The organism is Ensifer sp. ENS07 (assembly GCF_014852185.1).
Classification (GTDB): Bacteria; Pseudomonadota; Alphaproteobacteria; order Rhizobiales; family Rhizobiaceae; genus Ensifer; species Ensifer adhaerens.
In genome coordinates, this window is sequence record NZ_JACVBE010000014.1 from 113,816 (window position 1) to 169,656 (window position 55,841).

Sequence of the window (55,841 nt, forward strand, 5' to 3'; positions counted from 1 at the left end):
TGAGGAAGCTGACCGTCTCGTCGTCGATCGGGTTTTCGCTGTTGAGCAGGCCGCCAACCACGACGATGTAATTGAATTGGGTGGGCTCGACGAGCCCTGATGTCGGAGCTACCTGCACACCGCAGCTTGAGGCGATGAGATGCCGTGTGTTGCCAAGCACCTGCCAGTCGGCACGGACGCGGCCGGATTTGTCGAGTTCGTCGCTTGCAAGCCGGAGCGTGTCGACGAAGAGAGCGAAGGCCGAGAGCGTGAACGACCGGGCGAGCACGAAGCCGATCTTGAGGCGGTCGGTTCCCGGTGCAGGGGATTTCATGGTCGTCATCGCATACCTACCTCGCTGCCGGTATTCTGGCTGGTTTGACCTTGTGGAGAGACACGCTTTGAAATTTCATCCTGCCATCCCTCAAACGCGTGCCCTCAGCGGCTTTCTCATCCCTCGCGTCCAGCGCGCAATTCCTGCAAACGGATCACTGAATTTATTCCGAGCCAGGCAAATGGCTCGGGCGGGAGCCGGGTTGGGCCCCGGTGGTCCATGTATTCTTCGAGCTCCCGTGATCCCGTCTCTGTCGCAAGATCAGCGGCCATCATGCCGGCAAGGGTGCTCTTGACGGTACCAAGCCCATTTTCGCAGCAGGCGGAAAAGAGCCCATCGTCGATCTCGCCAAACGCCGGCACATGGTTGAGGCTGAGGCAAAGACGGCCTGCCCAACTGTGTTCGAACGGTACCTCCTTGAGGCCAGGAAACCTCGCATCCAGCGAGCGTCGGTGCGCTTGCGCCATTTTCGAGATGCGGTTTTGCGACAGGGCGACCGTGGTATCGTAGGTGTATTTGGTGCGGATAACGATGCGCGACTGACCATCGGTCGTGATTTTGCGCACAGTGGCTCCCATCGCATCTGCCGGGAGCAAAGCCCAACGATCCCGACCGGAAGCCTTGTGCCCGATATCGTCAGCTGGAAATGGCGCGGTCATCGAGGCGTAGGCGAAGATGTGTACCAGTCGCCTGCCGAAATGCCCGAAATCTTCCACATGGCCGTTGACCCCCAGAATGACCTTGGGAGCGCTTACTGATCCGCGTGCCGCCACCGCCGTCCAGATTCCGTTGTCGCGCCTAAGTGATGTCACGGGAGACCGCTCGAACAAATCGACATGGTGCGACAGGCCGGAAGCGAACTGGCGCACGTAATCCGCCGGCTGGATCAGGACCGCGCCGGGGGTATAGAGGCCACCGAGGTAGTAGTTCGACCCGGTTATCTCCCGCATGTCGGAAGCGTCGAGGTACGCGTGCTTTTCGCCCGCCTGCCCGAGCGACTGGCCGAAACTCCTATTGAGCTTCATGCCGCGCGCCGTCGCGGCCGCATTGATCTTGCCGGCGGGATCGAAGGTCTCGTGCGACATTCCGTAGGCTTTCGCCGCTCGCTTGGCAAATTCGATGGCGTAACGGTTCTGGGCCATTTCTCGGCGCGTGATGTCAGCGGCCCCGCTCGAATATTCGCTCGAAGACAGGTTGTGCGGAACGTCGATCATGTAGCCGGAGTTCCGGCCCGAGGTACCCTTGCCAACTTCACTCGCCTCGAGCATGACGATCTTGTCGTCGGGATGCATTTCCAGCAGGCGGCGCGCCGCCGACAGCCCGGCAAAGCCAGCGCCGATGATCAGCCAGTCCGCGTTCACGTTACCGTCGAGACAGCGGACCGGAAACGAACGTTGACTGATTGCTTCCCAGCCGGAGATGCCGTTTTCCACGGGCAAACGTTTGACGGCGTGCGTAATCATCGGATCGTCTCGTTCATCAGGCGCAATTTGCTCGCTTCGAAGCCAACGGTGCGCCATTGAAGGCCCGCCGTGGCAACCCCGCGCTTGGCTGCGACCATCCGCTCATGCATGGCTGGTTCCCGAGCTGATTTGGGCGATGGTATGCTTCAAGGTGGCGATGATCGTTTCGAGCGCTTGTTTTTCTTCAGCGCCCAGCGGGCCGAGTGGCGCTCTGACCGGCCCAGCCGGCAGGCCGGCCAGTTCGCAGCCGTGCTTGATCGACTGCACGAATTTCCCGCATTCAAGAAAATCCATGAGCGGCAACATCGCCGTCATGATCGCTCGCCCCTTGTCGAAGTTCTTCTCGACCACGCAGGCCTCATAGAGGGCGACGTGTTCCTTCGGCAGAAAGTTGGAGCCGGCGCAGACCCAGCTCCTGGCGCCCCAGGCGAAGAACTCGAGCGCCTGATCGTCCCAGCCGCAGGAAAGCGCGATTTGAGGATACTTTCGGGCCAACAGGTGAAGATTGGCCATGTCGCCGGAACTTTCCTTGATGGCCACGACGTTTCTGGATGCGCACACGCGCGAGAAATACTCGTTCCCCATCATCACGCCCATGCGTGCCGGATAGTTATAGAGCATGATCGGGAGGTTGACTGCCTGGTCCACCGTCAAGGCGTGGATCGCGTTCTCCTCCTCCGTCGGCAATGCGTAAGGCGGTGATGATACGAGAATGGCGTCAGCGCCGATCTCTTTGGCTGCTTTGGCGAACGCCACGGAATCTTCCGTTCTCGTGGCCCCCGTCCCAACGATGAGCGGTAGCCTTGAGCCGATTACATGCTTGGCGAGGGCGGCGAGGTCGAAACGTTCCTGGGCGCTGTGGGCATAGTATTCGCCGGTCGACCCGCCGATTATGATGCCGTGAACCCGAGCCTCGATGAGAGTTTCGAGCACAGCTGCAAAACCCTTTCGGTCGATTTGCCCGTCCTGTCCGATCGGCGTGATGGCGGGGGTGTAAATACCTTCGAACTTCATGACGTAACTCCATCTATAGGGCTGGCGTTTGGACGCGCGGCTTCTGCCGCGGGCGAGGCCTGGCCCGGTTTCCTTTGTTTTCGATGAGGTGGGTCTCCCGCCACTCAGTGCGGTGTTACGACCGCCGCGGCCAGTCGTTTCAGGTCGACGACACCGACAGGCATCCCGGCAGCATCGACCACCACCAGATCCTTGGCATCCTTGTGTGCCAGGATCTTGAGGGCGGCTTCAATTGTGCTTCCCGCACTCAGCGTCGCGCCATTGACGGCGTGATCTGCATCGACCGGCGCCATGACGGCTTCGACGTGAACGACCCGGCCACGGTTCACCTCCTTGACGAAGTTGGCGATGTATTCGTCAGCGGGTCTAAGAACGATATCCTGACTGGTGCCCTGCTGGATGACCTCGCCGTCGCGCAGCACGGCGATCTGATCGCCCAATCGTAGTGCTTCGTCGAGGTCATGGGTTATGAAGACGATGGTTTTCTTGATCTCCTTTTGCAGATCGAGAAGAACCGTCTGCATGTCCATGCGGATCAAAGGGTCGAGGGCCGAATAGGCCTCGTCCATCAGCAGGACCGGCGCATCGTTGGCAAGAGCACGCGCGAGACCAACACGTTGCTGCATGCCGCCGGAGAGCTGATTGGGATATTTGCTTTCAAAGCCCTTGAGCCCCACACGCTCGATCCATCGCATGGCGATGTCGACACCTTTCGCACGCTCGAGGCCCTGAACCTCAAGGCCATAGAGCGTATTGTCGAGAACGTTGCGATGGGGGAGCAACGCAAACTTCTGGAACACCATAGCGGTCTGGTGGCGTCGGAATTCGCGCAGTTCGGCTTCGTTCATCTTGACGACGTCGGCGCCGTCAACGAGCACTTCGCCGGCCGTCGGATCGATCAAGCGGTTGATGTGCCGAATGAGTGTCGATTTGCCCGAACCCGACAGGCCCATAATCACCTGGATGCAGCCGGAGGGGATTTCGATGTTGATATCGCGAAGCCCAAGGACATGTCCGTGGCGCTCGTTGAGTTCTGTCTTCGTCAGGCCTCTTTTTACCGCATCGACATGGGTCGCGGCGTTCGGTCCGAAGATCTTGTAGAGGTGGCGGATCTTGATGCCGCCGAACTTGGTGTCAGCCATGGACGATCTCCCGATGCTTCTGCAGTCTCTCGCCATAGGCCTGACTGACCCGATCGAAAATGATAGCAATGCCGACGATCGCAAGGCCGTTGAAGATGCCAAGCGTGAAGTACTGGTTGGCAATCGCCTTCAGCACCGGCTGGCCGAGGCCCTGAACGCCGATCATCGAGGCGATGACCACCATGGCGAGCGCCATCATGATCGTCTGGTTGATGCCGGCCATGATCGTCGGCAAGGCGAGCGGCAGTTGCACGTTCTTGAGCTTTTGCCATCCCGATGACCCGAAGGCGTCGGCAGCCTCCAGCACATCCTTGTCGACGAGGCGGATGCCGAGATTGGTGAGCCGGATCATTGGCGGGATGGCGTAGATGACGACGGCAATCAGCCCCGGCACCTTGCCGATGCCAAGCAGCATGACGACCGGGATCAAATAGACGAAACTCGGCATGGTCTGCATCACGTCGAGGATCGGATTGACGATGTTCTGAAACCGATCCGAACGGGACATGACGATGCCGATCGGAATGCCGATGGCGATCGACAGCACGGTGCAGACGAAGATCATCGAGACCGTCTTCATCGTGTCGTCCCACATGTCGAAGTAGCCGATGGCCAGCAGGGTCACGAGACAACCAAACACGACCTTGAGGTTTCGGCTCGCCCCCCACGCGATTGCCAGGATGATGATGAGAATGATCGGCCAGGGCGTCAGCGTCATAAAGCGCTCCGCGGCGATCAGAAAGCTTTGGAGAGGCGAAAAGAAGCCCTCTATGGCATCGCCATAGGCGCGCGTGAACGCGCGAAAACCTTCGTCGATCGCTTTCTTCAACGCGCGAAGAGCGTCATCGTCCATATGCGGAAATTTGTAGAGCCATTCCATGGCGCTCTCCTCCTCCAACAGCCATTCCCGTCTTTCAGATGACTGCGGGCGGCGCGCCAAAAGGCGCCGCCCGCACACTGACTAGAGGGCCGATTTGATCTTTTCGGCCGCTTCCGGGGAGACCCACTTCGACCAGATGGCTTCGTTTTCTTCGAGGAAGTGCTTGGCGCCTTCCTCACCGCTTGCCTGATTGTCCGTCATCCATGCCATCAGCTTGTTGACGGTTTCGTTGCTCCAGGATCGCTTCTGCAGGTAGTCCATGACCTCAGGGCCAACTTTTTCCGAGAACGGCTTGGCAACCAGTGTGACGATCGTATCGATGGGCCAAGCATTCGGCTCCGGGTCCGGGCATTCCGCCACGGTGTTGCATCGCTTCCATTCGGCGGCATCGTGCGGCACGCCATAATCGAGTTTCACCATCTCGTACTTGCCAAGCAGCGCGGTCGGTGCCCAGTAGTAACCGACCCAGCCTTCCTTGCGCTCGTAGGCCTTCGCGATCGAACCATCGAGCCCGGCCGCCGAGCCGGTGTCGATCAGATCCCAGCCGGCCTTCTGCGCTTCAAACCCCTTGTAGAATTGAGCCGTCACCACGGTGCCGCCCCAGCCCTGCGGACCGTTGAAGATCGCGCCCTTGCTTGCGTCTTCGGGATCGGGAAAGAGATCCGGATGTTTCAAAAGATCGGGAATGGTCTTGATGTCCGGATGGGCGTCGGCGAAGTACTTCGGGATCCACCAGCCTTGGACGCCGCCATCGGGTAAGGGCGATCCGACCTTGATGATCCGACCTTCATCCGTGCCTCTCTTCACGACATCGGGAAGCAGGTCAATCCAGGCTTCGGGAGCGATGTCCGGTTGCCCTTTTTCGGCCATGGAGGTGATCGTTGGCACGGTGTCACCGATGGTGATCTCGGCACTGCAACCATACCCCTCATTGAGGATGAATTTGTCGAGGTTCGACAGTACCTCGGCGCTCTGCCAGTTCATGCTGGCGATGGTTACGCTTCCGCACTCGGCGGCATGCGACGCTGACGCTCCCCCTAGCAGGCCGAACATCAGGCAGGTCGATGCAAGCAGCTTTTTCATCTCTTCCGTTCCCTTTTTTGGCGGCGTGTTTCCTCAAAGCCGGAGGGCCGCGACCACCGACTTCCGTTATCCTAGGGCCGACTGAAGCCCTCAACCGGCGGCGAAGACCGCTTTATTCACCGCCGGCGCGCCACTCTCGAAATGCGAGATTGGCTTTGGCCCCGATCGTTCGGAAAGGCTGACGTGGCAGCGCTTTTGGCGCGTCAAAGCGCGAGAAGATTTCGGCCAGACGTGATTTGACGCCAAGCAGCAATTCCGCTGCAGCGATGCCGTTCGCCGTGGCCTTCGTTGCGCCGACACCGTTGCATCCGCACGCCGCAAACATACCGGGTTCGATCTCGCCGAAAGCGGGTACCGAATTCCATGTCAGCGCCATTGCTCCCCCCCATCGAAACTCCATCGGGATGTCTGTCAAAGAGGGAAATCGTGCCTGGTACTTCTGATCATGCTTGGCGCCCGCGCGCCTCAGAGTTCCTGCGCCCGCTTCAATGTTGTGGTGATAGGTATAGCGCGAGCGAACAAGGATGCGGTCGCCACCCCGGCCTTGAATGCGCCGGACAGTTGTGCCCATCGGAAGTGCCGGCGTCGCGGCCCATTTGCGCTGACCCTGCAACCGGCCTGGGTCGAACTCCCGCGTCATCGAGGCAAAGGTGAACACGTGGAGAAGCTGGCTCTTAAAGAAGCCAAAGCTCGCCGCATGACCATTGTTCGCAAGGATGATCCGGCCTGCGCTGAGCGATCCTTGAGGTGTCTTGACGTGCCACCCGTGGCCGGTGTTTTCCAACAGTATGGCGGGGGTATTTTCATAGATCCTTGCGGGTTCGCGCAGGCTATCAGCTACGCCGCGAATATAGGCCGCCGGCTGCACCATGATGGTTCCCGGGGTAAAGAGCGCTGACGTATAGGTGTTCGTGCCCGTCACTTCGGCGATTTCGCGCGCATTGAGCAGCTGATACTTTTCGTCGAGTTTCACGAGCCCCTTGGCATAGTCGACCAGATGCTGGTCTCCCTCATCGCTGATGGCGACGCTGTAGCGTCCACACCGATCGAAGATTTCTGCCCCCCAGCCTTGTTCCTGTGCAACTGCATCGGCAAGAGCGATGGCGGTCCGGCTGATTTCGATGGCCCCGCGACTTTTGGCAGCCGAATCCCCGCCGTAATCTTCAGAAGAGACCTCATGCGGCAAGTCGATGATGAAGCCTGAATTTCGACCTGCCGCGGCCTCTCCGATCGTGCCGGCCTCAAGGACCGCGACATGAAGTGTCGGGTCGAGCTCCATGATCCTGCGTGCAGCGGAGAGACCCGCGAACCCGCCGCCGATGATGACGACGTCGGTAGTGGTGTGTCCCTCAAGCCGAGGTTTTGCCTGACGGGGAGGAAGCATGGCCACCCACCCGGAAACGCCCGTATTCTTCGGGAGCCTCGATGCGACAAAGACCTTTTTCGAGGGGGTGCTCACGGCTCAGGCTTCCCGTTCGATCAGGCTGCCGAGAGCAGCGCGGATGGTTTCCGTTCGGTGATCAGGCAGCGTACGGAGCGGCTTGCGTGGCGCTCCGGCACCAAAGCCGGTGAGTTCGGCGGCGGCATAAACCGACTGCACGTAGTCGCCTTCCCAGATGAGCGACATCGCCGGTTCAAGCAGGGACCAAATCTGGCGCGCCTTGGCCCATTCGCCGGCGGTTGCGGCTGCGACCAGCGCGAGGGCGGTGCGCGGCGCAAAGTTGGCACCACCCCAGATGAGACCGCTCGCTCCTGACCAGAGCGCGAAGGGGACCAGGTGGTCGGCGCCGTTCATGACCGGAAGGCCGGTACGAATGAGCGATGCCTGCTTGCCGAGATCGCCGCTCGAGTCCTTGACAGCGCAGAAGTTCGGGATCGCGCAAAGCTCCTTGAGAAGTTCCGGCGTCACGGTCGCGCCGACGGCGTGCGGGACGTTGTAGCCGATGACCGGAAGGCCGGCGGCTGCCACCTCTGTGTAGAAGTCAATGATGCCTTCATCGTCCGTCGGCCCTTCGAAGAAGGGCGGCAGGACCATGACGCCGTCGACGCCGCAATCGGCCGCGAACGTCGTCCGCTCGACCACGTCGGCCGTCAGCAGAGCCGAGGTTTGGGCGATCACTTTGGCTCGGCCGTTGATGATCCTTGAGCCGCGCCGCACGAGTTCCTTTGATTCCTCCTTGGTTAGATACACATGCATGCCGGTGCCTGAACTCAACACAAAGCCGGGCACGCCGAGCGCGAGGTAGTGCTCGATATTCCGCTCGAGCTTGGCGTAGTCGATGCGGCCTTCCGCGTCGAAGGGCGTTGCGATTGCGAGGTTCAGTCCTGGAAACGGAAAGCTGGTCATGATTAGAGGTCCGCGGTTTCGTCGTCATTGAGATCGAGCCAGATGGTCTTGAGCTGGGTGTATTGGTCATGGGCGTGGACGGAATTGTCGCGCCCTCCGAAACCGGACTGCCTGTAGCCGCCGAACGGTGTGGTGATATCGCCCTCGCCGAAGGAGTTGACCGTGACGGTGCCGGCACGAAGAGCGCGGGCGGCGCGCATGGCGCGCTTGCCGTTTCCGGTGAAGACGGAGGCCGTCAGGCCGTACTCCGTCTCGTTGGCGATCGCGACCGCCTCTTTCAGGTTGTCGACCGTGATGACCGTCAGTATCGGTCCAAAGATTTCTTCCTTCGCATGCCGGGCGGCGTTACTTTCGACCTCGACGATGGTCGGGTGAACGAAGCGGCCCTTGCTGGTTTCGCCGCCGTGAAGAACCTTCACTCCATCGCCGAGGTAGCTTGCAACTTTCCGGTAGTGCGCCTCGGAGACGAGGGGGCCGACACGGTTGTCGGGATCCAGCGGATCACCGACGTGCCAGTTCTTCACCTCGGAGACGATCTTGTCGAGCAGCTTACCCTTGATGGCAGAGTGGACGATCAGTCGAGAAATGGCCGAACAATTCTCGCCCATGTTCCAGTAGGCGCCGTTGACGATATGAGCGGCCACCGCGTCCAGGTCGTCGGCGTCGTCCATGACGATAGAGGGGTTCTTTCCGCCCATCTCGAGGACGACTTCCTTGAGGTTGGACTCGGAGGAATATTTGAGGAAGCGGCGGCCGGTTTCGGTCGAACCCGTGAACGATACGGCATCGACATCCATGTGCCGGCCGATCGGCTCGCCGACCTGCGAGCCGGAGCCTGTCACCACGTTGAAGACGCCGGCCGGAATGCCGGCCTCGAGCGCCAGTTCAGCCACCCGAAGCGCCGTCAGCGACGTCTCGGCCGCCGGTTTGACCACCAGGCTGCAGCCGGCGGCAAGCGCTGGACCGATCTTCCAGGCGAGCATGAGGAGTGGGAAGTTCCACGGCAGAACCAGCCCGACAACACCCACGGGCTCGCGAACGACAAGCGCGATGTGGTCGTTCGAGGCCGGCGAGACCTGATCGTAGATCTTGTCGATCGCTTCCGCATGCCAGCGCAGGCAGTTGACGGTCTCGGGCACGTCGACAGTCTGGCAATCGAGGATCGTCTTGCCGCTGTCCAGGCTCTCCATGACGGAGAGCTCGACTAGATTGTCCTCGATGAGCTGGGCAAGGCGAAGAAGTACCTGCTTGCGGGCGGCTGGGTGCTGCTTCGCCCAGCCGCCGTCGGCGAACGACTGCCGCGCACTTGCGACGGCTGCGTCGACGTCCTCGGGGCCGCAGGCGGGCAAGTCCGCGAGTTTCTCTCCTGTGGCAGGATTGGTCGTCGCAAACGTGCGTCCAGATCTCGCCTCGACCGAGCGGCCGTCGATGATAGCCTTTGAAGGGAGGGTCAGTTTCGACGCGATTTTCTCGTACTGCGCTCTGGTCAGAAGTTCCGTCATTCGTCTGCTCCCATCAATTCGAAGATCATCCGCAACGCTCGACCTGGCTCGGCTGTCTCGTTCCGTCTGAATAATACAATAGATAGACATTTGATCTACTGTCAATAGACACGTGAAGTGCGATGGTATTGTAGCCGCGGCGGCGCCCCTTGCGGAGCGAGCGGTGATAACCGAACATGCGATAAGGATTGGCGCGCGAGGGCAGCCGGCCGGGCCTTGCGCATCTTCTGAAGAGCGGGCAAAAGGAGCCATGTGGTCACAGGGCAGAGTCGACGAAAATCGAAATACGTTGACCGGTCTACCTTTTGTAGACAAGATACGCTCAAAAGGAGTTTGTCATGGCGCACAATCAAAGCTCACCTGAAGCAGGCGTTGGCCCGGATCGAAAGGCTGCGCTGAACCACACCTTGCGCCACCGTATCCTGACAATGCAGATAGCGCCGGGATCGGTTCTGGACGAAGTGGCGTTGAGCGAGGAATTTGGACTGTCCCGCCCTCCGGTGCGCGAAGCGATGCGGCAGCTCGCGGGGGAAGGGTTCATCGAACTTGAGGCGAACCGGCCGGCTCGCGTGACCTCAATGAGCTACCAATCCCTTCGTGATTTCTTTTTGATCGCCCCGATGATCTATGTCGCGGCCACGCGGCTGGCCGCCGAACATGCGTCGAAGGCAGATATCGCGGGCCTGCGTGAGATACAGGACAGCTTTCGCGACGCGGTTCACAGCAATGACGTCGACGGGCGCGTCTTCTACAACGACAAATTTCACCTTCGGGTCGGCGAGATCGCGAACAATGCGTACGTGCTTCCGAGCCTTCGCCGGCTGCTGATCGATCATGCGCGTATCGGCAAGATTTTCTACAGGCCGAGCAACGCGCTCATGTTGGAGGAGCTGCACGAGGCGTCGCGCCAGCACGACGAAATCATCGATGCAATAGCGAACCACGATCCTGACCGGGCGGAGGCGTTGATCCGCGCACACCTCGATCTATCGCGCAAGAACATGGCGATGTATGCCGCCCCGGAAGGGATGGCGATTTCTCTTGGTGTGTAACATATCCGGGCCTCCGGTGTTCTTACGGTAGCCCGCCGGACGATTAATGGTCATTCGACGCGAAACGATCGATGGCGTCGAAGACAGCGCGGGACATGCGCAATGGTTGCTCCGGCGAGCCAGGTGGCCTGCCGCTGACGCCCGGGACGTGAACGCCGAGCTTCTCCAGCCGCCGGATTTGGTCGTGTGCGCGGGCGATGTGGTCGCTCCCTTCCGGGCCCGGCATCATCGCAAACACCGTCAGCCCGACAGCGGGAGAGGTTTCACCCGTTCTGAAGCTTGGCGTGTCCAGAGACCAGGAACCGCCGGAAAGACCGGCCGACAGCATTTCGACGAGGAGCGCGACGTTCGCACCCTTGCGGCCACCGAAGGGTAGCAGCGCGCCTAAGAGTGCCTTTTCGGCGTCCCGGGTATCGGCGCCTTCGTTGTCGACCGCCCATCCTTCCGGGATTTCTCGCCCCTCGGCGGCGGCGGCGGCAATGTTGACGTAGGCAGTCGCGCTTGACGATTGGTCGACGATGAGTGGCGGCGCGTTGGCGCCGAGCGGAAATCCGAAGGCGATGGGGTTCGTGCTGTAGACAGCCGGTCCTCCTGCCTTCGCTACGACCATGGCATTCGCGTTGGTCGCCGCAAGACCGCCCAGGCCTTCCAGCGCGAGCCTGCGCACGTAGTAACCGAGCTCGCCCGTTGTATAGCTGTTCTTTTGGGTGAAGAGCGCGATCCCGAAGTTGCGGGCAGCATCCACGAAATCCCGGAAGGCAAGGTCGAAACCAAGCTGCGCGATGCCTCGGTCGGCATCGCAGGTGATGTGAGCGGGGAAGGGGCGCGTGGCGGCCGGCGTGGGATCGCAATTGATGCGCCCCTCGCGAAAACTGTTCAGATAATCGACGAGGTGCGGAAACCCGACCGCGCTCGGGCCGAAGCGGGCGGCCGACACTGTTGCGTCCACGAGCGATCGGGCGCTCGCCGGATTGGCGCCGGCACCAAGGCAAGCTCTCATCGCCAGATCTTCTGCTTGCCTCTGGTTGAGTTCGACCTCTTCCATCTCAGATCTCCAGTCCCGCTTTCCTACCCTCATAAAACGCATAGGGTGCCTGCCGCGGTGCGGCGCAATCGCCGATCTGGCGCGTAGCGATACCGCGTTCGGCGAGCCCCGGCATCAGCCAGTCGGCCGGGGCATTCGTGGTGGCCGTCACCAAGGCATCCGCGTCGATGAAGCGACACTCTCCCGTGGTGTGGTCGACGATGGTCGCGCCGTTGCCGTGCCATTCGATGACGCTGGCTTCGACGATCCATGTGACGCCGAGTTTCCTGAGCGCCTGCCGCATCGGAACGTCAGCTGCGGTTCGCTGCAGCTCCTTACCGACGAACGGGTCGGGCGTCAGGAGCGCCACCTCGTGGCCCTCCTCGGCGAGCTTCCAGGCGGTGCCGCAGCCGCGCCAGCCGCCGCCTTCATCCAAAAGCAGAACGCGCTTGCCCGGCCTTGCCTGCCGCGCCATGACGGCTTCGACTGTGAAGACGTTACCCTTCGCCAGGCCCGGCATCGCCTCGACCGCCGGCAGCGCTTTCTGGAACACCGTCTCCGGCGAATAGGAGCCGGTGGCGACGATGACACGCCCGAACTCGGAAGGATCGATGTCCTCGGCCTCGACATAGGAGTTGAGGCGAACCTCTACACCGAGTTTTTCGAGCTGGCGCTCATACCAGGCGATGAGATCGAGGATCTGGGCCCTTCGTGGCTGCATGCCTGCGAGCAGGAAGTTACCGCCGAGCCGGTTCGACGCCTCGGCGAGCGCGACTTCGTGGCCACGCTCGGCGGCCACCCGGGCGGCCTCCAGTCCGGCTGGGCCGCCACCGATGACCAGCACGCGCTGGGGATCGCTGGTCTTCAAAAAGCGGTCGCCGTTCCATTCGGCCTCGCGGCCGACGGACGGGTTGATCAGACAGCTGATCCAGTAGTCGCGCGACCGGCGTCCCCAGCACATCTGATTGCACGAGATGCAGCCGCGAATGTCCTCCGGGCGATCTTCGGCCGCCTTCGTTGCAAGATGCGGATCAGCGATCTGCCCGCGCACGATCGAAACGAGGTCGGCTGCTCCCTCGCCGAGCACCGTTTCGGCGTTTTCGGGGGTGCGGATGTGGCTTTCGGCGATCACAAGCGCGTTCTTGACGACACTCCTCAGGACTGAAGCGAGATCGGCGCCAAGTTTTTCCGGATAGAGGAATGTCGGCATCAGCTTGTAGAAATCGAGGTAGCCGCCAGAGCCGCAGGTGACATAATCGATAAGGCCCAGTTCGTCGTGCAGGCGGATGATTTCGGCAAGCTCGTCGCGTTGAAGCGCAACCTTCACGTCCGGTTCGTCACTGACGGCAAGGCCGACAATGAAATCCGGCCCGCAGACGTGCCTGATCCGCGTCAGGATTTCCCGAGACATCCGCGTGCGGTTTTCAAGCGAACCGCCCCACTGATCGTCGCGCCGATTGCACCATGGCGTCCAGAATTGGTCGACCAAACCGAGATAGGCAGCCCATACTTCGACGCCGTCAAAGCCGGCGTCCCGACAGCGACGTGCCGCCGCAACGAAACCATCGATCGTTTCCAGGATTTCCGCTTCGGTCATCGGATGCGAGCCGTCGCTGTCATGATAGCTCGGCCCGCCCGAAGGCGACCAATGTGGATGGAACGAATTGTCGGAATCCCCATGCGCTCCGACGTGATAGAGCTGCTGGATCGCTATGGCTCCATGCCCTTTGATCGCCTCGACCACCTTCTTGAAATGGGGGATGACACTGTCATCGGAGTGGCGAAAATTGCCGCGAGTTAAAACGGCTGCGGCATGGACGGGCATGGGTTCGACGACGATCATCGCGGCGCCGCCGATCGCTCGTTCCCGGTAATAGGCGGTATGTCGTTCGGTCGGCAGACCCTCGACCGCCATGTTCGCCGTGTGCGCGCCGAACACGATCCTGTTCTTCAGCGTGTGGGACCGCAGTTTGAGAGGGGAAAACAGCCGAGGAAATTTCTTGGACATGGCGCAACTCCTGGCGGGGAGGGGATCGGGACTGGAATGGAATGAGGGAGGAGCCACCGTTGGCGCTTTTCCGGGCGGAGGACCGGCCGCCCGGAGGAATGGCATTCGCCGGCCGATCCGCGCTTACGCTGCGTTGGCCGCGATTGCCATTGCGCGATCGTTCGTCTCGTGCGCATTGACCATGGCGCCCGCGAGCTGGCGGAAGGTGACAGTGCCGAGAGGCATTCCGGACGGATCGACGACGGTGATATCACCTTCGGGTGCAGAGGCGAGCGTACGGACCGCTTCTTCGATTGTGAGATCGGCGGCAATCCGTTGCCCACTGTCGGCTGCAGTTGCGCCAAGCGGTGCCATGATCGCCTCCACATGGACAACGCGGCCCCGGTTCACCTCCTTGACGAAATTGGCGACATAGTCGTCGACAGGCCTCAGCACGATATCCTGGCTCGTGCCCTGCTGGATGACCTCGCCGTCGCGCAAAATGGCAATCTGGTCACCGAGCCTCAGCGCTTCGTCGAGGTCGTGGGTGATGAAGACGATCGTCTTTTTAATCTCCTTCTGCAGGTCCAGAAGCACCGTCTGCATGTCCGTGCGGATGAGAGGATCGAGGGCTGAATAGGCCTCATCCATCAAAAGCACCGGTGCGTCGTTGGCAAGCGCGCGGGCGAGCCCGACGCGCTGCTGCATGCCGCCGGAGAGCTGATTGGGATACTTGTGCTCGAAGCCCTTAAGTCCAACCCGTTCCAGCCAGCGCATGGCAGTATCGATGCTTTGTGCGCGCGCTACGCCCTGGATTTCAAGGCCAAAGATCGTGTTGTTGAGCACGCTTCGATGCGGAAGCAGCGCGAACTTCTGGAACACCATGGCGGTCTGGTGGCGGCGGAAATCGCGCAGTTCCGCCTCTGGCATCTTCACCACATCGACGCCGTCGACGAGAACTTCGCCGGCCGTCGGATCGATCAGCCGGTTGATATGCCGGATGAGCGTCGACTTGCCCGAGCCGGAAAGCCCCATGATCACCTGGATCGAGCCCGACGGCATCTCGATGTTGATGTCGCGAAGGCCGAGCACGTGCCCGTGACGCTCGTTCAGTTCGGTCTTGGTGAGGCCGTTCCTAACCGCCTCGACATGAGCCCCGGCATTCGGTCCGAAGATCTTATAGAGATGGCGGATTGCGATGCCGCCGAAAGCGTGCTCAGCCATGGACCACCTCCCGGTGCTTCTGCAATCGTTCGCCATAGGCCTGGCTGACCCGGTCGAACATGATGGCGATGCCGACGATCGCAAGACCATTGAAGATACCGAGCGTGAAGTACTGGTTGGCGATCGCCTTCAGTACGGGTTGGCCAAGACCCTGAACACCGATCATCGAGGCGATGACGACCATGGCAAGCGCCATCATGATCGTCTGGTTGATCCCTGCCATGATGGTCGGCAGCGCAAGCGGGAGCTGCACCTTGAAGAGCTTCTGCCGGTTGTCGGCGCCGAAGGCATCGGCCGCCTCCAGTACGTCCTTGTCGACCAGGCGAATGCCGAGATTGGTGAGCCGGATCATCGGCGGGATCGCGTAGATGACGACGGCGATCAGGCCCGGCACCTTGCCAATGCCGAGCAGCATGACGACGGGGATCAGGTAGACGAAGCTTGGCATGGTCTGCATGACGTCGAGCACCGGGTTGACGACCCGCTGGACCCTGTCGGAGCGCGACATGAGAATGCCGATCGGCAGGCCGATCGCGATCGACAGGATCGTGCAGACGAAGATCATCGAGATCGTCCGCATCGTATCGTCCCACATGTCGAAGTAGCCGATGAGCAACAGCGTCACGAGACAGCCGGCGGCGATGCGAATGCTTCTGGTCGCTGACCAGGCGATGGCGAGGATGAGGAGCGTGATGATCGGCCAGGGCGTCTTGGTCATGAACCGTTCAGAAGCGATTAGAAAATGCTGGAGCGGCGCGAAGAAGCCCTCGATCAGATCACCGTAGTTTCGGGTAAAGCCGCGAAACGTTTCGTCGATGACTTTCTTGAGGTTTCGAAGCGCGTTGTCGTCCATGCTGGGAAATTGATAAAACCAGTCCATTCGGTTCCCCTTCTCGAAAGAGCCGATGCGTTCTTGTTGTTATGTCGGCGAGAACGGTGCGATATGCTGAAGGCACACCGCACCGGGTTTTCGGCCGTGCTGACTACAGCGCAGCCTCGATCTTGGCGGCGGCCTCCGGGGAGACCCACTTCTTCCAGATATCCGGGTTTTCTTCGAGGAAGTGCTTTGCACCTTCCTCGCCGCTCGCCTGGTTGTCGGTCATCCAGGCCATCAATTTGGCGATTGTCTCGTTGCTCCAGGAGCGCTTGTTGAGGTACTCCATGACCTCGGGGCCAGCTTTTTCGGAAAAGGGCTTGGCGACAAGTGTCACGATCGTATCGACCGGCCAGGCGCTCGGCTTCGGGTCAGTGCATTCGGCAACCGTAATGCAACGCTTCCACTCGGCTGCGTCATAGGGGACGCCTGCCTCAAGCTGCACCATCTCGTATTTGCCAAGCAGGGCGGTCGGTGCCCAGTAATAGCCGACCCAGCCTTCCTTGCGCTCATAGGCCTTGGCAATCGAGCCGTCGAGGCCTGCTGCCGAGCCGGTGTCGACCAGCGTCCAGCCGGCCTTCTCTGCTTCGAAGGCCTTGTAGAGCTGTGCGGTCACGACCGTTCCACCCCAGCCCTGTGGACCATTGAAGATCGCGCCCTTGCTCGGGTCTTCAGGGTCCTTGATGAGGTCGGGATGCTTCAGGAGATCGGGAATACTCTTGATGTCTGGATGGGCATCGGCGAAATACTTCGGGATCCACCAGCCCTGAACGCCGCCATCGGGCAGCGGAGACCCGACCTTTACGATACGGCCTTCTTCGGTTCCCTTCTTGACCACGTCGGGAAGCAGATCGATCCAGGCCTCGGGCGCGATATCCGGCTCGCCTTTTTCCGCCATGGAGGTGATCGTCGGTACGGTATCGCCGATGGTGATTTCGGCGCTGCAGCCGTAACCTTCATTGAGGATGATCTTGTCGAGATTGGAAATGACCTCGGCACTTTGCCAGTTCATGCTGGCGATGGTGACGCTGCCGCAGTCTGCCGCGCTGGCGAGCGACGAACCGGCGACGGTCCCAAGGAACAGGCATGTCGATGCTAGCAAGCTTTTCATTATCGTTCCCTCTTTTGGCGGCTTTTCTTCTGAGGCGGGGCGCCGCGGACCCCGTCTCAACGACGCTAGGAGGCTTCTCCCATGCGAACCGATTTCCTGAACGCAGCCCTCAATCCGCGTGAGACGGCGGTATCGAATCCGGCCGCGCGCATCTCCTCGATCGCGGCCGCGGTGGTGCCGCGATAGTCGAGGAAGGTCTGGACAATGTCGGTCGGACAGTCTTCACGCTGCTCAAGCAGCCGACCGGCACCCGTGATAAGGGTATTGACTGCACGCTTGGCGATCTCGGGAGCCAGTCCTTGCGAGACGGCGTCTGCCATCATCGCTTCGGCGAGCAGCGCCGGAAAGGCAGGCCCGGATCCGGTGAGGCCGGTCAGATAGTCGATTTCCGCTTCTGAATGCACTTCATCCTGAGAACCGCAAGCATCGAAGATCGCCCTTATGATGTCTCGATCGTCGTTCTGCAGCCCGGCGGCTGCGACCCACGGCGTATAGGACTTGCGGACTTCGGCCGCCGCATTTGGCAGGGTACGGACCACGCGGTCCGTCCGATGATGCTCAACAAGGGCGCTGAGGCGGATGCCCGCCATGACGGAGATGACAAGCTTGCCCTCGGCAACAACGTTCAGGCTGAGCCAGTCGGCCGGACGGACGGAGAGAACGATGACGTCCGAGCGGTCGGCAAGTGCCTGATTGTCCGATGTCCAGAAGGAGCGGTTGAAACGGTCGGGGCGCTCGCTGCGATAGGAGAGCGACAGGTTCTGAGGCTCGACGATGCCGGCGTCGAGAATGGCGTCGGCGATTGCTCCGCCCAGCCATCCCGCAGCACCAATTACGCCAACCCTCAAAGGCCCGCCCGTTTCCATGCTTCTCTCACTCTGGTTTGTAGCCATGCCGGGCGAAGAAGCGATCGAGCTCCCTCTGCTGTGGTGTTTGTCCGGTGTAAATCGCGATGTATTCCGGAATGCGCTTCATGCGGAGCGCAAGATCTTCCTTGGACTGCATCGAGATGTATCCAATCTGGACCAGGTAGGTCGTTCGTGCGCGAACGTCCGCCGGTCCCGCGTCATATCCGAACCGCATGAACATGCGGCCCAGCGCCTCCATTCTCGCCTGATCGGCCTCATGGACTTCGGCCTGTATCTCGGGCGATTGCAGCGCCCAGCTGCGAACGGCGAACTCGAACTGGGAGTCGAACAGTTCCTTGTTCACCCAGCAGTCGAAAACGTTCAGCATCGCCTCGGCCAAGGACTCCGCATAGGCTTCGGACTGTTTGACCAGATTGCCGGTATTCTTCTCCCTCCAGCGCGCGACGAGGGCGCTCAGCAGTTCCTCCCGGTCCTTGAAGAACCAATAGAAGCTGGTCCGGGAAAGATTGAGCCGTTTGGCCAACGGCAGGATCTTCACCGAGTCCACGCCCGACTCGAGCAGGGAGTCATAGGCGGCCTCGAGCCATCCCTCCTGAGAACCGCGCCAGCCAGTGTCAGTCATCGCCTGTTCCATGATTGCCTCCTAACAAATCCAAACGGCCGTTTCAAGCAAAATGTACATATGTGTCGAATATCTGAACCACGGTGTTTTTGATTATTGACACCTATGTACATTTCCGCTTACCGTTGCGATAAATTCCCATAAACCGGAGCCCGTCGCATGTCGAACGATCCCCTGCTTCAGCCGTTTCAGTTGAAGCATTTGACCCTGCGCAACCGCATCATTGTTACGTCTCACGAGCCTGCCTATCCCGAAGACGGCATGCCGAAGGACCGCTACCGCGCCTATACCGTTGAGCGGGCCAAGGGCGGGGTGGCGCTGACGATGACCGCCGGCTCGGCGGCAGTGTCCAAGGACAGCCCTCCGGTCTTCAACAACCTGCTCGCATACAAGGACGAGATCGTGCCTTGGATCCGGCAAATGACCGACGCCGTGCATGAAGAGGGGGCTGCGATCATGATCCAGCTCACGCACCTCGGCAGGCGTACCCGCTGGGACAAGGGCGATTGGCTCCCGGTCGTTGCACCCTCACATCATCGCGAGGCAGCGCACCGAGCCTTTCCCAAGAAGCTCGAAGACTGGGACATCGAGCGCATTATCAAGGACTTTGCAGACGCCGCCGAACGGATGAAGGCGGGCGGTATGGATGGTGTCGAGCTGGAAGCCTACGGGCATCTTATTGACCAGTTCACCTCGCCGCTCACCAACGAACTCGACGGTCCTTATGGAGGTTCGCTCGATAACCGCCTGCGCTTTTGTTTCGACGTCTTCAGGGCCATGCGCGAAAGGGTCGGCAACGACTTTATCCTTGGCGTTCGCTATACGGCAGACGAATGTCTTCCCGGCGGGACAGGAAAGGCCGAAGGCCTGGAGATTTCCCGTCGTCTCAAGGAAAGCGGCCTCATCGATTATCTGAATGTCATCCGCGGTCATATCGATACGGATCCGGGCCTCACAGATGTCATCCCGATTCAGGGGATGGCGAGCGCACCACATCTGGATTTTGCCGGCGATGTGCGCGCGGCAACCAAGTTTCCAACCTTCCATGCAGCCAAGATCCAGGACGTGGCGACGGCTCGTCACGCAATCGCTGCCGGCAAGGTCGACATGATCGGTATGACCCGCGCCCACATGACCGACCCGCATATCGTGCGGAAGATCATGGAAAAGCGCGAGGATGATATTCGCCCCTGCGTCGGCGCCAACTACTGTCTCGACCGCATCTATCAAGGTGGCATGGCTTTCTGCATTCACAATGCGGCGACCGGTCGCGAAGAAACGATGCCGCATCGGATCCCGAAGGCTGCCGTTCGCAAGAAGGTCGTCATCGTCGGTGCCGGTCCGGCCGGCCTTGAGGCTGCTCGCGTCTCGGCGGAACGGGGTCATGAGGTCGTTGTTTTGGAGGCCGCGAACAATCCGGGCGGTCAAATCCGCCTGACGGCCCAGAGCGAGCGCCGGCGGGAAATGATCGGCATTATCGACTGGCGCATGAGCCAGTGCGAAAAGCTCGGCGTCACCTTCCGGTTCAATACCTGGGCCGAGGCTGAGACGGTACTCACCGAAAAGCCCGATGTCGTCATTATCGCTACCGGTGGATTGCCGCACACAGAGGTGCTGTCGAAGGGCAACGAACTCGTCGTTTCCTCCTGGGACATCATCTCCGGTGATGTGAAGCCTGGAACCAACGTGCTCATCTTCGACGACGCCGGCGACCATGCGGGCCTCCAGGCTGCCGAGTTCCTCGCCAAGGCCGGTGCCAAGGTGGAAATCATGACACCGGACCGCTCCTTCGCGCCCGAAGTCATGGCGATGAACCTCGTTCCTTACATGCGCTCGCTGCAGAAACTCGACGTCACCTTCACAGTCACGTACCGGCTGGAGTCGGTTGAAAAGAGTGGCAACCAGATCATCGCCCATGTTGGCAGTGACTATGGCGGCGTTGCCAAGCAGCAGACCTTCGACCAGATCGTCGTCAACCACGGAACCATCCCGCTGGACGACCTCTATTTCGAATTGAAGCCTGACTCGCGGAACCTTGGCGAAGTCTCCTACGACGAGCTTATTGCCGGCACGCCGCAGTCCGTCGAACGCAACCCGGAGGGCGCCTATCAACTCTTCCGGATCGGCGATGCCGTTGCGGCCCGCAATACACATGCGGCCATCTACGATGCGCTGCGTCTTGCCAAGGACATCTGAGAATGGCGCGGTTTGACGCCTTGCAAGCGTTTCTGGACGCGGCCTTTGTCGCGTTCAACCAGTTTTCACAGGATCTGAGGGCGCGCCAGTCACTCATGCAGATTTTTGCCCAGCTTGAAGCGCCGCAACCGCAACGTCTGGACATCGGCAAGCGCCTCCCGGTCTGCAACCAACATCTCGACAGTGTGCTGGCTGCAGAAACCGGCCGATCGTCCCTGGATACGCTAATCAGACGCTTCTCGGACCTTGAACCGATGCTCGAATGGAAGTGGCGCTCGGTCTACGACCATACGGCCAGCGAAAATTTCTTGATGAGCCACGCCAATGCGATGATCGCCGGACCGGGCGGCCTGGAGGACCGGAGGGACCTCTGGCTCGGCGCGACGCTGATGGCGCCGTATGTGCGTTATCCCGACCACGACCACGCCCCGGAAGAGACGTACCTCGTCCTGTCGGAAGGCGAGTTTCAGCATGGCGATTCCGAATGGTTCTCACCCGGGATCGGAGGTTCCTTCTACAATCCGCCTGGCGTCAGACACGCCATGCGGTCGGGTGAAAAACCGCTGTTTGCATTCTGGGCATTGTTGCCTGATCGACCGAGGCACTGACGAAAGGGCGTTCGGCCGAGACCGAGCGCGGGAGAAAGGTTTGCCATGAAAATACTTGTGACGGTGAAGCGGGTGGTTGACTACAACGTCAAGATCCGGGTGAAGGCAGACGGTTCGGGCGTCGAACTTGCGAACGTGAAGATGTCGATGAACCCGTTCGACGAAATCTCGGTCGAAGAGGCGCTCAGGCTGAAGGAAGCCGGCAAGGCTGAGGAAGTCGTCGTCGTTTCCGTTGGTCCGGCCAAGGCCGAAGAGACGCTGCGCACGGCGCTTGCCATGGGTGCCGACCGCGCCATCCTGGTTGAGACCGAAGACCAGGTCGAGCCGCTCGCTGTCGCCAAGATCGTCAAGGGCGTGGCCGAGGCTGAACAGCCGGGCCTGATCATCGTCGGCAAGCAGGCAATCGACGACGATTCGAACCAGACCGGCCAGATGCTGTCCGCGCTGCTCGGCTGGGCGCAAGGGACCTTTGCCTCCAAGGTCGAGATCGGCGACGGCAAGGCGCCAGAGTGCACAGCAAGGGTGACCCGCGAAGTCGACGGCGGTCTGCAGACCATCGACATCAAGCTGCCGGCCGTCGTCACCACCGACCTGCGTTTGAACGAGCCGCGCTACGCCTCGCTGCCGAACATCATGAAGGCGAAGAAGAAGCCGCTCGACAAGAAGTCGCCGGCCGACTTCGGCGTCGACACCGCCGCCCGCCTCAAGGTGCTGAAGACCGAGGAGCCGTCGGGCCGCAAGGCCGGCATCAAGGTCAAGTCGGTCGCCGAGCTCGTCGAAAAGCTTAAAGTCGAAGCCGGCGTGCTCTGATTTAAGGAAGGGAGATTTTATCATGGCCATTCTTCTTCTGGCTGACCACGACAGCAACCACCTTTCCGACCAGACCGCCAAGGCGCTGAGCGCCGCCTCGAAAATCGCCAGTGGGACTGGAGCCGATGTGCATGTGCTGGTCGCCGGCGCCGGCGCCAAGGTTGCAGCCGAACAGGCCGCCAAGCTTGCAGGCGTTGCCAAGGTGCTCGTTGCCGACGACGCCTCGCTTGCCAACAACCTTGCCGAGCCGCTGGCGGCCCTGATCGTCTCGCTCGCCGGCAACTACGACACGATCGTTGCCGCCGCCACCTCGGTCGGCAAGAACGTCATGCCGCGCGTCGCAGCCCTGCTCGACGTCTCTCAGGTCTCGGAAATCATCGAGGTCGTCTCTTCCGACACCTTCAAACGTCCGATCTATGCCGGCAACGCCATCCAGACGGTGCAGACGACCGAAGCCAAGCGCGTCATCACCGTGCGCACCGCTTCCTTCGCTTCCGCCCCTGAAGGCGGCTCGGCCGCGATCGAGAGCGTTTCTGCTGCCGCCAACCCCGGCGTTTCCTCCTTCGTCGCCGACGCCCTGTCGTCGTCCGACCGCCCGGAGCTGACGTCTGCCAAGATCATCATCTCCGGCGGTCGTGCACTCGGCTCGTCGGAAAAGTTCAGGCAAGTGATCCTGCCGGTGGCCGACAAGCTCGGCGCTGCCGTCGGCGCTTCGCGCGCTGCGGTCGATGCCGGTTACGCGCCGAACGACTGGCAGGTCGGCCAGACCGGCAAGGTGGTCGCGCCCGATCTCTACATCGCCTGCGGCATCTCCGGTGCCATCCAGCACCTCGCCGGCATGAAGGACTCGAAGGTCATCGTCGCCATCAACAAGGACGAAGAGGCGCCGATCTTCCAGGTCGCCGACTACGGACTGGTTGCCGATCTCTTCGACGCTCTGCCGGAGTTGCAGAAGGCTTCGTAGGTCCGTTTTTAAGCGACCGAACCCAGGTGGGCTGACCGTGGTTCGGTTGGCCCTTCCACGCGATTGAAGCATCAACGAAAAGGATACCACAGTGGATGTACGCGCCGCCGTTGCCGTTCAGGCAGGCAAGCCGCTCGAGGTCATGACGGTTCAGCTCGAAGGCCCGCTGGCCGGCGAAGTGCTGATCGAGGTCAAGGCCACAGGCATCTGCCACACCGACGATTTCACCCTGTCGGGCGCCGATCCGGAAGGCCTGTTCCCGGCGATCCTCGGCCATGAAGGCGCCGGCATCGTCGTCGACGTCGGCCCGGGCGTGACCTCGGTGAAGAAGGGCGACCACGTCATCCCGCTCTACACGCCCGAGTGCCGCTCCTGCCCGTCGTGTCTGTCGCGCAAGACCAATCTGTGCACCGCGATCCGCTCGACACAAGGCCAAGGCCTGATGCCCGACGGCACCTCGCGCTTCTCGATCGGCAAGGACAAGATCCACCACTACATGGGCTGCTCGACCTTCGCCAACTACACGGTGCTGCCGGAGATCGCGGTTGCCAAGGTCAACCCGGACGCCCCCTTCGACAAGATCTGCTACATCGGCTGCGGCGTGACGACCGGCATCGGCGCCGTCATCAACACGGCACAGGTGGAAATGGGTGCGACTGCGATCGTCTTCGGTCTCGGCGGCATCGGCCTCAACGTCATCCAGGGCCTGCGCCTTGCCGGTGCCGACATGATCATCGGTGTCGACCTCAACAACGACAAGAAGGCCTGGGGCGAGCGCTTCGGCATGACCCACTTCGTCAACCCGAAGGAGGTCGGCGACGACATCGTGCCTTACCTCGTCAACATGACCAAGCGCGGAGCCGACCAGATCGGCGGCGCCGACTACACCTTCGACTGCACCGGCAACACCAAGGTCATGCGCCAGGCGCTCGAGGCCTCGCATCGCGGCTGGGGCAAGTCGGTGGTCATCGGCGTTGCCGGCGCCGGCCAGGAGATTTCCACCCGGCCGTTCCAGCTCGTCACCGGCCGCAGCTGGATGGGCACCGCCTTTGGCGGCGCGCGCGGCCGCACCGACGTGCCGAAGATCGTCGACTGGTACATGGAAGGCAAGATCGAGATCGACCCGATGATCACCCACACGATGCCGCTCGAAGACATCAACAAGGGTTTCGAACTGATGCATTCGGGCGAGAGCATTCGCAGCGTGGTGTTATACTGAGCGCGGGTTGAGGACCGTTTCCAGACTGCAAATGCACTTTTTGCGCCGCAGCGTGATCTAGCCGGCGGCGCCAACAAGCAGCCGGGCATTGTGCGCCGGCCAGAAGGAGGAGAAGCCCATGCCAAGCATTGCGATCCATCCATCCCTCGACAGCGGGTTCAAGGCGACGGACGCTGCCTTTTCCGGCGGCACGCTGGTCTGCAACTGCGCGAGCAATCCCGTGAAAGTGCGCGTCAAGGGTGATATCGCCCACAACCATGCTTGCGGCTGCACAAAGTGCTGGAAACCCGAAGGTGCGGTGTTTTCGGTCGTTGCCGTCGCACCGACGGCCAACGTCGAGGTGCTGGAAAACGGCAACAAGCTTGCGGTCGTGGACCCGGCGGCGCTGATCCAGCGCCATGCGTGCAAGGATTGCGGCGTACACATGTACGGCCCGGTCGAGCGTGACCACGCGTTCAAGGGGCTTTCCTTCGTTCATCCTGAGCGCTTCCAGGAGGCAGGCTGGGCAAAACCGGGTTTTGCCGCCTTCGTCTCGTCGATCATCGAGAGCGGCTACGATCCGGCAAAAATGGACAGCATGCGCGCGCGGCTGCGCGAACTGGGCCTCGAACCCTATGACTGTCTCAACCCAGTCCTGATGGACGTTCTCGCCACCTGGGCGGCCAAGAAGAGCGGCGCGCTTCCTGCCTAATAGTCAGACCGCTGACTGTCCGCTATGTCGATCGCTAGGCCAAGCCTAGCGATCGACGACGAGATCACTGAGCGGCTTCGAACAGCAAGGAAGGAAAAGCCCCGCATCGATCTCTCGTTGCCTTATCCCGCCATTGTGGTTCATCTCGACCGAACCCGATACGAGCTTGGACTTGCACGTGCCGCAGACGCCGTTCGAACACGATGAGGCGAGTTTTACGCCCGCTTTCTTTGCGCAGGAAAGCACGGTCTGCTCGCCCCCGATTTCGATCTTGCGGCCCTGTTTGGAGAACTCGACCTGGAACGTTCGGGTCGCCGGCTGATCGACGATAGGAATATCCGGGGTGTCAATCACCGCATCGAAGCTCTCCTCGATGTAGTTGGATTGCGGAACGCCGAGTTCGGCAGCGATCGTGCGCGCGGCCGCCATGAACGGCGCAGGGCCGCAGCACATGACAATGCGTTCGGCGATATCGGGAACAGCAAGCTGCAAGTAAGCACCAGATATGCGTCCCGTCAGGCCATGCCAGTTGGTTTCGCCGGTAACGACTTCCGGCAGAAACTGCAAGCGCAGGCCCTTCATCCGGTTGGCGAGTGACGCGAGTTCGTCGCGGAAGATGAGGTCCTTCGGGGTTCGCGCCGCGTGCATGAAGACGACGTCGACAGGCTCGCATGTATCGGCCAATTCGCGAACCATCGCCATGACCGGTGTGATCCCCGACCCTCCCGACAGAAAAAGGTACTTCCGACCGTTCGGGCGAATGAACTGGCCGAGAGGACCGTTCGCCTTGACCTTGGCGTTGACCGTGAGCCGATCGTGAAGCCAGTTCGAGATCTTGCCGTCGGCGACGCGCTTGACGGTCACCGAGAACGCATTGCTGCGCTTCGACGAGGACGAGATGCTGTAGCAGCGGCTTTCCGGCTCGCCCTCGATATCGAGGTCGAACAGGAAATACTGACCGGCTTCGAAGGCAAAACGTTTGCCTTCGGTGGACGCAAAGGTAAAGGTCTTCACGTCGTGTGTTTCCTGATGGACATCGATGCAGACCAGGTCCTCGTCCGCGTCGCGGCTCCAGATATCGCTCGGCTCGAGACGCCCGGCGGGAGAAAAGTTGCTCTTAGTATCCATGGGCGCGCATCCGGTCGATGTACCACGACGCGAATTTGTCGAGGTTTGTTTCGGAGAAGGGCGAGTAGGGACCCGGCACGTAAGCGGGATCTTCGACGCCGGCATGGGAGCGGGCGACCAGTTCGGCGTCCTGCTCGGTTGTGGCGATCCAGACGTTGGTGAGTTTTTCGAGTTCGTAGTCGACCCCCTCGACGGCATCCTTGTGCACAAGCCATTTCGTCCGCACGAGCGTCTTGTCGGCCGAGAGCGGGATGACGATCGAAACGACGGCGTGGTCGCCCATGAAGTGGTTCCAGCTGTTGTGACCCCAGAGATGCATGTCGCCGAGATCCTTGCGCGACATCGTGCCGAGCAGCTTTGCCGATGCAGCGGTCGCGTCGGGCGTCTGGGATTCGCCCGCCCCCGAAATGATCAGCCGTTGCGTCCGAAAGTTGGTGGTGCAGTCCACCAGTTGCTCGACCGCCGCGGAGGGGTAGCCATCTGCCTCCCACCGCCTGGTGCGCTCCTCATAGAGCGAAAAATGCTTCTCCGCCTGGGCGCGATCTTCCGGGCTCAAAGCGTCCGGATCGAAGCCGAAATCGAGGTCGACGAAGGAGACGCAGAGCTCGGGATGGTTGGCGGAACAGTGGTAGCATTCACGGTTGTTCTCGATCGTGAGCTTCCAGTTGCCTTGTTCGATGACATCGGATTCATACGCGACCTTGGCGTTGGCGATATCGTAGGGAGCAAGTCGTTCTGCCATGACCCCGACGAGACGCTCAATATCTTCGGGCGGATCGTTCGAAAGGCAGACATAAACAAGGCCGCCAACCGACTTGAAGATCACGGGCTTGAGGCTGCGGCATTCCTTGTCGAAGCTCTTGCCCATATGGGGCGCATAGCTCAGATCACCGGAAAGCTCATAGGTCCAGGTGTGGTAGGGACAGACAAGCTTCGAAACGATCGTCTTGCCTGGATCGAGCAGTCGGGCGCCTCGGTGGCGGCAGACATTGTGCATGACGCGGATCCCGCCGTCATCGTCGCGCAGGAGGATGAGGCTGGTCTTGCCAATATCGACGACGGTTGCATCGCCCGGCTCCGGTACATCGCATTCAAGCCCAATGCAGATCCAGTGCCGGCGGAAAAAGACCTCCAGATCCGCCTCGAAGACATCCTCTCGCGTGTAGAGACCGGCGGGAAGCGAATGGCCCTCCGCTCTTGCATCAAGCAGCGATGATATGGGAGAAGCAAATGTCTGCAGCATAATTCCACCTTATGTTCCGATCGGAAGCTCGACGGGCTCCACAAAGAGGATCGCTCAGGCGCGGCAGTCGCTCAACGGCACAAATATGCGCGTTTCACATTACCAAATGTAATGGATCCAAGATGGTCAACCTGAGGAAGAAACTACCGCCGCTCACCGCGCTGACGGCCTTTGAGGCAGCGGCTCGATTGTCGAGCTTCACACGGGCCGCGACGGAACTCGGCGTGACGCAGGCGGCTATAAGCAGACAGATCCATTTGCTCGAAGAGGACTTTGGGTTCCCCTTGTTTCGGCGGCTTCATCGCAAGATCGAACTGACTGATAAAGGCCGGCTGCTTTCCGCAGCGGCCGGCGACGCGTTCAATCTTATTGCCGACACCGTTGCGGATCTTCGGTCGGAGGGAGCAGATGACGAGCTGGCAATTGCAGCGACCATCTCCTTTTCACATTTCTGGCTGCTGCCAAGGATCGCTGCCTTTTCTCGAGCCTATCCCGAAATCAAGCTTCGCATCATCACACAAGATGCCCGAACGAGCATCGAGGCTAGCGATGTGGACCTGGCGATCCGCTATGGGACCGGCACCTGGCCGGACGGCCAGGCGGAGTTCTTGTTCGAGGACGAGGTTTTCCCGATTTGCAGTGCAGATTATCTGGCCACGGCGGATCCGATCCGCACGCCGGGAGACCTCATCAATCATCCGCTGATTACGAGCGATATTGATGACCCGACATGGACGGGCTGGGATGAATGGCTTGCAGCATTTTCCGTAAAGGCGCCGAAACGCGCCCGCGGCCTGCGATGCAGCTTCTATACGGAAGCCATTTATGCGGCGATGAACGGGCAAGGCATTGCGCTCGGTTGGAATCGCCTTGTCTCCGACCTTATTCGGCAAACTCGTTTGGTCCGCCTTACCGAAGCCTCCATTCGCACCAGGGCGGCATATTTTGTCGTGGTGCCGGCGAGAAGACCGAAAAAGGAAAGCGGACGGCTGTTCATCGAGTGGCTGCGCGAGGTCTCTGCAATCGCTGAATGAGAAATCGTCCGTAACTTGCGGTCGCGGGGGACCAATTTAGCGCCTCCCGCCACTCTTCTTTTTTAGACACTGAGCGACGGCCGTCTGCTGATCGCTAAATGCTCCTCGACGGCGGGCCGAGGCCGCTCCGGAATAAAACATGCGCCTTCTTCTTTTGGTGCGAACCGCTGCGCTTGCCGAGCACATAAGACCTTTGCCGGCTGCCATCGGACTGAGGTCCTATGGCAGAACCTCTCGCGTTGACTAAGTTCGTCGAAGGGATTCGATCTGTTGATGATCGGTGGCACCTGCATGGTGCCGAGCCCGTTTGGCCCGTTAGGGGTCGAATACCGATCACTTTGACGCTGTAGGTGGGAAATTATGAAGAAAATAGGTGCAGTACTCTTGGCCGCCGGTACGGCGCTATCGGCGGTGTCGGCGCAGGCGGCGCCGATGTTCTCTGTTTCCGCTGGGCAGACGACTTCCCAGCCGGTCGATTTGATCCATCATAAGCCAGGTCATTACGGCGGACCTCCGCACAAGCGCGGCTACGACGTCTACCGTTACGGCGGCAACCGTTACAATGCGGCTCCACGCTACGGCTACTACAATGGCTATGAGGGTTACCGGTACCGCCGCGACGGGTACCGTCGTCACAGTGATGGATGGTGGTATCCCCTGGCCGCATTCGGGACAGGAGTGATCATCGGTGGCGCGATCGCCTCACCGCCTCGGCGGGTCTATTCCAACGCGCCGTCGTCGCATGTCGAACGGTGCTATGACCGCTATCGTTCATACCGTGCCTACGACAACTCCTTCCAACCCTATTATGGGCCGCGCCAGGAATGTGTGTCGCCGTACTACTGACCAGCGAGGCGCCCGGTTGCGAGAATGCGTCGGGTCGCTTCGATGCTCTCCGACACCGTGGTGGGCGCTGCTTCAGCCGCGTTTCTTGAAGTGGCGGCCCAGAATTTGGGGGATCATGCCGCCTGCTAGTAGGGGCTCTACTTCTTGCCCCGTCTCCACGGCTGCTCGGGCCGTCAATTGCTGGCTTTCACCTTGCCGCTCGATTTCGGCCGCGGTGGCGGCGGCTTTATCCGCATCCGCATCGGCCCGGGTGTTTGGCATCCCGCGTGACCGTTAGAAATGGGCTCGAAGCGCCCTCTTATGCGACGACAATCGGGACTTTGGTCGGCGACGCCTTGACCCGGTTGTAGAGATCGACAACGTCCTGGTTGATCATGCGTACGCAACCGGAAGATGCCTGTGTGCCGATGGTCCACCACTCCGGTGAGCCATGCACGCGATAGCCGGTGTCTTGGCCGTCTTTGAAGATATAGTGTGCCCGGGCTCCGAGGGGGTTGTCGAGGCCACCCGGCTGGCCGCCCGTCCATTTCACCAGCTCCGGCTTGCGCGCAATCATCTCTTTGGGCGGCGTCCAGGTCGGCCACACCTTCGTATACTGGATCTCTGCCCGCCCGCTCCACTCGAAGCCGGCCTTGCCGATGCCGACACCGTAGCGGACCGCTTCTCCACCTTCCTGCACCCAATAGAGATGCCGCTCGCTAAGCCTCACCACGATCGTGCCCGGCGCCTCGCCGGTAGGGTCGCGAACGATCTGACGACGGAATTCCGGTTTGACTTTCTGGAATGGGATTGCCGGGATGACGAAGCCATTGTCGGTCAGCGAGGCATACATCGTGCTGTTGTCGGTGATGTTGCTGTCGACACTGATCGGTGGGATTGCCCCGGTCGACATATAGTCAACGCCCGCAGTCGACATCCGACTGGACGGCTCGAACGATGGGAGTTCGAGGGACTGCGAGCAGCCGGAGGCACCAAGCAGGGTCATGACGCCGAGGTTCGAAAGCAGGGCACGGCGGGTGACGAGGTAGCCGGGTTCCGAATTGGTCGCGCCGGAAGTGAGCTTCTGATCTTGCGGGTTACGCATGCACTTTTACCCTAGACGAACGTCGGCATCATGCCTCCGGATCGGCGCAGTTTCACGATTCGTGGTTAAAAAGAAGTGAAAGCGTCCCCCGCCGCGCAGCTTGCGTTTCCTTCGGAAGCAAGTTAAATACTGAACTACATGGTTCAGTATTATAATGCCCCTCTCGATCTCTCGTTCGCGGCGCTGTCCGATGCGACCCGTCGCGGGATCATCGATCTACTTGGGCAAGGGGACGCGTCGATCACCAGTCTGGCGGACAAGTTCCAGATGACACTGACCGGCATGAAGAAGCACGTCCAGGTTCTCGAACGGGCGGGGCTCGTCGTCACGCAGAAGGTCGGACGGGTAAGAACCTGCAAGCTTGGGAAACGTGGCCTTGAGGCGGAGGCCGAGTGGATCGAGGCGCATCGCAAACTCTTCGAGGCCCGCTTCGAAGCACTGGACGAGATCATCAGCGAACTGAAACGGGAGGTAAGCGATGAATGAGCAAGTCAACAAAGCCGCTGGCGCGCAGAACCGCACGTCAGTCGAGCGCAAAGGGGACCGCGAACTCGTCGTAACGCGGACATTCAATGCGCCGCCGAGCATGGTCTACAGGGCGTGGAGCCAGCCCGAGCTGTTCCAGCGCTGGTGGGTGCCAAAATCGGCACCTGGCGTTTCGCTCGTATCGTGCCAGATGGACGTGCGTACGGGCGGCAGGTATCGGCTGGAATTCGGCGCCGGCGGTTCGGACACCATGGCCTTTTATGGCAAGTATCTTGAGGTGGTGCCGAACGAGCGCATCGTCTGGACCAACGATGAGGGCGAAGAGGGCGCAATCACGACCGTGACCTTTAAGGACGAGGGCGGCAGAACGTTGCTGACTTTCCACGAAGTCTATCCGTCCAAGGAAGCGCTTGAGGAAGCACTGCAGAGCGGGGCGGCCGCATTGCCCGAGCAGTTGGATCAGCTCGACGAATTGCTTTCCAGCACCGGCGAGTAGCACAGATCGGGAAACGCTCCCCGGTAGACGTCTGGTCCTTTGACGCGGACTTCACGGCCGTTGGGGGGCTGGGCAAAGGCGCATAGCTGGCGAGGGCGGCTAGAGTATCTCAGTCAACTCGAACAGCGGCAGCGCCAAGCAGACCGACAGAACGTGCCAGGGTTCGCCCTCGACCGTGGCTCCGTCACTCATTTCGCTCAGTGTTAGGTTCGGGGCGACGTCGGCGCATGCCTGCTCGAGCAGGGCGATTGCTTCTTGTGATGTCAGTCCGTCCGGATAGCGGACAGCGTATTTTCGGCGAGGATCTGCTTCGTTCAAGGTCATCTTTGCAAGGCTGTCCGCTGAGGTGATGGCGAAGGTATGCGAAGGATCAGACCTACATCGTGCGGACGGGGAGTGGTTTCGATAGCCCTTCGTTGGTAGCGGCCGCAGTCAAAAAGGATAGGGCAGTCTCGCCGCCGCATTTGTGCTTCCAAAGCGTGTCGTGAAGGAATGGGGTCCCCCACTGTGGCGCTGCCGGGGACACAGCCTTCGATTTCTACCAGAAGCCCTGCTCAGCGGTGCGTAACCGCGAAGAAACCCGGATCAGGACGGGTCTGCCGAGCGTTGCTACAAGCCAGCGCGATTTCCAATCGAGGGCAATTTCACGTCTGGATCCTCGGGGGCTGACTGGAAACCTACCCGGCCCGCAAGTAGACGGTCGTTTCCGTTGCTGTTGCGCATGTTCCCCTCGTTCGGCACGTCAATGTTGATCTCACACGTTGGCCGGTCGCTCGCCTTGCCAAAGCACGAAGTTGTCGCTCCGCTCGCATCATGGCTTGCGTCCCGATCTATGCGAAATCACAGTGTGGCCGGGTTCTTATCAGGTATATTCTAAAAACATGTCATACAGGTTTGACAGGTTGATTGATATCTGTCTAATCTAGCCCTAGACAAGTTGGTGTGGCCAGGCCGCGCCTTTCACATGCCGGAGGACCAATGATCATCACTGACGTCGAAGTGCGGGTTTTCCGCACGACCACGCGCCGCCATTCGGACAGCGCCGGTCACGCGCATCCAGGCCCGCCGCACCAGGTAGAGCAAGCTATGCTGACTGTTCGCACGGAGGACGGCCATGAGGGGCATTCCTTCACGGCGCCGGAAATCGTGCGGTCGCATGTCATCGACAAATTCGTCAAGAAAGTCCTGATTGGCCAGGACCACCGAGATCGCGAGCGGCTTTGGCAGGACCTTGCCCATTGGCAACGCGGATCGGCCGCGCAGTTGACGGATCGCACGCTCGCGGTGGTCGACTGCGCCCTTTGGGACCTCGCCGGGCGGAGTTTGAAGCAACCTGTATACAAGTTGGTGGGCGGCTATCGCGATAAGGTGTTGGCCTACGGTTCCATCATGTGCGGCGACGAACTGGAAGGGGGGCTCGCAACACCTGAAGACTATGGTCGCTTTGCCGAAGCTCTCGTCAAGCGCGGCTATAAGGGCATCAAGTTGCACACCTGGATGCCGCCTGTCAGCTGGGCGCCGGATGTGAAAATGGACATCAAGGCCTGTGCGGCCGTGCGCGAAGCCGTCGGACCGAATATCCGCCTGATGATCGACGCCTTTCATTGGTACTCGCGCACGGATGCGCTCGAGTTGGGGCGGGGACTGGAAAAGCTCGGCTTCGATTGGATCGAAGAGCCGATGGATGAGCAGTCGCTGTCTTCCTACAAGTGGCTGGCCGACAATCTCGATATCCCCGTCGTTGGTCCGGAAAGCGCTGGCGGCAAGCATTGGCACCGTGCCGAATGGATCAAGGCGGGCGCCTGCGACATCTTGCGGACCGGGGTGAATGACGTGGGCGGCATCACGCCGGCATTAAAAACGATGCATCTTGCCGAGGCCTTCGGGATGGAGTGCGAGGTACACGGCAATACGGCGATGAACTTGCATGTCGTCGCGGCGACGAAGAATTGCCGCTGGTACGAACGCGGGCTGCTTCACCCGTTCCTCGAATACGACGACGGGCACGACTACCTAAAGTCATTGTCCGATCCAATGGATCGCGAGGGCTATGTCCATGTCCCAGCTCGGCCGGGGCTCGGCGAGGATATCAACTTCGAGTTCATCGAGAACAACCGCGTGCGGTGAGAAGCGGGGTATCTTTCATGAAAACCATTCTCGCTTTTGGAGACAGCCTGACGTGGGGAGCGGATCCGCAGACCGGGCTACGCCATCCGCCTGAAGGCCGCTGGCCCGAGGTGCTCTCGCGTGAACTCAACGGTGCGGCAAAGGTCATTCCCGAAGGACTTGGTGGCCGCACAACCTGCTATGACGACCATGGTGGACCGGCGTGCCGCAATGGGGCCAAGGCGCTGCAAGTGGCGCTCGCAAGCCACATGCCGCTCGACCTCATCATCGTGATGCTCGGTACAAATGACATCAAGCCCGTGCATGGCGGGCGGGCGGAGGGAGCGGTCTCCGGCGTGCGCCGGTTGGCGCAAATCATCGACACTTTTCCCTACAAGCCAAGTGGTGCGAGGCCAAAAATGCTGATCGTCGCCCCTCCACCCTGTTGCGCCGGTCCGGGCGGGGTGCCAGCGGCGGGACGCAGCATTGCTGAATCAGAGCGGCTTTCTCCGCTCTACCGCAAGCTCGCAGATGAACTTGGACACGCCTTCTTTGATGCCGGCTCTGTCGCACACGCCTCGCGGGTCGATGGGGTCCATCTGGAAGCCGCTGCCACGGCGGCGATTGGCCGGGCGCTCGCAGCACCCGTTGCCGAAATTCTTGGCTGATCTGTCCTGGTGCCTGTGGAGGAACAGGTGGGGCAGAACTTGTAACCGGAAGGCCGAACTCCCGCATGGGCGGCCGCAATAGGAGGAAACATGAAACGCTTTCTAGCAACGGTCGCGTTCGGCGCGCTTCTCATCGCTTCAACGCCACACGGCGTGTTCGCCGAAACTCCGGAAGATCAACTCGTCGTCGCAACGACAATGAGCAACATCCTGACGCTCGATCCCGCTGCCATCACTGGCCGCGAGACCGTACAGGTCCTCAACAACATCTACGATACGCTGGTCATCCTTTCGCCGAAGGACCGCAGTGTCCAGCCACGCCTTGCCGAGCGCTGGGAGGTCTCCGCCGATCGCAATTCAATTCGTTTTCACCTGCGTAGCGATGCGAAATTTGCGTCGGGCAATCCCGTCACGGCTCAGGATGTTGCCTGGAGCCTGAAGCGCCTGCTTGCGCGTAATCTCGCGCAGTCTTCTTTCCTGAAAACAAGGGGCTTCACGCTCGAAGAAGCCGACAAAGCCTTCGTCGCCGAAGACGACCACACCTTCGTTATCAATCTTCCGAAACCCGACGACCCGAACCTGCTGCTGATGATCCTTGCGCAGAACGGACCTGGCTCCATCTTCGACAGCAAGACGGTTCTCGAAAACGAGAAGGACGGCGATCTTGGCGCCGCCTGGCTGACCCTGAACTCCGCCGGTTCCGGCCCATTCACGCTCACGCAGTGGAAATCGAACGAGTACATCATCCTCACGCGCAACGACGACTACTGGGGTGAAAAGGCCGCAATGAAGCGGGTGCTGATGCGCCATCTGCCGGAATCGCAGTCGCAGCGGCTGCTTCTGGAAAAAGGCGACATTGACGTTGCCTATTCCTTGCAGGCGCCGGACCTGAAGTCGCTCGAGGCCGATGAGGCGATCGCCATCGCATCGACACCAGGCTCGGGTTTTTACTACCTCAGCGTCTCGATGAAGGATGAGCGCTTCGCCAACAAGAAAGTGCGCGAAGCACTGCGCTACCTGATCGATTACGAGGGTCTCGACAAGGCTGTCATGCCCTACTACGGCAAGCTGCATCAGCGGCCCTTGTCGACAGGCGTCCTCGGCGCGCTGCCGGACGAAGGCTACAAACTGGATGTGGCCAAGGCAAAGGCGCTGCTTGCCGAGGCAGGCTACCCGGACGGCTTTAAGACGACGTTGCGTGTGCTGTCTGAAGATCCTTTCATGAAGGCTGCGACGGCCATCCAGAACACGCTTGCCCAGGCCGGCATCCAGGCGGAGCTCATCAGCGGTTCGGGCGACCAGATCTACGGCGCGATGCGTGAGCGGAACTTCGAGCTGCTCCTCGGCCGCGGCGGTGGTGGTCAGCAGCCGCATCCCGACAACAACTTGCGCTCCATCGCCTACAATCCCGACAATTCGGACGACGCCAAGCTCACCAATTATCAGAGCTGGCGCACCAGCTTCCATGACGAGAAGCTGAACAAGATGATCGAAGAGGCCCTGGTTGAGCGCGACCAGGCCAAGCAGGCCAAGCTCTACGAGGGCGTGCAGCAGTACATGGACGAGGTCGTCATGTCGATCCAACCCTTCTCGGAAGTGGTCGACACGGCCGCGTACCGCAGCGACGTGAAAGGGATGATCGTCAGCCCCTGGCTCTCGCGCTTCGAAGGTGTCACCAAGGAGCGGTGATCGGCTCCAGGAATTAATAAAATGAAGGAAAGAAGGCGCATGTGACCATGCGCCTTCTTTTTGCATTGAAAAGTGCCGTCGGCCGGGCGCCAACGCGTTGCCGAACGAAATCGGCAACGTCCCCGTGGCTGCCATCGCTCGGTTCTCTCGCTTGAAGCCGAAGTATTCCTCATCTGTGCGGATTTGCGTGGTTACCCACCCATCGCCCTCGCCTCGCGAAGACCTTCATCACCGGTACGTCTGGGGAGGGGCAGCGATTGGCAAGCGTGCCGCGGCCAGGTTCACATGCCCGGGCTGCACTCGCCGAAAAGGTCGCAGGCGTGCTCCCGGGATCATTGGCAAGCTCAGACACCCGATAGTCCTCAACCGGGGCCATCAGGCAAGGAAAAGCCCGGCACAGGACCGGGCGAGTTGGGGAGGAGGTGTCTTCTTTTGGGAGGAGATGCGGCTTGCTCAGTGCGAGCCTTCGTACTCCAGCGAGGCGCCGATCAGCTCACGCGCGTAGGCGTGGGTTGCCTGGTTGCCGGGGATCGCCTCGCGCGGCAGCACTTCGGTGATTTCTCCGCGCAACATGACCGCGAAACGGTCGCACATGTGGTCCACGACGGCCAGATCGTGCGTCACCATGATGTAGGTGAAGCCGCGCTCCTCACGCAGACGCTGAAGCAGGTTCAGGATTTCCGCCTGCACCGAAACATCGAGCGCCGACGTCGGCTCGTCGAGGAGCAGCAGGGAAGGTTCGAGGATCAGCGCCCGCGCGATCGCAACACGCTGGCGCTGGCCGCCCGAGAGCTGGTGGGGGAAGCGATCGAGAAAGGAGACCGGCAGCCCCACATCCGTGATTGCCTTGCGTATGCGCTCCTCCCGGTCGCCGAGCTTGTGGATGACGAGAGGCTCGTTCAGCACCGTGCGAACCGATTGGCGTGGATGCAGCGAACCGTAGGGATCCTGGAAGACCATCTGCAGCGTGCGGCAACGCTCAATCAGCGGCATGTCACGCACCGACCTGCCGCCGATCAGTACGTCGCCGGTCCAGATGTCGGTCAGCATAGAGATGCAACGCAGGACCGTGGACTTGCCTGATCCGCTTTCGCCGACGAGGCCGAAGCATTCGCCCGGCGCCACGGAGAAGGTGACGGTTGGCAACACCTTGACCGCGGTGGGACCGCTACCGAAGGTGATAGAGACATCGCGAACTTCGATAGAGACAGACATCAGGCTTTCTCCTCCAGCCATTCGGGACGGCGATCGAGCACGCGGAGCGGTGCGCGTGGGCCGCCGATCCGCGGCTGAGCTGCCAGCAGGCCACGCGTGTAGGGATGTTGGGCCTTGTCGAGATCGCGGGCGGCCAGCGTTTCAACGATACGGCCGGCATACATGATGAGTACGCGATCGCAGAAATTGCGTACAAGGTTCAAATCGTGACTGATCATGATGAGCCCGATGCCGCGATCCCGCACCAGCCCATCGAGAATGTTCAACACCTGAAGTCGCACCGTGACGTCGAGTGCCGAGGTCGGTTCGTCGGCGATGACGAGCTCGGGATCAGCAAGCAGCATCATGGCAATCATCACGCGCTGCCCCATGCCGCCGGATATCTCGTGCGGATACTGGTCATAAACGCGCTCCGGGTCGCGGATCTTGACTGCCGACAGCATGGCGAGCGCCTTTTCACGCGCCTCCGCCTTGGTGCAATTGAAATGCCGCAGATAGGTTTCCGCCACCTGGTCACCGACCCGGCGAATAGGGTTCAAAGAAAATTTCGGATCCTGAAGGATCATGGACATGCGCCGGCCGCGAACCTTGAGCAGTTCCTTTTCCGAAAGGGCTGTCAGATCAAGCTCGGCAAAGCGCAGCGTGTCGGCGGTAATCGTGGCGCCCGGCAGAAGTCGCAGCAAGGCCCGTCCGACAGTCGATTTGCCGGAACCGGACTCGCCAACGATGCCAAGGCGTTCGCGGCCGAGGGTGAAGGACACGCCGCGCACGGCATCGGTCGCTGCGCCGCCATAGCGGATGCGGAGGTTTTCGACCTGAAGAATGTCTTGGCTCATCGGTCTACCTCCGGTTCATCTGCTTCGGATCGAGCGCATCGCGCAGCCCGTCGCCGAGAAGGTTGAAAGCGAGACTGACCGAAAGAATGGCGACACCCGGGAAGGTGACGAGCCACCAGCTGTCCAGCATGTACTTGCGGCCTGTCGCAATCATCGCGCCCCATTCCGGCAGCGGAGGTTGGGCGCCGAGCCCCAGAAAACCGAGACCGGCAGCCGTCAGGATAACGGTCGCCATGTTCAGTGTCAGGCGAATGAGCACCGAGGGCAGGCACATGGGCATGATCGACTTGACGATGATGCGTGTGGCCGATGCGCCCTGGAGCCTGGCTGCCGAGATGTAGTCCGCCTTGCGAAAGGTCATTGCCTCTGCGCGCGCGAGGCGTGCGATCGGTGGCCAAGAGGTCAGCGCAATCGCGATAATGGCGTTGTTCAGGCTTGGACCCAGCGCTGCAACGAAGGCGAGCGAAAGAATGAGGCTCGGGAAGGAGAGAAAGATGTCCGTGATCCGCATCATCACGGTATCGACCTTCCCGCCGAGATAGCCGGCAGTCGTGCCGATGACGAGCCCGATTGGGCCAACGACAATCGAGACGAGGAAGATAATCGTAAGCGTGATACGCGAGCCCCAGACCAGGCGGCTGAAGATGTCACGACCAAGCTCGTCGGTGCCGAACAGATGTCCATTTCCAGGCGCCTGCAGCGTGTTTGCGAGGTTCTGGGCATAGGGGTCATGGGTGGCAATCAGCGGCGCGAAGGTTGCGACAAGGACGAGCAGCACCAGGACCGCAAGACCGAAGGTCGAGGTTGGGCTCTTCAACAGGAAGCGCACGATGTTCTTGAGTGCGTAAAGCGGAGCCGGCAAGCGGAACGCAGTTTCAGCTTGGGTGGTCATCAGCGTGTCCTCGGGTCGAAGATGCGATAGAGAACGTCGGACAGAAGATTGAGGGCGATAAAGATGATCCCGACGATCAGGACGCAGGTCATGACGGCGTTCATGTCGCCGGTAATGAGGTTATTGGTGAGATATTGGCCAAAGCCCGGCCACGCGAAGACCGTCTCGATCAGCACAGCGCCTTCGAGCAGCGAGCCATAGGCAAGCGCAATGATGGTGACCAGTTGCACCCGAATGTTGATGAAGGCGTGCTGCCAGATCGTCTGGCTGCGAGAAAGGCCTTTGACGCGCGCCGTCGTGACATATTCCTGACCGAGCTGATCCAGCATGAAGCTGCGGGTCATGCGCGTGATATAGGCGGACGAGGAGTAGCCAAGCAGCGACGCCGGCAGGATGATGTGGTTGACGGCCGACCAAAACACATCCATTTCGCCGGCGATCAGGCTATCGATCAGCAGGAATCCGGTCCGCTCCTCGACAAGGCCAATATAGAACTGGTCCATGCGTCCGCTGCCGCCGACGAGGCCGAGATAAGCATAAAAGACGATAAGCGCGATCATGCCGGTCCAGAAGATCGGCATGGAGTGCCCGAACAGGCTGAAGACGCGCACGACATGGTCGGGCCAGCGGTCCTTGTTGACGGCAGCAAGCACTCCGAGCGGAACGCCGAGGCCGGCTCCGATGAGGATTGCGAAGGTCGCAAGCTCGATCGTTGCCGGCATCACGTGCAGGATATCCTGAATGACCGGCTGGCCCGTGCGGATGGAGGTTCCGAAGTTGCCGGTGAAAACGTCTCCAAGATAGTAGGCGAATTGTTCCCAAAGAGGTCGATCAAGCCCGAGCGAACGATAGACCTGTTCGTAGGTCTCGCGGGTTGCGTCCTCCCCGACGATCGCGCGGACCGGATCGGCAGGCATAAGGCGGCCGATGAAGAACGTCAGGAGCAGAAGGCCGAGCAACGTGACCGCAATGGTCCCGACCTGCCCGGCCACGCCGTGGAAGCGTAGGCGACGAATTGACATGGTTCCTCCATTTGTCAGTCGCCTGCGGTGAGGCGTTACAGGCTCCAATCCTGTATGACAACTTTCACTGAACCTGTCACAGGTTATGTCGAGTGTCAAGCAGAGCTGACGGAGAGGAAGTCATCTCTGCGGGGCGTGAAGCAGTCGATGAGCTCTCCTGCCTCCAGGCATTCGCAGCCATGTTCCGTGTTTCCGGGGATTACGAGGCTGTCGCCAGCCTTCAATTCATAGGTCTGGCCATTGCGAAAGAAGCGGAATTTGCCGCGCGCCACATAGGTCGATTGCACGTGCGGGTGGCGGTGGAGCTTGCCTTTTGCACCGTTTTCGAAGCGAAAGGAGACGACCATGAGCTCAGGCGAATCTGAAAGCACCTGGCGGGTGACGCCGGTATCGGTCGAAATCGTGGGGAAAGTAGGAAGAGACATGCGGACCTCATAGATGATGTATGACAACATCACCATACATGTCCTTTTGCCTGTATGACAACTCTGCGCGTCTATAAAATTGCGTCGGGGCTCATGGTGCGGGAACGCAAGAGCGCGTTGTACCGATCAAGGCTTCCCCGCAAGTGGGCGCGCATGCGCTCGCGCGCCGCTTCAGCATTGCCTTCGATGATTGCCTCAACGATCTGGCCATGCTCTTCCTGAAGATGGAGGTTGTAGTCCTTCGGGCGCGACCCCGGCGCAGATCCCTGCAACTCGCCGCGCGGAATGATGCCAGTACGGATCAGTTGGAGAAACTCCGGAAAACGCCGGTTTTGCGTGGCTTCCGCAATCGCCAGGTGAAGCTCGAAATCCGCATCGCGCGTAGGATTGCCAGTTGCCAGGCACTCGCCAACACGATGATGGGCCTCAAGGATGGTTTCGATCTGGGCGGGTGAACGGCGCGCGGCCGCCAGCCCTGCCGATTCCACCTCGAAAACCGTCCGAAGTTCAAGAAGCTCTATGACCGACGAAATCCGCTCGGTCTTCAAATCCTTGAAAGGCTGCTCCTTTTCCGGCTTTGTCTCAAGGGCAAATATGCCGGCGCCCTTGCGCGCTTCGACCAGCCCGTCGGCGCGAAGGATGGCAATCGCTTCCCTTACGACTGTACGGCTGACGGAATACTCGCGCGTCAGAGCGCTTTCGCTCGGAAGCCGGTCGCCGGGGCGAAACACGCCTTCCGCCAGATCGCGACGCAGCGCGGCGCTGATTTTTGCCGCAAGCGACGTGCCACGCTCCATAGTGTTTACGGCTTCCATTTTCGTCCCAACATGCTCAAACCTGTCTGGCATGTTAGTCGTAATCTGTTCGAATGCAAGTGCGGCTCTCTCAACCAGTGCTAGCGCAAGGTTCGCAGCATGGAGCGATATCGTGTCTGGCTGTTCTTCAGGTGATCGCGCATGGCCGCGCGAGCCTGTTCCTCATCCCCGCTTTGGACCGCGTCGAGTATCGCCTCGTGTTCATCGAGAAGCCGGCGCATCTCGACGGAGGGAAGGGCGGCTTCCTCTCCCTCGCGGGCGACCGCACGGCGCGGGATGACAGCCGGCCCGAGCACATGGAGAAACTCGGCAAACCTTGGATTGTTCGTCGCTTCGGCAATAGCGAGATGAAAAGCAAAATCGGTTTCGGCGGTCGGCTCACCACTTTCGGCGCGGATGCGAAATGCTTCGAACGCTTCGATAATTTTGCCTTCCTGTCCCGGGGAGCGGCGAAGTGCGGCCAACCCGGCCGCATCGCCTTCGACTGCGGTTCTGATTTCCAGCATCTCGATCAATGATGAGACGCGGGCGAGATCGACGTTGTGAAACGAATTTCTTGCGGCCGGGGCAGGCTCCAGCACGAAAACGCCGACGCCATGTCGTGCCTCGACCAATCCGTCGGAACGCAGTGCTGCAATCGCTTCTCTTACGACAGTGCGGCTGACGTTAAATTCCTTGGTCAGTTGCGCCTCTGATGGCAGGCGGTCGCCGGGCCGGTAGCGGCCCTCGGCGATATGGGAGCGCAGAACGTCGGTAACCTTTGCCACCAGGGTCCTGGGCTGCGGGGCGTTCGTATCGGAAGCAGTCGCTATCGTCATGTGGTTGCCCGGTTCCAGGATGTGGCGGCACCTGCCGCTTCATCTCTGGATACGCCAAAGATGGCGGACGAGGCAATCGCTCCTCAATCCGATAGCAAATCAGCAGGCAAAAGCCCGTCAGGTACATTCTGATAGGATACGGGCCTCAGAAACCTGCGGATCGCCATAGTTCCGACCGAGGTCGCGCCGAAATTCGTAGAGGCTGGATAGGGCCCGCCATGAACCATGGCGTCGCAGACTTCCACGCCCGTGGGAAATCCGTTCACGAGAAGACGGCCGGCCTTGCGCTCCAGGATCGGCATAAGTTGGCGTGCAAGATCGGTGTCTCCGTCGTTGAGATGAAGAGTTGCAGTCAGCTGGCCATCGAAACTCTGGGCGACGACGACCAGTTCTTCAATGCTTTCGGCCGTGACGATGAGGCCGAGCGGGCCGAAGACTTCTTCTGAAAGCGTATGGTTGGCGAGCCAGTCCCGTGCAGAGACGAGGAAGAGATTGGGTGTGACGTTGCGCCGATCGCAGCTGGATGTAAAGACGTCGCGAACGCCGCTGCCTGAGGCGATGCGATTGCGCCCATCGCGATACGCTTTGGCAATTCCATCCGTCAACATCACTTGTGCGCCGATCTGCGAAAGCGCCGCACGCACGCTTTCCGCAAACGCTGGCGCCTCGCCTGCTGCGATCACGGCAATGCCTGGATTGGTGCAGAATTGTCCGGCGCCCATCGTCAACGAGCTTGCCCAACCCTTGGCGATTTCCTCGCAGCGGACCTTGCCGGCTTCGGGCAGGATGAACATCGGGTTGACCGAACCCAGTTCGCCGAAGAAGGGGATTGGTTCCGGGCGCTTCGCACATAGGTCGAAAAGCGCGCGGCCACCCGCAAGCGAGCCGGTAAAGCCGACGGCCTTGATGAGGGGATGTGTAACGAGGCCAGTGCCGACGTCCCGGCGACCGCCCTGGATGAGTGAGAATACGCCGGGGTGAAGCCCTTGCTTCCTGATCGCTGCGTGGGCAGCCTCGGCAACCACTTCGCTCGTCCCAGGATGGGCTGAATGGCCCTTCACGATGACCGGGCACCCGGCGGCAAGGGCCGACGCGGTATCGCCGCCCATTGTCGAGAAAGCCAGCGGAAAATTGGAGGCACCGAACACCGCAACCGGACCGACAGGTCGCTGAAGCAGTCGGATGTCGGGGCGCGGCAGGGGCTTTCTGTCCGGCAGCGCTTCATCGTGGCGTCTGTCGAGATAGTCGCCCTTTCCGAGATGGGCTGCAAATAGTCGGAGCTGGCCGGTGGTGCGTCCACGTTCTCCTTCTAGCCGGGCGGGCGGCAGACCGGTTTCTGCACTGCCGATCTCGGTAATGGCCGCCCCGCGGCTTTCTATCTCATCGGCAATCGTTTCTAGAAAAGCCGCGCGCTCTTTCCGGCTTGAATGGCCATAAGACCAGAAGGCATCCTCGGCCGATTTTGCGGCCCTGTCGACCAGATCCGGCGTGCCGACGGAAAAGTCAAACGCGGCGCCATGGGCCGGTTCGCTGCTGAATGTCTGCTCGGTCGCGATCCACTCGCCCGCAACCAGGTGTTTGCCGTGAGGGGTGAAGGTCATTGTCACTCCTTGAAGATAGGATTGTCGGTAAAGGCACCGCCTTGAAAGCGCGCCATTGATTTGTCGAGGGTTGGTTTAGCCACGTTCGTTTCGATTTTCTCGCGCCAGGCCTCGGCGTTGTCTTTCGCCCTCCAGCCGAGCCAAGCCAGATGCGAATTGTCCCACCAGCAGCTGTCGTTTGCTGAAACGCCCCAAATGACCGGGCAACCAAGCACTGGGGAGCGGAAAGCTGCTTCGATCAGCGATGCGAAATCGCCATGAGAAAACCAGGTCGACAGCATCCGATGGTCCATCGGCTCAGTTGTACAGGAGCCGATGCGCACCAGTGCTGTCTCCTGTCCGAACTTGTCGAAGTACAGGCGGGCGAGCGATTCACCGAAGCATTTGGACACACCATAGAGCCCGTCGGGGCGAAACGGTGCATCGGGCCCAAGTCGATCAGTCTGCGGATAGTAGCCGATCGTGTGGTTTGAACTTGCAAAGATGATGCGGGGCAAGCCATGGGCGCGCGCGGCCTCGTAGAGATTGTAGAGGCCGACGATGTTGCCGGTGACAACCTCGTCGAACGGGCGTTCGACGGAAATCCCGCCCAGATGCACGATACCGTCGCAGCCCGCCACCATCGCGTCGACGGCCCATGGTTCGGCGAGATCGCAGTGCATCCATTCCTCGTTGGGGCCGGTGACATCAGCCGGTGCGATGTCGGCAAGACGGATTGTTTCGGCAAGCAACGCCAGTCGCGGTCGCAAGGCGCGGCCAAGCGCGCCAGCCGCGCCCGTGATCAGGAGGCGTTTCATTCGGGTCTTGACCTTGAACACGTTATCATACAATACGGACTTACATGTATTATCTCTTGTTCGCAATACCTCAAAGGAGGACCGAATGCTGACCGTCGAAACAAGGCAGGCCGTTAATCCGGACTATGCGCGAGCGCTCGATACAGAAGGCTTGCGTAAGCATTTCCTGGCGCAGGATATGTTCCGCCCCGGTGAGATCCGGCTCGTCTACACGCACTACGATCGCTTCGTTATGGGAGGTGCCGTTCCTAACGGTGCTGCGCTGACGCTCGATCGGGTCGAGGAAACGAAGACGCCGTCCTTCCTTGACCGGCGCGAAATGGGTATCGTGAACATCGGTGAGGCCGGTACGGTGACAGCCGGTGATGAGATATACGCGCTCAACCGCGGCGATGTGCTCTATCTCGGGGCCGGTTCTGGTGCGGTGACGTTTGCCGGACGCGGACGTTTCTACATCGTCTCCTGCCCGGCGCACCGCAGCCTGCCGGCGCGGCTTGTGACACTCGGTGAAAGCAAGGAGGTCAAGCTTGGCGCGATGGAAACCTCCAACAAGCGGACCATCAATCAGTTCATCCACCCGCTCGTGATGGAAAGCTGCCAGCTCGTGCTCGGCTACACAACGCTCGAAGACGGCTCCGTTTGGAACACGATCCCCTCTCACGTGCATGATCGCCGCATGGAGGCCTATCTCTATTTCGGTATGGACGAAAAATCTCGCGTGCTCCATCTGATGGGTGAGCCACAGCAGACGAGGCATCTGTTTATCGCCAACGAGGAAGGCGCGATCTCGCCGCCATGGTCGATCCACTCGGGCGCGGGCATCGGCTCTTATACCTTCATCTGGGCGATGGCCGGCGACAACGTCGATTACACGGATATGGATTTCATTCAACCGGCGGATCTGCGATGAAAAACCTCTTTTCTCTTGAAGGACATAAGGCTCTCGTCACAGGGGCGAATACTGGTCTTGGCCAAGCGATCGCGGTTGGCCTGGCTCAGGCGGGCGCTGAGGTTGTCTGCGCCGCGCGCAGGGCGCCCGACGAGACCCTTGCGCTCATCGACAAGGCCGGGGGAAGGGCGACTGCACTGGCGCTTGATTTCGCCAATCCGATGGCGGCAACCGGAGTATTTGCCGGTGCGGGATTCGACATTCTCGTCAACAACGCCGGAATCATCCGTCGCGCTGACGCGGTTGATTTTTCCGAAGCTGATTGGGATGCAGTCATGGATGTCAACCTCAAGGCACTGTTCTTCACGACCCAGGCTTTTGCCAAGGAGCTGCTTGCGAAGGGCATGTCCGGCAAGGTGGTCAACATCGCGTCGCTGCTTTCCTTCCAGGGCGGAATTCGCGTACCGTCCTACACCGCCGCCAAGCATGGCGTTGTGGGCGTCACGAAGCTTCTCGCCAACGAATGGGCGTCAAAAGGCATCAACGTCAATTCGGTTGCGCCCGGCTATATCGAGACCAACAACACCGAGGCTTTAAGGGCAGATCCTGAACGTAGCAAGGCAATACTCGAGCGGATTCCGGCGGGCCGCTGGGGGCGCTCCGAAGACATTGCGGGTGCGACCGTGTTTCTGTCTTCGGCGGCTGCGAACTACATCCATGGTGCGGTGTTGAATGTCGATGGCGGTTGGCTGGCGCGCTAAAATAACTTGTATGATGAGTTGTATGATGACTATTGACATTGGTGTGATATCCCGATTATCTGGGGCTATCAACCATAGAGGAAATCAACGTTATGAACCCTGAGCAGATCAAGGCCGCGCTTGGATCGGGCCTGCTTTCGTTCCCGGTGACGCATTTCGATGCGGAGGGTCGGTTTGCGCCGGACAGCTATCGGGCGCATGTCGAGTGGCTGGCCGGCTACAAGGCCCCGGTTCTGTTTGCGGCCGGTGGCACCGGCGAGTTCTTTTCGCTGAAGCCGGACGAGATCCCCGGCATCGTCAGGGCGGCCAAGGACGTTTCCGGCGACACGGCGATCGTATCGGGCTGCGGCTATGGCACGGAGATGGCGGTCGCCATCGCCCGTTCGGTCGAGCGCGTCGGTGCCGACGGCATCCTGCTTCTGCCGCACTATCTGATCGATGCGCCGCAGGAAGGGCTTTATGCCCATGTGAAGAAGATCTGCCAGTCGGTCGGCATCGGCGTCATGGTCTATAATCGCGACAACGCGGTGCTGCAGGCCGATACGCTCGCAAGGCTGTGCGACGAATGCCCGAACCTGATCGGCTTCAAGGATGGCACCGGCGACATCGGGCTGGTGCGCCAGGTCACCGCCAAGATGGGCGACCGGCTGATGTATCTCGGCGGCATGCCGACGGCGGAACTGTTTGCCGAGGCCTATCTCGGTGCCGGCTTCACCACCTATTCCTCGGCCGTCTTCAACTTCGTGCCGGGCCTTGCCAATGAGTTCTATGCCGCCCTTCGCGCCGGCGAGCGCGCCACCTGCGAGCGCATCCTCAACGACTTCTTCTATCCGTTCATGGCCATCCGCAACCGCGCCAAGGGCTATGCGGTGTCGGCGATCAAGGCCGGCGTGCGGCTGCAGGGTTTTGATGCCGGTCCGGTGCGTGCACCGCTGAAAGACTTGACCGAGGAGGAAGTCGCCATGCTCGACGCGCTCATCGGTGCGAACAAGCGTCAGAAATGAGCGTTTTGCGAGGATAGCCCATGAAGATCGTCGCCGTCCGCACCCACCTTCTCGAACATCGGCTGGCCGTGCCGTTCGAAAGCGCCTCCATGCGTTTTGACCGTCGCGCCCATGTGCTGGTCGAGATCGAGTGCGACGACGGCACGATCGGTTGGGGCGAGTGCCTCGGCCCGGCGCGGCCGAATGCGGCGGTGGTTGCGGCGTACACGCCCTGGCTGATCGGCCAGGACCCGCGCCAGGCGGAAAAGCTCTGGGCGATCCTCTACAACGCGCTGCGCGATCAGGGGCAGCGCGGGCTTGCGGTCACCGCCCTTTCCGGCATCGATATCGCGCTCTGGGATATCAAGGGCAAACATTATCGCGCCTCCGTTTCCATGCTGCTTGGCGGGCGCTGGCGCGAGAGCGTGCGCGCCTATGCCACCGGCAGCTTCAAGCGCGATGGCGTCGACCGGGTCTCCGACAATGCGCTGGAGATGGCCGAGCGCCGGGCGCAAGGCTTCCATGCCTGCAAGATCAAGATCGGCTTCGGCATCGAGGACGATCTGCGGGTCATCCGTGCCGTGCGCGAGGCGATCGGCGACGAGATGCGGCTGATGATTGACGCCAACCATGGCTACACAGTCACCGAGGCGATCCGGCTTGGCAAGGCGGCGGCCGACTACGACATCGACTGGTTCGAGGAGCCGGTCGTGCCGGAACAGCTTTCCGCCTATCGCGCGGTCAGGGCCGGCCAACCGATCCCGGTTGCCGGCGGCGAGACCTGGCATGGCCGCTATGGCATGTGGCCGGCGATCGAAAGCCGTGCCGTCGACATCCTGCAGCCGGATCTCTGCGGCTGCGGCGGTTTTTCCGAGATGGCGAAGATCACGAGCCTTGCGACGCTGCACGGCGTTCGCATCGTGCCGCATGTCTGGGGCACGGGCGTGCATATCGCTGCCGCGCTGCAGTTCATGGCGGCGATGACGCCGGATCCGGTGCGGGTCAACCCGATCGAGCCGATCCTGGAGTTCGACCGGACGGAAAACCCGTTCCGACAGGCGGTGCTGAAGGCGCCGATCGAGGCGGTCGACGGTGTCGTTGCCATCCCCGATGCACCCGGCCTTGGCATCGAGATCGATCGTGACGCGCTCGCCAGGTTCAAGATGCCCGAGACATGAGAGTGTTGTTGACATGCGCGCCGACCAGGGCCATGTCCGAAATTGCCGGGTATGTTCTCCCACATCATCGCGGCGAGACACATGGGTGCTTGTCTGTCCGGCTTAGCGCCAACACACTTCGAGCTAGTCGGCCGCAAGCCCGTCGGCAAGTACCAGGGCCTGTTCGCGCTCGTCGAGGTGCATGAGGCCGCCATCTCGGCTTTGGCGAACCCTTTTCATGTGATCGCGTGGACTGAGACCCAGAGTTCGCTTGAACATGCGTGAGAAGTAGTAGGGGTCGGGATAGCCGACTTCCGCGGCCGCAGAGGAAACCGAAAGCCCTGCTTCGAGAAAGTGCATCGCCCGCTCCATGCGTTTCAGTTCCTGGTACTTGCGCGGCGTGCGCGCCACGCGCTTTTGGAATTCCCGCAGGAAATAATCGCGATTGTAGGGTGATGCCTCAACCGCTTTCGTCGCAATATCCGGGTCGAGCGGATTGGCGGAGATCATCGTTGCGGCCTTCATGACAGCGAGATCGATCGCGTCTGCCCCCTCGGGCTGGTAGGTGGCATGGTCTCGCCACCCGATGAACGCATCCTCGATGAAAGCGATCAACAGAACCATGAACAGGTGGTGCTGGCCAAGCGTCACGGAAGAGGGCGGCGCGCTTTGACGATAGTGGCGCGCCAACGGCTCAAGCAACCCCCACCGTGCCAGTCTCAACTTCGGCACCAAATCCATCTGCTCGACCAGGTTGTGGCGGCCGTAAATATCAAGAGTGAAATGCTGGGCGAGGCCAAGATACGTCTCCGGTCCCTCGCTCCATCCGATGAAGCGCTGGCCGCGCGAAATCAGCATGGCATCACCCGGCTCCATCACGCGTGGCTCGCCGTCGACCAGATAGTGGCCGCGCCCTTCAAGGCAGATGACGAGGTCGTCGACCGGGTTCGACTTGTCGATGCGCCAAGTCTGCGAATGCTCCATCCGGATAGCAGCGCGGGTCAGATTAAGCGTCAGCGCCGCCGGTGGAATAGCTGAGAGAATTCCACCTTCAATTTCGTCCATCTTTTTCCTCGCCTTTGTGAATTCATTCTGTGACAAAAATACGTGAATGTCATCGCAGAAATGCATGCACGCACCGCATCGAACTGGGAGGAGATCGGTCAGCGGACGGGAAAGAGGCTACAGCCTGCGCCTGTCTGCGCCGTTCCGGGAGCGTAATTTGTACGAAACCGTATCTAAAATGGCCGCTCTGCAGTGCCGTCCGGGAGGGCCGGCATGAAAGGGCATCGTCTTTTAGGGCTTAGCTATCTGGCGCCCTACATTATCGGCCTCTTGATCTTCACGGCCATTCCGTTCATCGGCTCATTCTATCTCAGCTTCACGAGCTACGACTTGATGAGCGAGCCGCGCTGGACAGGTGTCGCCAACTACGAGCGGCTGTTTACCCGCGACCGGACTTTCATCAAGTCGCTGAACGTAACGCTGCTTTACGTGTTCATTACCGTGCCTTTGAAGCTCGCCTTTGCGCTCTTCATCGCTGCAATTCTAAACCATAGGTTGAAATTCATCGGCCTTTTTCGAACGGCGTTCTATGTGCCTTCAATCCTTGGGGGGTCGATCGCGATTGCCGTTTTGTGGCGTTATGTCTTCGCTTCGCAGGGCCTTGCGAACATGGCGCTTTCGACCCTTGGTATCGCGCCCGTCGATTGGTTCGGCGATCCCGTGAATGCGCTTTTCACCATCACGCTGCTGCGCTGCTGGCAGTTCGGCTCGGCCATGGTGATCTTTCTTGCCGCCCTTCAATCGATCGACAAGTCACTTTATGAAGCGGCCGCTATCGACGGCGCCGGCAAAGTGCGCACCTTCTTCTGGATCACCCTACCGCTGCTAACGCCGGTTATTTTCTTCAACTTGATCATGCAGATGGTTCAGGCGTTCCAGGAGTTTAACGGCCCTTACATCATCACCCAGGGCGGTCCACTCAAGGCGACCTATCTGCTGCCGCTCTACATTTATGACGAGGCTTTCAAGAAGTTCAACATGGGCTACGCCTCGTCTATCGCCTGGGTGCTCTTCTCCATCATCACTGTGCTGACCCTTGTTGCCTTCTGGTCCTCCAAGAAGTGGGTCTATTACGCCGGCGACAAGAGGAGCTGACGAGATGACCGAGTTTCAATCTCTCAACGATCGCGTGGCTGCACGCAGGGCAAGGGTCCGCCTGATCTCCACGGCGGTTCGCTATGTGCTTCTGTTTTCCGTTGGGTTCGTCATGCTCTACCCGCTGATCTGGCTGGTAGGCGCGAGTTTCAAGACGAATTCGGAGATCTTTTCTGGTGCTGGTTTCATGCCGGCAAATCCGACGGCTGACGGCTATGTAAAGGGCTGGCAGACGTCGACGCCCTATACGTTCGGCCGGTTCTTCTGGAATTCCTTCCTGATCATTCTGCCGAAGGTCATCGGTACGGCGATCTCATGCACGATGGCGGCTTATGCCTTCGCAAGGTTCGACTTTCCGCTGAAGAAGATCCTCTTCGGTTCGGTCATTGCCATCCTGCTTCTGCCAAATGTTGTAACCCGCATTCCGCAGTATATTCTCTTTCGCGATCTCGGCTGGCTCGACACGTTCCTGCCGCTCTGGGTACCTTCCGCCTTTGCGGGCGATGCCTTCTTCGTCTTCATGCTGGTGCAGTTCCTGCGCTCGCTTCCGGCGGATATGGAAGAGGCCGCTCGTGTTGACGGCGCAAACAGTCTCCAGACGCTGGTCTACATCGTCGTGCCGATGCTCGCGCCGGCGCTGATCTCTGTCTGCCTGTTTCAGTTCATGTGGACCATGAACGACTTCCTGGGACCGCTGATTTACCTGTCATCGGTCGACAAATATCCCGTGAGCCTCGCGCTCAAACTTTCCATCGACACCACCGAAGCCTTCGAATGGAACCGCATTCTCGCAATGTCGGTGCTGACGATCACGCCTGCCTTGGTCGTCTTCTTCGCTGCGCAACGGTACTTCATTGAAGGGATCTCCTCTGGGGGAGTCAAAGGCTGAACATGGCTAAGGTCCAATTGAAGAACCTCGAAAAGGTCTATGGCAACGCATTCAAGGCCGTGCACGGGATCAATCTCGATATCGAGGATGGCGAGTTCATGGTCTTCGTCGGTCCCTCTGGCTGCGCCAAGTCCACCACATTGCGCATGGTCGCGGGGCTCGAGGAGATTTCGGGAGGCGAGGTCGTGATCGGCGACCAGCGGGTTAACGACCTGCCGCCCGGCAAACGCTCCATCGCAATGGTGTTCCAGAACTATGCACTCTACCCGCACATGAAAGTGCGCGGCAATCTGGCCTTCGGGTTGAAGATTGCCGGCAAGCCGAAGGTGGAGATCGACGCGGCTATCGCTCACGTAGCCAAGATCCTTGAAATCGAGCCGTTGCTCGATCGGTTGCCGAAGCAGCTCTCCGGCGGCCAGGCCCAGCGCGTGGCGCTTGGGCGTGCATTGATCAAGAAGCCCGGCGTCTTCCTGTTCGACGAGCCGCTGTCCAACCTCGACGCCAAGCTGCGTGCCTCGATGCGTGTCCGCATCACCGATCTGCACCGCCAGCTCAAGGCCGAAGGCTTATCCTCAACGGTCATTTACGTGACACACGACCAGACCGAGGCGATGACGATGGGCGACCGCATCTGCGTCATGCAGGCGGGCCACATCATGCAGGTTGCCGCGCCGAAGGAGCTCTATAATCGCCCGGCGAACCTTTTTGTCGCTGGCTTCATCGGCAGCCCCGAGATGAACCTTGTCGATGCCGAACTTGTCGACGGGCATCTTTCGATCGGGACCCAGCGCCTGCCGCTCGGCTCCAACCTTCAAGCAAGGCTCTTGGCGAGGCCGGCAGAGGCGGTGCTCGGCATGCGCCCGCAGCACCTCTCACTCGCCACCGACGGCCCTGCGTTCACAGCGAAACTCACGAATGCCGAGTTCATGGGCCATGAAGTCTACCTTCACGCCGATCTCGAGGGTCGAAAGCTGGTGAGTGTAGTGGGCGCCGCCGAATTCGAGGCTCTTGGCCGCTCTGATCTGATCCGGCTGCGCCCGGACCCCAGAAAGCTTCATGTTTTCGACAAGACCGATGGCCGCAACGTGTCGCTTTGAGGAGGCGATGCGTCGTTCAATTTCAAGGAGGAGAAACCAATGAGAATGACAGTAAAGATCGCTGCGCTCGCCAGCGTTGCATATGGCGCTCTCGCGCTCGCCACGGCAGCGCACGCCGCTGAGCTACGCATGGCGTGGTGGGGCGGCGAGAGCCGCCACGTTGCCACCCAGAAGGCGATCGCAGCTTGCGGTGAAAAATATGGCCATACCGTCAAAGGCGAGTTCACTGGTTTTGACGGCTACCTCGAAAAGTTAACGACCCAAATGGCCGGCAAGACCGAGGCCGATATCGTGCAGGTCAATTGGCCGTGGCTACCGCTGTTTTCGAAAAATGGTGACGGTTTTGCGGACCTGCGGACGCTCCAGGCGATCGATCTTTCCAACTGGAGCGAAGCCGATCTCGCGGCGGGCTCAATGAACGGCGTCTTGCAGGGGCTTTCCGTCTCGACCACCGGTCGCGTCTTCTTCTTCAACGCCACGACCTTCGAGAAGGCCGGGGTGCCTATCCCGAAAACCTGGGATGAGTTCTTCGCTACGACGGCAACGATTAAGGAGAAGCTTGGCAAGGACTATTACACCTTCAACGCCGTCAAGGAGACCGCGCAACTTCTAACGACATTGGCCGTCGTCCAGAAGACCGGAAAGGATCTCGTCGATCCTGAGACCAACCGTGTCGCCTGGACACCTGAGGAGCTGGCTGAAGGCATTTCCTTCCTCGGCAAGCTGGTCGAGACCGGCGCCATTCGCTCCCAGAAGGAAGAGGCCGCCGACGGCAACGTCAATCTGTTCGAGAAACCCTCTTGGGCCGAGGGGAAGGTCGCCGGTTCCTATGAATGGGATTCGACCTATTCCAAGTATGCCGATCCGTTGAAGGACGGTCAGGTGTTGACGCCCGTGCCGATGCTCAAGCTTGCTGATGCGGTAACGGACGGCGTCTATCGCAAGCCCTCCATGGTGTTCTCGATCTCGAAGAATTCGAAGGACCCAGCGGCTGCGGCGCAAATCGTCAACTGCCTGTTGAACGAGCCGGAGGGGATCGATGCACTCGGTACCTCTCGCGGCCTGCCGGCGTCGAAGGCCGCTGCCGCTCGCCTTGGCGAAAAGGGCGAGCCCGAGGTGCGCGCCGCCAATGCCATCGTGCTGGCCGCCGGCGGGCCGACGGTTTCGCCGTTCAATGAACACCCAGAGATCCGCGCCGCCTTCATCGATACGCTCGAGGAATACGCCTACGGGCAACTCGATGCCAAGGAGGCGGCAGAACAGATCATCGATACGGTGAACGACGTTCTCGCCAAGTTTGACTGATCGCTAAGACTGCCCGCCGTTGCTTGTCGCGGCGGGCGTCCCTGCGCCCTGCGGGAAGCCTACACGAGAGAGATCATGACCCGGCCATCCATCATCGCGCTGTCGGCGCGAACGGCGGCGTTTTGCCTGCCGGCACGCGGAGCACTATACCACCTGCCGGCGACAGCGAAGTGGCGCCTTTCCTCGTCCGACGGGGACAATCAGATGCGGCAGGGAGAGACTTCCCTTGCTGTGCCTCTGCTGCACGAGCTTCAACCTCGCGCACGTTACTGCTTCGAAGCGGAAGGGTTTGAAGCGGTCGAGTTTGACACCCCGTCCTGCGCGGGGCTCGTCGACGCCGCCGAGTTTGGTCTTGTCCTTGATGTTCTTCCCGAGGATTTCGACGGTGCCCGCCGGAATGCGGCTGCTTTGAGAGAGGCCGTTGCTGCGGTTCCTGTGGGCGGTACGTTGAGGGTGCCGGCTGGGGTCTGGACGGCATTTCCGGTCAAACTCAAGAGCCACATGACTTTCCACCTTTCCCAAGGGGCGGTCTTGCGAGCGCCGTCGGTGCGGCGCGGATGGCCCATCCTGCCCGCCCGTGACGCGTCCGGCCGGATGTTGGGGAGCTGGGAAGGCCTTCCGGCCGACTGTTTCGCAGCTCCGCTCCATGCCGTTGGCGTGAAAGAGCTGACAATCGAGGGGCAGGGCACGCTCGACGGTTCCGGCGATAGGGGCGACTGGTGGACCTGGCCGAAAGAAACGCGTGACGGTGCACGCCGCCCGCGCGGCCTTCATCTCGTTTCCTGCTCAAATGTGCAGCTCCTTGGCTTTGCCATCCGCAATGCGCCCTCCTGGACGATCCACCCGCAGGGTTGCAGGCGATTGACGGCGGCAGGATTATTCATTTCCGCTCCGTTCGACAGCCCAAATACCGATGGCTTCAATCCTGAAAGTTGTCGCGACGTGACAATCACCGGCGTGCGCTTTTCCGTCGGGGATGATTGCATCGCCGTGAAGGCCGGCAAACGCGGCCCAAATGGTGAGGATGACCATCTGAGCGAAACGCGTGGCGTGCGGGTGAGCCACTGCTTGATGGAGCGTGGCCACGGGGGGCTCGTCATTGGTTCGGAAATGTCTGGCGGCGTGCACGACGTTTCGATCGAGAATTGCGCCATGGTCGGTACAGATCGCGGCCTGCGCCTTAAGACGCGGCGCGGGCGTGGTGGAGCGATCACCGATATCGCTATGCGCAGCGTTCTTATGGACGGCGTCGAGACCGCGCTTTCTGCCAACGCACACTACCATTGCGATGCCGACGGCCACGACGCCTGGGTGCAATCCCGCCAGCCGGCTCCAGTCGATGTGGGCACGCCTGTCATCGACGGCGTCACGATCGAGGATGTCGAGATCCGGAAGTTGGCCCATGTCGCCGGTACCTTCCTTGGCCTGCCGGAGGCCCCAATCCGCAACATCAAAATTCGTCGGCTCAAGATCGTCTCCTTCAACTACGAGGCCACAGCCGCTCCTCCTGTCATGGCCGACGGGATCCGACCGATGCGGCATGAAACGATCGTCTCGGAACAAGCGGACGTCGATTGCGACGAGCCGGCGCTCCTGAGCACCGCCGCGATATCAACGCACTTCGAGTGAGAGATCCCATGAACCCGACCGACTATTTCGACCAGTTCGCGCATCGCTACAGTCCCTACAAGGGCGGGAGCTGGTGTTACGAAGACGGCTGCCTCTACCGAGGCCTTCAGCTGCTGTTTCAGGCGACGGGCGAGAAACGTTGGATGGACCATCTTCACCGGCTGGCCGATCGGCAAATCGGGCCCGATGGCTCACTCCTCGGCTACGATCCCACAGAATACAATATCGACCACATTCTCGCCGGACGATCGCTCTTTGCCTTGGCCAGGGATACCGGCGACGCCCGCTATCTCGCGGCGGCAGAACATCTGGCTGGTCAACTCGAAAGCCATCCGCGCATCCCCCAGGGCAACTACTGGCACAAGAAGCGCTACCCACACCAGGTCTGGCTCGATGGGCTCTATATGGGCCTGCCGTTTCAAATCGAATATGCGCTGGCCACGGATAGGCCGGCGCTTGTTACTGACGCCCTTCGGCAATTTTCGACGGCGCTTTCGCTAACGGCGACCCCGGCCGGCCTCTATGTTCATGGTTACGACGACAGCCGAAAACAGCTGTGGTCCGATCCGGAGACAGGCAAATCGCCTGCCGTGTGGGCACGCGCTGTTGGCTGGCTGGCGATGGCGCTCGTGGATGCGCTGGCGCTTCTACCTGACGACGAAATCTCCGGTCCTCATCGGCTGAGGGCACGCCAGCTTTTGGGGGAACTCATGGCGCGGCAGACATCGTCTGGCCTCTGGATGCAGGTGCTTGACGCACCGAACCTCGAAGGCAA

55 protein-coding genes (2 of these 55 running past the window's edge) are annotated in these 55,841 nt (G+C 60.6%); 24 read left to right on the top strand and 31 right to left on the bottom strand.

Annotated elements, in window-relative coordinates:
* The 9 genes from IB277_RS30365 to IB277_RS30405 all read right to left on the bottom strand — a co-directional run.
* Nucleotides 1–313 carry the beginning of a GlxA family transcriptional regulator gene (locus IB277_RS30365; protein ID WP_192372488.1) on the bottom strand. Its footprint begins 671 nt before the window's first position, so 313 of the gene's 984 nt are visible here — the first part of the coding sequence; its start codon is at nucleotides 311–313; its stop codon lies off the left edge, out of view.
* A gap of 116 nt (nucleotides 314–429) precedes the next feature.
* Nucleotides 430–1,776, bottom strand: a complete 1,347-nt coding sequence (locus tag IB277_RS30370) for an FAD-binding oxidoreductase (RefSeq protein ID WP_192372424.1) — start codon at nucleotides 1,774–1,776, stop codon at nucleotides 430–432.
* Between the two features lie 102 nt (nucleotides 1,777–1,878).
* Nucleotides 1,879–2,790 carry a dihydrodipicolinate synthase family protein gene (locus IB277_RS30375; protein WP_192372426.1) on the bottom strand — a complete coding sequence of 304 codons (912 nt, stop codon included), beginning with the start codon at nucleotides 2,788–2,790 and terminating at the stop codon, nucleotides 1,879–1,881.
* A 104-nt stretch (nucleotides 2,791–2,894) separates the two neighbouring features.
* Nucleotides 2,895–3,932 (bottom strand): glycine betaine/L-proline ABC transporter ATP-binding protein, encoded by a 1,038-nt coding sequence (locus IB277_RS30380; protein WP_060582040.1) that lies wholly within the window; start codon nucleotides 3,930–3,932, stop codon nucleotides 2,895–2,897.
* Entirely contained in the window at nucleotides 3,925–4,812 is an 888-nt protein-coding gene (locus IB277_RS30385) for a proline/glycine betaine ABC transporter permease (protein ID WP_060582039.1), read from the bottom strand. The genes IB277_RS30380 and IB277_RS30385 overlap by 8 nt, the downstream gene beginning before the upstream one ends.
* An 81-nt stretch (nucleotides 4,813–4,893) precedes the next feature.
* The gene (locus IB277_RS30390; RefSeq protein WP_192372428.1) at nucleotides 4,894–5,895 is read right to left on the bottom strand and encodes an ABC transporter substrate-binding protein; all 1,002 of its coding nucleotides are present in this window, start codon (nucleotides 5,893–5,895) and stop codon (nucleotides 4,894–4,896) included.
* 112 nt (nucleotides 5,896–6,007) lie between these two features.
* Entirely contained in the window at nucleotides 6,008–7,354 is a 1,347-nt protein-coding gene (locus tag IB277_RS30395; protein ID WP_192372430.1) for an FAD-binding oxidoreductase, read from the bottom strand.
* 3 nt (nucleotides 7,355–7,357) lie between these two features.
* Entirely contained in the window at nucleotides 7,358–8,242 is an 885-nt protein-coding gene (locus IB277_RS30400) for a dihydrodipicolinate synthase family protein (RefSeq protein WP_192372432.1), read from the bottom strand.
* Between the two features lie 2 nt (nucleotides 8,243–8,244).
* A complete protein-coding gene (locus tag IB277_RS30405) occupies nucleotides 8,245–9,744 on the bottom strand; it encodes an aldehyde dehydrogenase (RefSeq protein ID WP_060519164.1) in 1,500 nt (499 codons plus the stop codon).
* Between the two features lie 338 nt (nucleotides 9,745–10,082).
* On the opposite strand from IB277_RS30405, the gene IB277_RS30410 reads away from it, so the two are divergent.
* Nucleotides 10,083–10,796, top strand: coding sequence for a GntR family transcriptional regulator (locus IB277_RS30410; protein ID WP_192372434.1), 714 nt, complete (start codon nucleotides 10,083–10,085; stop codon nucleotides 10,794–10,796).
* Between the two features lie 43 nt (nucleotides 10,797–10,839).
* Here IB277_RS30410 and IB277_RS30415 read toward each other — a convergent pair whose 3' ends face one another.
* The 7 genes from IB277_RS30415 to IB277_RS30445 all read right to left on the bottom strand — a co-directional run bounded on the left by IB277_RS30415 (nucleotide 10,840) and on the right by IB277_RS30445 (nucleotide 18,519).
* Nucleotides 10,840–11,841 carry an Ldh family oxidoreductase gene (locus tag IB277_RS30415; RefSeq protein ID WP_060582036.1) on the bottom strand — a complete coding sequence of 334 codons (1,002 nt, stop codon included), beginning with the start codon at nucleotides 11,839–11,841 and terminating at the stop codon, nucleotides 10,840–10,842.
* Between the two features lies 1 nt (nucleotide 11,842).
* Complete coding sequence (locus IB277_RS30420; RefSeq protein WP_060582035.1) at nucleotides 11,843–13,828, bottom strand: FAD-dependent oxidoreductase; 1,986 nt, start codon at nucleotides 13,826–13,828, stop codon at nucleotides 11,843–11,845.
* A gap of 123 nt (nucleotides 13,829–13,951) precedes the next feature.
* Nucleotides 13,952–15,031: a glycine betaine/L-proline ABC transporter ATP-binding protein gene (locus IB277_RS30425; protein ID WP_192372436.1), complete on the bottom strand. Its 1,080-nt coding sequence runs from the start codon at nucleotides 15,029–15,031 to the stop codon at nucleotides 13,952–13,954.
* Entirely contained in the window at nucleotides 15,024–15,911 is an 888-nt protein-coding gene (locus tag IB277_RS30430) for a proline/glycine betaine ABC transporter permease (RefSeq protein ID WP_060519178.1), read from the bottom strand. Before IB277_RS30430 ends, IB277_RS30425 begins: the two co-directional genes overlap by 8 nt.
* A 103-nt stretch (nucleotides 15,912–16,014) precedes the next feature.
* A complete protein-coding gene (locus IB277_RS30435) occupies nucleotides 16,015–17,016 on the bottom strand; it encodes an ABC transporter substrate-binding protein (protein ID WP_060519180.1) in 1,002 nt (333 codons plus the stop codon).
* A gap of 65 nt (nucleotides 17,017–17,081) precedes the next feature.
* The gene (locus IB277_RS30440) at nucleotides 17,082–17,882 is read right to left on the bottom strand and encodes a pyrroline-5-carboxylate reductase (RefSeq protein ID WP_192372438.1); all 801 of its coding nucleotides are present in this window, start codon (nucleotides 17,880–17,882) and stop codon (nucleotides 17,082–17,084) included.
* A 7-nt stretch (nucleotides 17,883–17,889) separates the two neighbouring features.
* On the bottom strand, nucleotides 17,890–18,519 hold the full coding sequence (locus IB277_RS30445) for a TetR/AcrR family transcriptional regulator (RefSeq protein WP_034799984.1): 630 nt from the start codon (nucleotides 18,517–18,519) through the stop codon (nucleotides 17,890–17,892).
* A gap of 147 nt (nucleotides 18,520–18,666) precedes the next feature.
* Between IB277_RS30445 and IB277_RS30450 the strand changes: the two genes are divergently transcribed.
* The 6 genes from IB277_RS30450 to gfa all read left to right on the top strand — a co-directional run bounded on the left by IB277_RS30450 (nucleotide 18,667) and on the right by gfa (nucleotide 24,995).
* Complete coding sequence (locus IB277_RS30450) at nucleotides 18,667–20,703, top strand: NADH:flavin oxidoreductase (RefSeq protein WP_060582030.1); 2,037 nt, start codon at nucleotides 18,667–18,669, stop codon at nucleotides 20,701–20,703.
* Nucleotides 20,704–20,705: 2 nt separating this feature from the next.
* Nucleotides 20,706–21,311 carry a dimethylsulfonioproprionate lyase family protein gene (locus IB277_RS30455; protein WP_192372439.1) on the top strand — a complete coding sequence of 202 codons (606 nt, stop codon included), beginning with the start codon at nucleotides 20,706–20,708 and terminating at the stop codon, nucleotides 21,309–21,311.
* A gap of 45 nt (nucleotides 21,312–21,356) precedes the next feature.
* Entirely contained in the window at nucleotides 21,357–22,121 is a 765-nt protein-coding gene (locus IB277_RS30460) for an electron transfer flavoprotein subunit beta/FixA family protein (protein WP_090297694.1), read from the top strand.
* Nucleotides 22,122–22,143: 22 nt separating this feature from the next.
* The gene (locus IB277_RS30465) at nucleotides 22,144–23,085 is read left to right on the top strand and encodes an electron transfer flavoprotein subunit alpha/FixB family protein (protein ID WP_192372441.1); all 942 of its coding nucleotides are present in this window, start codon (nucleotides 22,144–22,146) and stop codon (nucleotides 23,083–23,085) included.
* A gap of 91 nt (nucleotides 23,086–23,176) precedes the next feature.
* Complete coding sequence (locus IB277_RS30470) at nucleotides 23,177–24,304, top strand: S-(hydroxymethyl)glutathione dehydrogenase/class III alcohol dehydrogenase (protein ID WP_192372443.1); 1,128 nt, start codon at nucleotides 23,177–23,179, stop codon at nucleotides 24,302–24,304.
* A 118-nt stretch (nucleotides 24,305–24,422) separates the two neighbouring features.
* Nucleotides 24,423–24,995, top strand: coding sequence for an S-(hydroxymethyl)glutathione synthase (gfa, locus tag IB277_RS30475; RefSeq protein WP_060585987.1), 573 nt, complete (start codon nucleotides 24,423–24,425; stop codon nucleotides 24,993–24,995).
* Nucleotides 24,996–25,040: 45 nt separating this feature from the next.
* On the opposite strand, the gene IB277_RS30480 is transcribed toward gfa, so the two are convergent.
* On the bottom strand, nucleotides 25,041–26,123 hold the full coding sequence (locus tag IB277_RS30480; protein WP_192372445.1) for a hybrid-cluster NAD(P)-dependent oxidoreductase: 1,083 nt from the start codon (nucleotides 26,121–26,123) through the stop codon (nucleotides 25,041–25,043).
* Nucleotides 26,113–27,366 carry an SRPBCC family protein gene (locus IB277_RS30485; protein WP_192372447.1) on the bottom strand — a complete coding sequence of 418 codons (1,254 nt, stop codon included), beginning with the start codon at nucleotides 27,364–27,366 and terminating at the stop codon, nucleotides 26,113–26,115. Before IB277_RS30485 ends, IB277_RS30480 begins: the two co-directional genes overlap by 11 nt.
* A 122-nt stretch (nucleotides 27,367–27,488) precedes the next feature.
* Between IB277_RS30485 and IB277_RS30490 the strand changes: the two genes are divergently transcribed.
* Nucleotides 27,489–28,400: a LysR substrate-binding domain-containing protein gene (locus IB277_RS30490; RefSeq protein ID WP_060585982.1), complete on the top strand. Its 912-nt coding sequence runs from the start codon at nucleotides 27,489–27,491 to the stop codon at nucleotides 28,398–28,400.
* A 360-nt stretch (nucleotides 28,401–28,760) separates the two neighbouring features.
* On the top strand, nucleotides 28,761–29,246 hold the full coding sequence (locus IB277_RS30495; protein WP_192372449.1) for a BA14K family protein: 486 nt from the start codon (nucleotides 28,761–28,763) through the stop codon (nucleotides 29,244–29,246).
* Between the two features lie 72 nt (nucleotides 29,247–29,318).
* On the opposite strand, the gene IB277_RS30500 is transcribed toward IB277_RS30495, so the two are convergent.
* Both IB277_RS30500 and IB277_RS30505 read right to left on the bottom strand, forming a co-directional pair.
* On the bottom strand, nucleotides 29,319–29,507 hold the full coding sequence (locus tag IB277_RS30500; protein ID WP_060516808.1) for a hypothetical protein: 189 nt from the start codon (nucleotides 29,505–29,507) through the stop codon (nucleotides 29,319–29,321).
* A 37-nt stretch (nucleotides 29,508–29,544) separates the two neighbouring features.
* Nucleotides 29,545–30,330, bottom strand: a complete 786-nt coding sequence (locus IB277_RS30505; RefSeq protein ID WP_060585979.1) for a L,D-transpeptidase — start codon at nucleotides 30,328–30,330, stop codon at nucleotides 29,545–29,547.
* 138 nt (nucleotides 30,331–30,468) lie between these two features.
* Here IB277_RS30505 and IB277_RS30510 point away from each other — a divergent pair, with 138 nt between their 5' ends.
* Nucleotides 30,469–30,816 carry a helix-turn-helix transcriptional regulator gene (locus IB277_RS30510; protein ID WP_060529540.1) on the top strand — a complete coding sequence of 116 codons (348 nt, stop codon included), beginning with the start codon at nucleotides 30,469–30,471 and terminating at the stop codon, nucleotides 30,814–30,816.
* Nucleotides 30,809–31,312, top strand: a complete 504-nt coding sequence (locus tag IB277_RS30515) for an SRPBCC family protein (protein ID WP_060644509.1) — start codon at nucleotides 30,809–30,811, stop codon at nucleotides 31,310–31,312. Before IB277_RS30510 ends, IB277_RS30515 begins: the two co-directional genes overlap by 8 nt.
* Before the next feature lie 99 nt (nucleotides 31,313–31,411).
* Here IB277_RS30515 and IB277_RS30520 read toward each other — a convergent pair whose 3' ends face one another.
* A complete protein-coding gene (locus IB277_RS30520; RefSeq protein WP_034801898.1) occupies nucleotides 31,412–31,636 on the bottom strand; it encodes a hypothetical protein in 225 nt (74 codons plus the stop codon).
* Between the two features lie 654 nt (nucleotides 31,637–32,290).
* On the opposite strand from IB277_RS30520, the gene IB277_RS30525 reads away from it, so the two are divergent.
* The 3 genes from IB277_RS30525 to IB277_RS30535 all read left to right on the top strand — a co-directional run bounded on the left by IB277_RS30525 (nucleotide 32,291) and on the right by IB277_RS30535 (nucleotide 35,775).
* A complete protein-coding gene (locus IB277_RS30525; RefSeq protein ID WP_060516797.1) occupies nucleotides 32,291–33,439 on the top strand; it encodes a mandelate racemase family protein in 1,149 nt (382 codons plus the stop codon).
* A 17-nt stretch (nucleotides 33,440–33,456) separates the two neighbouring features.
* Nucleotides 33,457–34,086 carry an SGNH/GDSL hydrolase family protein gene (locus IB277_RS30530; protein WP_034801894.1) on the top strand — a complete coding sequence of 210 codons (630 nt, stop codon included), beginning with the start codon at nucleotides 33,457–33,459 and terminating at the stop codon, nucleotides 34,084–34,086.
* Nucleotides 34,087–34,176: 90 nt separating this feature from the next.
* On the top strand, nucleotides 34,177–35,775 hold the full coding sequence (locus IB277_RS30535; RefSeq protein ID WP_060585975.1) for an ABC transporter substrate-binding protein: 1,599 nt from the start codon (nucleotides 34,177–34,179) through the stop codon (nucleotides 35,773–35,775).
* 453 nt (nucleotides 35,776–36,228) lie between these two features.
* On the opposite strand, the gene IB277_RS30540 is transcribed toward IB277_RS30535, so the two are convergent.
* The 9 genes from IB277_RS30540 to IB277_RS30580 form a co-directional block, all read right to left on the bottom strand.
* Entirely contained in the window at nucleotides 36,229–36,990 is a 762-nt protein-coding gene (locus IB277_RS30540) for an ABC transporter ATP-binding protein (RefSeq protein WP_034801890.1), read from the bottom strand.
* A complete protein-coding gene (locus tag IB277_RS30545; protein ID WP_034801888.1) occupies nucleotides 36,990–37,826 on the bottom strand; it encodes an ABC transporter ATP-binding protein in 837 nt (278 codons plus the stop codon). The genes IB277_RS30540 and IB277_RS30545 overlap by 1 nt, the downstream gene beginning before the upstream one ends.
* A 4-nt stretch (nucleotides 37,827–37,830) precedes the next feature.
* Complete coding sequence (locus IB277_RS30550) at nucleotides 37,831–38,718, bottom strand: ABC transporter permease (RefSeq protein ID WP_034801886.1); 888 nt, start codon at nucleotides 38,716–38,718, stop codon at nucleotides 37,831–37,833.
* On the bottom strand, nucleotides 38,718–39,740 hold the full coding sequence (locus IB277_RS30555; RefSeq protein WP_043619645.1) for an ABC transporter permease: 1,023 nt from the start codon (nucleotides 39,738–39,740) through the stop codon (nucleotides 38,718–38,720). Before IB277_RS30555 ends, IB277_RS30550 begins: the two co-directional genes overlap by 1 nt.
* A gap of 95 nt (nucleotides 39,741–39,835) precedes the next feature.
* Entirely contained in the window at nucleotides 39,836–40,165 is a 330-nt protein-coding gene (locus IB277_RS30560; RefSeq protein WP_034801959.1) for a cupin domain-containing protein, read from the bottom strand.
* A gap of 71 nt (nucleotides 40,166–40,236) precedes the next feature.
* Nucleotides 40,237–40,980 carry a FadR/GntR family transcriptional regulator gene (locus IB277_RS30565; protein ID WP_060585969.1) on the bottom strand — a complete coding sequence of 248 codons (744 nt, stop codon included), beginning with the start codon at nucleotides 40,978–40,980 and terminating at the stop codon, nucleotides 40,237–40,239.
* Between the two features lie 80 nt (nucleotides 40,981–41,060).
* Nucleotides 41,061–41,798: a FadR/GntR family transcriptional regulator gene (locus IB277_RS30570; protein ID WP_060516792.1), complete on the bottom strand. Its 738-nt coding sequence runs from the start codon at nucleotides 41,796–41,798 to the stop codon at nucleotides 41,061–41,063.
* 83 nt (nucleotides 41,799–41,881) lie between these two features.
* Nucleotides 41,882–43,399: an aldehyde dehydrogenase (NADP(+)) gene (locus IB277_RS30575; protein ID WP_060585968.1), complete on the bottom strand. Its 1,518-nt coding sequence runs from the start codon at nucleotides 43,397–43,399 to the stop codon at nucleotides 41,882–41,884.
* 2 nt (nucleotides 43,400–43,401) lie between these two features.
* Entirely contained in the window at nucleotides 43,402–44,196 is a 795-nt protein-coding gene (locus IB277_RS30580) for an NAD(P)-dependent oxidoreductase (protein WP_060585989.1), read from the bottom strand.
* Nucleotides 44,197–44,281: 85 nt separating this feature from the next.
* Here IB277_RS30580 and kduI point away from each other — a divergent pair, with 85 nt between their 5' ends.
* From kduI to IB277_RS30600, 4 genes are all read left to right on the top strand, one after another.
* Nucleotides 44,282–45,106, top strand: coding sequence for a 5-dehydro-4-deoxy-D-glucuronate isomerase (gene kduI, locus IB277_RS30585; protein ID WP_060529546.1), 825 nt, complete (start codon nucleotides 44,282–44,284; stop codon nucleotides 45,104–45,106).
* The gene (gene kduD, locus IB277_RS30590) at nucleotides 45,103–45,846 is read left to right on the top strand and encodes a 2-dehydro-3-deoxy-D-gluconate 5-dehydrogenase KduD (protein WP_192372490.1); all 744 of its coding nucleotides are present in this window, start codon (nucleotides 45,103–45,105) and stop codon (nucleotides 45,844–45,846) included. Before kduI ends, kduD begins: the two co-directional genes overlap by 4 nt.
* Nucleotides 45,847–45,938: 92 nt before the next feature.
* Nucleotides 45,939–46,850 (top strand): 5-dehydro-4-deoxyglucarate dehydratase, encoded by a 912-nt coding sequence (gene kdgD, locus IB277_RS30595; RefSeq protein ID WP_192372450.1) that lies wholly within the window; start codon nucleotides 45,939–45,941, stop codon nucleotides 46,848–46,850.
* Nucleotides 46,851–46,870: 20 nt separating this feature from the next.
* Nucleotides 46,871–48,007 carry a mandelate racemase/muconate lactonizing enzyme family protein gene (locus IB277_RS30600; RefSeq protein WP_192372452.1) on the top strand — a complete coding sequence of 379 codons (1,137 nt, stop codon included), beginning with the start codon at nucleotides 46,871–46,873 and terminating at the stop codon, nucleotides 48,005–48,007.
* A gap of 123 nt (nucleotides 48,008–48,130) precedes the next feature.
* On the opposite strand, the gene IB277_RS30605 is transcribed toward IB277_RS30600, so the two are convergent.
* Nucleotides 48,131–49,051: an AraC family transcriptional regulator gene (locus IB277_RS30605; protein WP_060609433.1), complete on the bottom strand. Its 921-nt coding sequence runs from the start codon at nucleotides 49,049–49,051 to the stop codon at nucleotides 48,131–48,133.
* A gap of 213 nt (nucleotides 49,052–49,264) precedes the next feature.
* Between IB277_RS30605 and IB277_RS30610 the strand changes: the two genes are divergently transcribed.
* The 6 genes from IB277_RS30610 to IB277_RS30635 all read left to right on the top strand — a co-directional run.
* A complete protein-coding gene (locus IB277_RS30610) occupies nucleotides 49,265–50,146 on the top strand; it encodes a carbohydrate ABC transporter permease (RefSeq protein ID WP_060584380.1) in 882 nt (293 codons plus the stop codon).
* 4 nt (nucleotides 50,147–50,150) lie between these two features.
* A complete protein-coding gene (locus IB277_RS30615; protein WP_060516781.1) occupies nucleotides 50,151–51,035 on the top strand; it encodes a carbohydrate ABC transporter permease in 885 nt (294 codons plus the stop codon).
* A 2-nt stretch (nucleotides 51,036–51,037) separates the two neighbouring features.
* On the top strand, nucleotides 51,038–52,132 hold the full coding sequence (locus tag IB277_RS30620) for an ABC transporter ATP-binding protein (protein ID WP_060584381.1): 1,095 nt from the start codon (nucleotides 51,038–51,040) through the stop codon (nucleotides 52,130–52,132).
* 39 nt (nucleotides 52,133–52,171) lie between these two features.
* Nucleotides 52,172–53,437 carry an ABC transporter substrate-binding protein gene (locus IB277_RS30625; RefSeq protein WP_060584383.1) on the top strand — a complete coding sequence of 422 codons (1,266 nt, stop codon included), beginning with the start codon at nucleotides 52,172–52,174 and terminating at the stop codon, nucleotides 53,435–53,437.
* A 75-nt stretch (nucleotides 53,438–53,512) separates the two neighbouring features.
* Nucleotides 53,513–55,066 (top strand): glycoside hydrolase family 28 protein, encoded by a 1,554-nt coding sequence (locus IB277_RS30630; RefSeq protein WP_060609430.1) that lies wholly within the window; start codon nucleotides 53,513–53,515, stop codon nucleotides 55,064–55,066.
* 8 nt (nucleotides 55,067–55,074) lie between these two features.
* A protein-coding gene (locus IB277_RS30635; protein WP_192372454.1) for a glycoside hydrolase family 105 protein crosses the window boundary here: on the top strand, nucleotides 55,075–55,841 show its 5' portion. It continues 394 nt past the right edge of the window; the window shows 767 of its 1,161 coding nt (coding positions 1–767); it begins with the start codon at nucleotides 55,075–55,077; its stop codon lies beyond the right edge, outside the window.

Bases quoted from the DNA above. Each gene is read 5' to 3' on its own strand.
- IB277_RS30565 (WP_060585969.1), bottom strand. From the start codon at position 40,980: ATGGAAGCCGTAAACACTATGGAGCGTGGCACGTCGCTTGCGGCAAAA.
- IB277_RS30570 (WP_060516792.1), bottom strand. From the start codon at position 41,798: ATGACGATAGCGACTGCTTCCGATACGAACGCCCCGCAGCCCAGGACC.
- IB277_RS30430 (WP_060519178.1), bottom strand. From the start codon at position 15,911: ATGGACTGGTTTTATCAATTTCCCAGCATGGACGACAACGCGCTTCGA.
- IB277_RS30545 (WP_034801888.1), bottom strand. From the start codon at position 37,826: ATGAGCCAAGACATTCTTCAGGTCGAAAACCTCCGCATCCGCTATGGC.
- IB277_RS30560 (WP_034801959.1), bottom strand. From the start codon at position 40,165: ATGTCTCTTCCTACTTTCCCCACGATTTCGACCGATACCGGCGTCACC.
- IB277_RS30455 (WP_192372439.1), top strand. From the start codon at position 20,706: ATGGCGCGGTTTGACGCCTTGCAAGCGTTTCTGGACGCGGCCTTTGTC.
- IB277_RS30375 (WP_192372426.1), bottom strand. From the start codon at position 2,790: ATGAAGTTCGAAGGTATTTACACCCCCGCCATCACGCCGATCGGACAG.
- IB277_RS30485 (WP_192372447.1), bottom strand. From the start codon at position 27,366: ATGCTGCAGACATTTGCTTCTCCCATATCATCGCTGCTTGATGCAAGA.
- IB277_RS30520 (WP_034801898.1), bottom strand. From the start codon at position 31,636: ATGACCTTGAACGAAGCAGATCCTCGCCGAAAATACGCTGTCCGCTAT.
- IB277_RS30415 (WP_060582036.1), bottom strand. From the start codon at position 11,841: ATGGAAGAGGTCGAACTCAACCAGAGGCAAGCAGAAGATCTGGCGATG.
- IB277_RS30440 (WP_192372438.1), bottom strand. From the start codon at position 17,882: ATGGAAACGGGCGGGCCTTTGAGGGTTGGCGTAATTGGTGCTGCGGGA.
- IB277_RS30525 (WP_060516797.1), top strand. From the start codon at position 32,291: ATGATCATCACTGACGTCGAAGTGCGGGTTTTCCGCACGACCACGCGC.
- IB277_RS30495 (WP_192372449.1), top strand. From the start codon at position 28,761: ATGAAGAAAATAGGTGCAGTACTCTTGGCCGCCGGTACGGCGCTATCG.
- IB277_RS30530 (WP_034801894.1), top strand. From the start codon at position 33,457: ATGAAAACCATTCTCGCTTTTGGAGACAGCCTGACGTGGGGAGCGGAT.
- IB277_RS30610 (WP_060584380.1), top strand. From the start codon at position 49,265: ATGAAAGGGCATCGTCTTTTAGGGCTTAGCTATCTGGCGCCCTACATT.
- IB277_RS30535 (WP_060585975.1), top strand. From the start codon at position 34,177: ATGAAACGCTTTCTAGCAACGGTCGCGTTCGGCGCGCTTCTCATCGCT.
- gfa (WP_060585987.1), top strand. From the start codon at position 24,423: ATGCCAAGCATTGCGATCCATCCATCCCTCGACAGCGGGTTCAAGGCG.
- IB277_RS30460 (WP_090297694.1), top strand. From the start codon at position 21,357: ATGAAAATACTTGTGACGGTGAAGCGGGTGGTTGACTACAACGTCAAG.
- IB277_RS30435 (WP_060519180.1), bottom strand. From the start codon at position 17,016: ATGAAAAGCTTGCTAGCATCGACATGCCTGTTCCTTGGGACCGTCGCC.
- IB277_RS30550 (WP_034801886.1), bottom strand. From the start codon at position 38,718: ATGACCACCCAAGCTGAAACTGCGTTCCGCTTGCCGGCTCCGCTTTAC.
- IB277_RS30600 (WP_192372452.1), top strand. From the start codon at position 46,871: ATGAAGATCGTCGCCGTCCGCACCCACCTTCTCGAACATCGGCTGGCC.
- kduD (WP_192372490.1), top strand. From the start codon at position 45,103: ATGAAAAACCTCTTTTCTCTTGAAGGACATAAGGCTCTCGTCACAGGG.
- IB277_RS30505 (WP_060585979.1), bottom strand. From the start codon at position 30,330: ATGCGTAACCCGCAAGATCAGAAGCTCACTTCCGGCGCGACCAATTCG.
- IB277_RS30555 (WP_043619645.1), bottom strand. From the start codon at position 39,740: ATGTCAATTCGTCGCCTACGCTTCCACGGCGTGGCCGGGCAGGTCGGG.
- IB277_RS30465 (WP_192372441.1), top strand. From the start codon at position 22,144: ATGGCCATTCTTCTTCTGGCTGACCACGACAGCAACCACCTTTCCGAC.
- IB277_RS30390 (WP_192372428.1), bottom strand. From the start codon at position 5,895: ATGAAAAAGCTGCTTGCATCGACCTGCCTGATGTTCGGCCTGCTAGGG.
- IB277_RS30620 (WP_060584381.1), top strand. From the start codon at position 51,038: ATGGCTAAGGTCCAATTGAAGAACCTCGAAAAGGTCTATGGCAACGCA.
- IB277_RS30515 (WP_060644509.1), top strand. From the start codon at position 30,809: ATGAATGAGCAAGTCAACAAAGCCGCTGGCGCGCAGAACCGCACGTCA.
- IB277_RS30445 (WP_034799984.1), bottom strand. From the start codon at position 18,519: ATGGAACAGGCGATGACTGACACTGGCTGGCGCGGTTCTCAGGAGGGA.
- IB277_RS30540 (WP_034801890.1), bottom strand. From the start codon at position 36,990: ATGTCTGTCTCTATCGAAGTTCGCGATGTCTCTATCACCTTCGGTAGC.
- IB277_RS30480 (WP_192372445.1), bottom strand. From the start codon at position 26,123: ATGGATACTAAGAGCAACTTTTCTCCCGCCGGGCGTCTCGAGCCGAGC.
- kduI (WP_060529546.1), top strand. From the start codon at position 44,282: ATGCTGACCGTCGAAACAAGGCAGGCCGTTAATCCGGACTATGCGCGA.
- IB277_RS30510 (WP_060529540.1), top strand. From the start codon at position 30,469: ATGGTTCAGTATTATAATGCCCCTCTCGATCTCTCGTTCGCGGCGCTG.
- IB277_RS30380 (WP_060582040.1), bottom strand. From the start codon at position 3,932: ATGGCTGACACCAAGTTCGGCGGCATCAAGATCCGCCACCTCTACAAG.
- IB277_RS30605 (WP_060609433.1), bottom strand. From the start codon at position 49,051: ATGGACGAAATTGAAGGTGGAATTCTCTCAGCTATTCCACCGGCGGCG.
- IB277_RS30575 (WP_060585968.1), bottom strand. From the start codon at position 43,399: ATGACCTTCACCCCTCACGGCAAACACCTGGTTGCGGGCGAGTGGATC.
- IB277_RS30625 (WP_060584383.1), top strand. From the start codon at position 52,172: ATGAGAATGACAGTAAAGATCGCTGCGCTCGCCAGCGTTGCATATGGC.
- IB277_RS30420 (WP_060582035.1), bottom strand. From the start codon at position 13,828: ATGTCCAAGAAATTTCCTCGGCTGTTTTCCCCTCTCAAACTGCGGTCC.
- kdgD (WP_192372450.1), top strand. From the start codon at position 45,939: ATGAACCCTGAGCAGATCAAGGCCGCGCTTGGATCGGGCCTGCTTTCG.
- IB277_RS30385 (WP_060582039.1), bottom strand. From the start codon at position 4,812: ATGGAATGGCTCTACAAATTTCCGCATATGGACGATGACGCTCTTCGC.
- IB277_RS30410 (WP_192372434.1), top strand. From the start codon at position 10,083: ATGGCGCACAATCAAAGCTCACCTGAAGCAGGCGTTGGCCCGGATCGA.
- IB277_RS30370 (WP_192372424.1), bottom strand. From the start codon at position 1,776: ATGATTACGCACGCCGTCAAACGTTTGCCCGTGGAAAACGGCATCTCC.
- IB277_RS30450 (WP_060582030.1), top strand. From the start codon at position 18,667: ATGTCGAACGATCCCCTGCTTCAGCCGTTTCAGTTGAAGCATTTGACC.
- IB277_RS30615 (WP_060516781.1), top strand. From the start codon at position 50,151: ATGACCGAGTTTCAATCTCTCAACGATCGCGTGGCTGCACGCAGGGCA.
- IB277_RS30400 (WP_192372432.1), bottom strand. From the start codon at position 8,242: ATGACCAGCTTTCCGTTTCCAGGACTGAACCTCGCAATCGCAACGCCC.
- IB277_RS30630 (WP_060609430.1), top strand. From the start codon at position 53,513: ATGACCCGGCCATCCATCATCGCGCTGTCGGCGCGAACGGCGGCGTTT.
- IB277_RS30425 (WP_192372436.1), bottom strand. From the start codon at position 15,031: ATGGCTGAGCACGCTTTCGGCGGCATCGCAATCCGCCATCTCTATAAG.
- IB277_RS30405 (WP_060519164.1), bottom strand. From the start codon at position 9,744: ATGACGGAACTTCTGACCAGAGCGCAGTACGAGAAAATCGCGTCGAAA.
- IB277_RS30500 (WP_060516808.1), bottom strand. From the start codon at position 29,507: ATGCCAAACACCCGGGCCGATGCGGATGCGGATAAAGCCGCCGCCACC.
- IB277_RS30490 (WP_060585982.1), top strand. From the start codon at position 27,489: ATGGTCAACCTGAGGAAGAAACTACCGCCGCTCACCGCGCTGACGGCC.
- IB277_RS30580 (WP_060585989.1), bottom strand. From the start codon at position 44,196: ATGAAACGCCTCCTGATCACGGGCGCGGCTGGCGCGCTTGGCCGCGCC.